General features: G+C 49.9%; 59 protein-coding genes (1 of these 59 only partly in view). 45 read left to right on the top strand and 14 right to left on the bottom strand.

All coding sequences use genetic code 11. The features are described 5' to 3' along the window. The 5 genes from IPH59_02680 to IPH59_02660 form a co-directional block, all read right to left on the bottom strand. On the bottom strand, positions 1 to 113 hold the start of the coding sequence (locus IPH59_02680) for a substrate-binding domain-containing protein (GenBank protein ID MBK7090619.1). 355 nt of this gene lie to the left of the window's left edge; the window shows 113 of its 468 coding nt (coding positions 1-113); the start codon lies at positions 111 to 113; its stop codon lies off the left edge, out of view. Positions 114 to 118: 5 nt separating this feature from the next. After that, positions 119 to 1312, bottom strand: coding sequence for a hypothetical protein (locus IPH59_02675; protein ID MBK7090618.1), 1194 nt, complete (start codon positions 1310 to 1312; stop codon positions 119 to 121). Between the two features lie 99 nt (positions 1313 to 1411). After that, the gene (locus IPH59_02670; GenBank protein ID MBK7090617.1) at positions 1412 to 2203 is read right to left on the bottom strand and encodes a hypothetical protein; all 792 of its coding nucleotides are present in this window, start codon (positions 2201 to 2203) and stop codon (positions 1412 to 1414) included. Positions 2204 to 2290: 87 nt separating this feature from the next. Continuing rightward, positions 2291 to 3148, bottom strand: coding sequence for a phosphate ABC transporter substrate-binding protein (locus IPH59_02665; GenBank protein ID MBK7090616.1), 858 nt, complete (start codon positions 3146 to 3148; stop codon positions 2291 to 2293). Between the two features lie 14 nt (positions 3149 to 3162). Further along, on the bottom strand, positions 3163 to 4476 hold the full coding sequence (locus IPH59_02660) for a hypothetical protein (protein ID MBK7090615.1): 1314 nt from the start codon (positions 4474 to 4476) through the stop codon (positions 3163 to 3165). A 240-nt stretch (positions 4477 to 4716) separates the two neighbouring features. Here IPH59_02660 and IPH59_02655 point away from each other — a divergent pair, with 240 nt between their 5' ends. The 3 genes from IPH59_02655 (at position 4717) to IPH59_02645 (ending at position 7088) form a co-directional block, all read left to right on the top strand. Beyond that, the gene (locus tag IPH59_02655) at positions 4717 to 5067 is read left to right on the top strand and encodes a zf-TFIIB domain-containing protein (GenBank protein ID MBK7090614.1); all 351 of its coding nucleotides are present in this window, start codon (positions 4717 to 4719) and stop codon (positions 5065 to 5067) included. Positions 5068 to 5101: 34 nt separating this feature from the next. After that, positions 5102 to 5659, top strand: coding sequence for a LemA family protein (locus tag IPH59_02650; protein ID MBK7090613.1), 558 nt, complete (start codon positions 5102 to 5104; stop codon positions 5657 to 5659). Positions 5660 to 5726: 67 nt separating this feature from the next. After that, a complete protein-coding gene (locus IPH59_02645; protein MBK7090612.1) occupies positions 5727 to 7088 on the top strand; it encodes a M48 family metallopeptidase in 1362 nt (453 codons plus the stop codon). Positions 7089 to 7143: 55 nt separating this feature from the next. Here IPH59_02645 and IPH59_02640 read toward each other — a convergent pair whose 3' ends face one another. Beyond that, on the bottom strand, positions 7144 to 7695 hold the full coding sequence (locus IPH59_02640; GenBank protein MBK7090611.1) for a DUF3592 domain-containing protein: 552 nt from the start codon (positions 7693 to 7695) through the stop codon (positions 7144 to 7146). Between the two features lie 96 nt (positions 7696 to 7791). Between IPH59_02640 and IPH59_02635 the strand changes: the two genes are divergently transcribed. The 19 genes from IPH59_02635 to IPH59_02545 all read left to right on the top strand — a co-directional run bounded on the left by IPH59_02635 (position 7792) and on the right by IPH59_02545 (position 26722). After that, complete coding sequence (locus IPH59_02635) at positions 7792 to 9261, top strand: acetyl-CoA carboxylase biotin carboxylase subunit (GenBank protein ID MBK7090610.1); 1470 nt, start codon at positions 7792 to 7794, stop codon at positions 9259 to 9261. Between the two features lie 50 nt (positions 9262 to 9311). Next, positions 9312 to 9818 carry an acetyl-CoA carboxylase biotin carboxyl carrier protein subunit gene (locus IPH59_02630; protein ID MBK7090609.1) on the top strand — a complete coding sequence of 169 codons (507 nt, stop codon included), beginning with the start codon at positions 9312 to 9314 and terminating at the stop codon, positions 9816 to 9818. Between the two features lie 27 nt (positions 9819 to 9845). After that, the gene (locus IPH59_02625) at positions 9846 to 11399 is read left to right on the top strand and encodes a methylmalonyl-CoA mutase (GenBank protein ID MBK7090608.1); all 1554 of its coding nucleotides are present in this window, start codon (positions 9846 to 9848) and stop codon (positions 11397 to 11399) included. After that, positions 11396 to 11812, top strand: a complete 417-nt coding sequence (mce, locus tag IPH59_02620) for a methylmalonyl-CoA epimerase (protein ID MBK7090607.1) — start codon at positions 11396 to 11398, stop codon at positions 11810 to 11812. The genes IPH59_02625 and mce overlap by 4 nt, the downstream gene beginning before the upstream one ends. 544 nt (positions 11813 to 12356) lie before the next feature. Next, positions 12357 to 12650 carry an NADH-quinone oxidoreductase subunit A gene (locus tag IPH59_02615; protein ID MBK7090606.1) on the top strand — a complete coding sequence of 98 codons (294 nt, stop codon included), beginning with the start codon at positions 12357 to 12359 and terminating at the stop codon, positions 12648 to 12650. Further along, positions 12641 to 13132, top strand: a complete 492-nt coding sequence (locus tag IPH59_02610) for an NADH-quinone oxidoreductase subunit B (protein MBK7090605.1) — start codon at positions 12641 to 12643, stop codon at positions 13130 to 13132. Before IPH59_02615 ends, IPH59_02610 begins: the two co-directional genes overlap by 10 nt. 15 nt (positions 13133 to 13147) lie before the next feature. Beyond that, positions 13148 to 13648 carry an NADH-quinone oxidoreductase subunit C gene (locus IPH59_02605; GenBank protein MBK7090604.1) on the top strand — a complete coding sequence of 167 codons (501 nt, stop codon included), beginning with the start codon at positions 13148 to 13150 and terminating at the stop codon, positions 13646 to 13648. Between the two features lie 14 nt (positions 13649 to 13662). After that, positions 13663 to 14817 carry an NADH dehydrogenase (quinone) subunit D gene (gene nuoD, locus IPH59_02600; protein MBK7090603.1) on the top strand — a complete coding sequence of 385 codons (1155 nt, stop codon included), beginning with the start codon at positions 13663 to 13665 and terminating at the stop codon, positions 14815 to 14817. Beyond that, positions 14814 to 15290 carry an NAD(P)H-dependent oxidoreductase subunit E gene (locus tag IPH59_02595; GenBank protein MBK7090602.1) on the top strand — a complete coding sequence of 159 codons (477 nt, stop codon included), beginning with the start codon at positions 14814 to 14816 and terminating at the stop codon, positions 15288 to 15290. The genes nuoD and IPH59_02595 overlap by 4 nt, the downstream gene beginning before the upstream one ends. A gap of 5 nt (positions 15291 to 15295) precedes the next feature. Next, on the top strand, positions 15296 to 16579 hold the full coding sequence (gene nuoF, locus IPH59_02590; GenBank protein ID MBK7090601.1) for an NADH-quinone oxidoreductase subunit NuoF: 1284 nt from the start codon (positions 15296 to 15298) through the stop codon (positions 16577 to 16579). Then, complete coding sequence (gene nuoG / locus IPH59_02585; GenBank protein ID MBK7090600.1) at positions 16579 to 19179, top strand: NADH-quinone oxidoreductase subunit NuoG; 2601 nt, start codon at positions 16579 to 16581, stop codon at positions 19177 to 19179. The genes nuoF and nuoG overlap by 1 nt, the downstream gene beginning before the upstream one ends. Position 19180: 1 nt before the next feature. After that, entirely contained in the window at positions 19181 to 20164 is a 984-nt protein-coding gene (nuoH, locus tag IPH59_02580; GenBank protein MBK7090599.1) for an NADH-quinone oxidoreductase subunit NuoH, read from the top strand. A 10-nt stretch (positions 20165 to 20174) separates the two neighbouring features. Next, complete coding sequence (nuoI, locus tag IPH59_02575; GenBank protein ID MBK7090598.1) at positions 20175 to 20684, top strand: NADH-quinone oxidoreductase subunit NuoI; 510 nt, start codon at positions 20175 to 20177, stop codon at positions 20682 to 20684. 2 nt (positions 20685 to 20686) lie between these two features. Beyond that, positions 20687 to 21187 carry an NADH-quinone oxidoreductase subunit J gene (locus IPH59_02570; GenBank protein MBK7090597.1) on the top strand — a complete coding sequence of 167 codons (501 nt, stop codon included), beginning with the start codon at positions 20687 to 20689 and terminating at the stop codon, positions 21185 to 21187. Position 21188: 1 nt separating this feature from the next. Continuing rightward, a complete protein-coding gene (gene nuoK / locus IPH59_02565) occupies positions 21189 to 21491 on the top strand; it encodes an NADH-quinone oxidoreductase subunit NuoK (protein MBK7090596.1) in 303 nt (100 codons plus the stop codon). A gap of 16 nt (positions 21492 to 21507) precedes the next feature. Continuing rightward, on the top strand, positions 21508 to 23436 hold the full coding sequence (gene nuoL / locus IPH59_02560; GenBank protein MBK7090595.1) for an NADH-quinone oxidoreductase subunit L: 1929 nt from the start codon (positions 21508 to 21510) through the stop codon (positions 23434 to 23436). A 2-nt stretch (positions 23437 to 23438) separates the two neighbouring features. Next, positions 23439 to 25001, top strand: coding sequence for an NADH-quinone oxidoreductase subunit M (locus tag IPH59_02555; protein ID MBK7090594.1), 1563 nt, complete (start codon positions 23439 to 23441; stop codon positions 24999 to 25001). Between the two features lie 2 nt (positions 25002 to 25003). Then, a complete protein-coding gene (locus tag IPH59_02550; protein MBK7090593.1) occupies positions 25004 to 25216 on the top strand; it encodes a glutaredoxin family protein in 213 nt (70 codons plus the stop codon). 51 nt (positions 25217 to 25267) lie between these two features. Further along, complete coding sequence (locus IPH59_02545) at positions 25268 to 26722, top strand: NADH-quinone oxidoreductase subunit N (protein MBK7090592.1); 1455 nt, start codon at positions 25268 to 25270, stop codon at positions 26720 to 26722. A gap of 93 nt (positions 26723 to 26815) precedes the next feature. On the opposite strand, the gene IPH59_02540 is transcribed toward IPH59_02545, so the two are convergent. Beyond that, positions 26816 to 28279 carry an amidophosphoribosyltransferase gene (locus tag IPH59_02540; protein ID MBK7090591.1) on the bottom strand — a complete coding sequence of 488 codons (1464 nt, stop codon included), beginning with the start codon at positions 28277 to 28279 and terminating at the stop codon, positions 26816 to 26818. 306 nt (positions 28280 to 28585) lie between these two features. Here IPH59_02540 and IPH59_02535 point away from each other — a divergent pair, with 306 nt between their 5' ends. Beyond that, complete coding sequence (locus tag IPH59_02535) at positions 28586 to 29338, top strand: hypothetical protein (GenBank protein ID MBK7090590.1); 753 nt, start codon at positions 28586 to 28588, stop codon at positions 29336 to 29338. Positions 29339 to 29348: 10 nt separating this feature from the next. On the opposite strand, the gene IPH59_02530 is transcribed toward IPH59_02535, so the two are convergent. Continuing rightward, on the bottom strand, positions 29349 to 29699 hold the full coding sequence (locus IPH59_02530) for a hypothetical protein (GenBank protein ID MBK7090589.1): 351 nt from the start codon (positions 29697 to 29699) through the stop codon (positions 29349 to 29351). Positions 29700 to 29813: 114 nt separating this feature from the next. Between IPH59_02530 and IPH59_02525 the strand changes: the two genes are divergently transcribed. Together IPH59_02525 and IPH59_02520 are read left to right on the top strand one after the other, a co-directional pair. After that, positions 29814 to 30386, top strand: a complete 573-nt coding sequence (locus IPH59_02525; protein MBK7090588.1) for a sigma-70 family RNA polymerase sigma factor — start codon at positions 29814 to 29816, stop codon at positions 30384 to 30386. Then, positions 30386 to 30901, top strand: a complete 516-nt coding sequence (locus IPH59_02520) for a zf-HC2 domain-containing protein (protein ID MBK7090587.1) — start codon at positions 30386 to 30388, stop codon at positions 30899 to 30901. Before IPH59_02525 ends, IPH59_02520 begins: the two co-directional genes overlap by 1 nt. 35 nt (positions 30902 to 30936) lie before the next feature. On the opposite strand, the gene IPH59_02515 is transcribed toward IPH59_02520, so the two are convergent. The 3 genes from IPH59_02515 to IPH59_02505 are packed head-to-tail and all read right to left on the bottom strand — an operon-like array spanning position 30937 to position 32920. Then, positions 30937 to 31758 carry an alpha/beta fold hydrolase gene (locus IPH59_02515; protein MBK7090586.1) on the bottom strand — a complete coding sequence of 274 codons (822 nt, stop codon included), beginning with the start codon at positions 31756 to 31758 and terminating at the stop codon, positions 30937 to 30939. Positions 31759 to 31771: 13 nt separating this feature from the next. Continuing rightward, positions 31772 to 32053: an FAD-binding oxidoreductase gene (locus IPH59_02510; protein MBK7090585.1), complete on the bottom strand. Its 282-nt coding sequence runs from the start codon at positions 32051 to 32053 to the stop codon at positions 31772 to 31774. Positions 32054 to 32077: 24 nt separating this feature from the next. Next, positions 32078 to 32920 (bottom strand): FAD-binding oxidoreductase, encoded by an 843-nt coding sequence (locus IPH59_02505; GenBank protein ID MBK7090584.1) that lies wholly within the window; start codon positions 32918 to 32920, stop codon positions 32078 to 32080. 193 nt (positions 32921 to 33113) lie between these two features. Between IPH59_02505 and IPH59_02500 the strand changes: the two genes are divergently transcribed. Further along, entirely contained in the window at positions 33114 to 34904 is a 1791-nt protein-coding gene (locus IPH59_02500) for a DUF2339 domain-containing protein (protein MBK7090583.1), read from the top strand. A 36-nt stretch (positions 34905 to 34940) separates the two neighbouring features. After that, positions 34941 to 36080, top strand: a complete 1140-nt coding sequence (locus tag IPH59_02495) for a thrombospondin type 3 repeat-containing protein (protein ID MBK7090582.1) — start codon at positions 34941 to 34943, stop codon at positions 36078 to 36080. Between the two features lie 16 nt (positions 36081 to 36096). Here IPH59_02495 and IPH59_02490 read toward each other — a convergent pair whose 3' ends face one another. The 3 genes from IPH59_02490 to IPH59_02480 are packed head-to-tail and all read right to left on the bottom strand — an operon-like array spanning position 36097 to position 37752. Next, complete coding sequence (locus IPH59_02490) at positions 36097 to 36438, bottom strand: hypothetical protein (protein MBK7090581.1); 342 nt, start codon at positions 36436 to 36438, stop codon at positions 36097 to 36099. A 59-nt stretch (positions 36439 to 36497) separates the two neighbouring features. After that, positions 36498 to 36971: a GAF domain-containing protein gene (locus tag IPH59_02485; protein ID MBK7090580.1), complete on the bottom strand. Its 474-nt coding sequence runs from the start codon at positions 36969 to 36971 to the stop codon at positions 36498 to 36500. A 1-nt stretch (position 36972) separates the two neighbouring features. Then, positions 36973 to 37752 carry a DUF169 domain-containing protein gene (locus tag IPH59_02480; protein MBK7090579.1) on the bottom strand — a complete coding sequence of 260 codons (780 nt, stop codon included), beginning with the start codon at positions 37750 to 37752 and terminating at the stop codon, positions 36973 to 36975. A gap of 120 nt (positions 37753 to 37872) precedes the next feature. On the opposite strand from IPH59_02480, the gene IPH59_02475 reads away from it, so the two are divergent. From IPH59_02475 to IPH59_02390, 18 genes are all read left to right on the top strand, one after another. Then, entirely contained in the window at positions 37873 to 39240 is a 1368-nt protein-coding gene (locus tag IPH59_02475; protein MBK7090578.1) for a sigma-54-dependent Fis family transcriptional regulator, read from the top strand. Between the two features lie 211 nt (positions 39241 to 39451). Further along, a complete protein-coding gene (locus IPH59_02470) occupies positions 39452 to 39880 on the top strand; it encodes a prepilin-type N-terminal cleavage/methylation domain-containing protein (GenBank protein ID MBK7090577.1) in 429 nt (142 codons plus the stop codon). Between the two features lie 205 nt (positions 39881 to 40085). After that, positions 40086 to 40253 carry a hypothetical protein gene (locus tag IPH59_02465; protein ID MBK7090576.1) on the top strand — a complete coding sequence of 56 codons (168 nt, stop codon included), beginning with the start codon at positions 40086 to 40088 and terminating at the stop codon, positions 40251 to 40253. Between the two features lie 161 nt (positions 40254 to 40414). After that, a complete protein-coding gene (locus IPH59_02460) occupies positions 40415 to 40855 on the top strand; it encodes a type II secretion system protein (protein ID MBK7090575.1) in 441 nt (146 codons plus the stop codon). Positions 40856 to 40955: 100 nt separating this feature from the next. Next, entirely contained in the window at positions 40956 to 41864 is a 909-nt protein-coding gene (locus IPH59_02455; GenBank protein MBK7090574.1) for a DUF2723 domain-containing protein, read from the top strand. After that, positions 41861 to 42901: a hypothetical protein gene (locus IPH59_02450; GenBank protein ID MBK7090573.1), complete on the top strand. Its 1041-nt coding sequence runs from the start codon at positions 41861 to 41863 to the stop codon at positions 42899 to 42901. Before IPH59_02455 ends, IPH59_02450 begins: the two co-directional genes overlap by 4 nt. Next, complete coding sequence (locus tag IPH59_02445) at positions 42891 to 43973, top strand: glycosyltransferase family 2 protein (protein ID MBK7090572.1); 1083 nt, start codon at positions 42891 to 42893, stop codon at positions 43971 to 43973. The genes IPH59_02450 and IPH59_02445 overlap by 11 nt, the downstream gene beginning before the upstream one ends. Continuing rightward, on the top strand, positions 43864 to 45045 hold the full coding sequence (locus IPH59_02440) for a glycosyltransferase (protein ID MBK7090571.1): 1182 nt from the start codon (positions 43864 to 43866) through the stop codon (positions 45043 to 45045). Before IPH59_02445 ends, IPH59_02440 begins: the two co-directional genes overlap by 110 nt. Next, entirely contained in the window at positions 45029 to 45691 is a 663-nt protein-coding gene (locus tag IPH59_02435; protein ID MBK7090570.1) for a class I SAM-dependent methyltransferase, read from the top strand. Before IPH59_02440 ends, IPH59_02435 begins: the two co-directional genes overlap by 17 nt. Continuing rightward, positions 45681 to 46448 carry a methyltransferase domain-containing protein gene (locus IPH59_02430; GenBank protein MBK7090569.1) on the top strand — a complete coding sequence of 256 codons (768 nt, stop codon included), beginning with the start codon at positions 45681 to 45683 and terminating at the stop codon, positions 46446 to 46448. Before IPH59_02435 ends, IPH59_02430 begins: the two co-directional genes overlap by 11 nt. A gap of 72 nt (positions 46449 to 46520) precedes the next feature. After that, a complete protein-coding gene (locus tag IPH59_02425) occupies positions 46521 to 48416 on the top strand; it encodes a hypothetical protein (protein ID MBK7090568.1) in 1896 nt (631 codons plus the stop codon). Next, positions 48413 to 49342 (top strand): HEAT repeat domain-containing protein, encoded by a 930-nt coding sequence (locus tag IPH59_02420; GenBank protein MBK7090567.1) that lies wholly within the window; start codon positions 48413 to 48415, stop codon positions 49340 to 49342. The genes IPH59_02425 and IPH59_02420 overlap by 4 nt, the downstream gene beginning before the upstream one ends. Then, entirely contained in the window at positions 49335 to 50558 is a 1224-nt protein-coding gene (locus IPH59_02415) for a ribonuclease H-like domain-containing protein (GenBank protein ID MBK7090566.1), read from the top strand. The genes IPH59_02420 and IPH59_02415 overlap by 8 nt, the downstream gene beginning before the upstream one ends. Before the next feature lie 44 nt (positions 50559 to 50602). After that, a complete protein-coding gene (locus tag IPH59_02410; GenBank protein ID MBK7090565.1) occupies positions 50603 to 51925 on the top strand; it encodes an HDOD domain-containing protein in 1323 nt (440 codons plus the stop codon). A 206-nt stretch (positions 51926 to 52131) separates the two neighbouring features. Further along, entirely contained in the window at positions 52132 to 53661 is a 1530-nt protein-coding gene (locus tag IPH59_02405) for a histidine ammonia-lyase (GenBank protein MBK7090564.1), read from the top strand. Between the two features lie 211 nt (positions 53662 to 53872). Further along, positions 53873 to 55072 (top strand): OmpA family protein, encoded by a 1200-nt coding sequence (locus tag IPH59_02400; protein ID MBK7090563.1) that lies wholly within the window; start codon positions 53873 to 53875, stop codon positions 55070 to 55072. A gap of 149 nt (positions 55073 to 55221) precedes the next feature. After that, complete coding sequence (locus IPH59_02395) at positions 55222 to 56169, top strand: OmpA family protein (GenBank protein MBK7090562.1); 948 nt, start codon at positions 55222 to 55224, stop codon at positions 56167 to 56169. 247 nt (positions 56170 to 56416) lie between these two features. Further along, on the top strand, positions 56417 to 57544 hold the full coding sequence (locus tag IPH59_02390; protein MBK7090561.1) for a T9SS type A sorting domain-containing protein: 1128 nt from the start codon (positions 56417 to 56419) through the stop codon (positions 57542 to 57544). Positions 57545 to 57671 lie beyond the last annotated feature (127 nt).

Here is a 57671-nt window from a genome sequence, read left to right as displayed (position 1 = left end):
AGATGAGCGATCACTGCAACTGTGTCCGAGGCGAACACGTCAGCAGTTGATACTTCAATGGCGAACCAGACGGCTATCATTACAACTATGAGAGTAAACCTGAACTTCATCATCTATCCTATAGGAACACCGAAAGAGCTGCCGCGAAATAGTGGAAGCGGTGCCTCTGATTAGAGCCTTCCCACTTGAACTCCTGCGTTACGGGAGCGACCTGGACTTTGATTACGATCTTATCCGTCATTGTGTATGCTGCGCCGAAAGTCGGCGCTTCAAGCCTATAGTCAAGATCTACAGTGACCGTATCTACATTGCCAAAGAGACCTTTCATTTCAGCTTTCAAGAATTGACGTTCCTTTGCGAGCCAGTAGCTGCCGTACACACGAATCTGATCTGTTACGTCGCAGAAAAGCGTCGCGTAGTAGAATCGAAGATCAACATCAAAACCGCCTAAGTCGTCCTCATAGTTGACCCGAATGAACTCGCTTTCGACTCCGAATCGGCTGAATGTGTAACGGAAATCTCCACCGATGCGAATTCGCGGCAGTCGGGTCACAATGTCCTTTTCATCAAGAAGACTGACTATGCGCTGGGGAAAGTCATACTTGTCATAAGATGCCGAAAATCCCATGTTGAACTCTTTCACGCGCAGACCAAGTCTACCGCCAACTAGAAAAGTATCTGTCGTATCGACACCGGTCTGGCCGTGCTCGGGGTCCGAATTGACATTAGGACTGTTTCCAACATAAACTGCATAATCAAGTTTGGCTGCGCCTTTTGGTATATAGCCGAACATTTGAATGTAGGCGCGCGCGGGAAGGTACTCCTCAAGTCGCAGTATCTCATTAAACGAAGATTCGTAAACCAACGGTCTGATTACATACGGCATCAGCGGCGTGCGATTCTTGATCTCATTGAGATAGTTAAACGTCGGCGTTTGCAACCCGACTCTTAGATTGAATCCGGCACACCTATGATAACGAATCCACGCTTCTTCAATGCTAAATGAACCCCATTGATGGCCTGACGAGTAGCTGTTCAAGAATTCGAAATTGACGAATGTGGTCAGATTGCGATCAAGGTCCTTTTGCAGAAACAAATTGAGCTGCTGCATCGAGAAACTCTTTGCATCATCATATTCTTCTTCGCGCTGATTGTACTGCGTGTAGTTTGTTTGGAAATAGCCAAACATCTTGAGCGGAAATTCGCTAAACTGCGCAAAAACTGCAGACGATGACCCCACAACAACGAAGAAGACAAAAGCGATGCGATTTAGCCGAAACGAACGAAGGCTACTTGAACAAAACTGGCACATTCTCTTCATCGGGAACAGGTTACAAAATTTTGTCGAATTTGGCAACTCCATTTTATTGAGAGAAGACCACAAATTTCTATCGTGAAATCACCCGCCGGATCAGAAGGGACTTCGGGTCAATCGAATCTCCGTAACAATATCCACCAAGCCGATTCCATCGAAATACTCGTACGTCGTGTATTCAACATTCGTGGCTTTGGTCACAGTGCGAACAAGACCGTCGTCAGAAATATACTCAGTATGTTCGGTATTGGGGAGATTCTCCCAAAACCACGCAATTGCATAACACTCAAATGTTCCCGCCGGGACTGATTGCTCACCAATTCCCAGAACCCGCTTGTAAATCGCACCGGCCGAGCCATAGCCAAATCCATTCGTGTATTCCCACTGTAGTCCCTCACGAAGGGGATACTCGAGGCTCTTGCGCGCGAAGTCGACGTTTGGTGCTTCGGTATTCGCGTCTGCGACGGTCTTGAAGAACAAAAGGGGAGAGCCAATTGAGAGATCAGTGTAATGATAAAGCCCATCAGCCTTGTTTCCATAGTACTGATAACTTTCCGCTATAAGCGAGTCGCCTTCGCTCTGAACCTCGTGTATTATATACACTATTGTGCCGTCGTCGAGAGTATCTGAACTGCTTATGCTGAGCGTCAAATCCCACCGACGGACTGTGTCCAGTGGTACTTCTGTGATGGAATCATTATCAGGTCGGAAATTGATGATTCGTTCTTCGCCACTGTATTGCCACGAGTAACCGATTTGTAGGGGATACCTCAGATCGCCATTGCAGTTGAGAGTACAAGCATCATCTGAACATGATATTTGCAGAACTCCAAGTGCCGCTAAAATGGCGAGCTTGAGTCCCTCTGCAATGTTCCTAAGTGATTTCATCAAACTATTATAGTTGAGCAAAATCGGTTTGGACCAAAGAAAAATGCAGGAGCAGCCCTCTCTGCTCCTGCATTGCAGAAATCGGTGCTATTTAACCGGGAAGTATCCCACTTCGGTAACAACTTTCTGACCATCATCAGATAGGACAAAGTCGAGGAACTTCTTAATCTCGCCGCTTGGTTTGGTTCGAACATACCAGAAGAGGTAGCGAGAAAGGGGATAGACACCTGACTTGACATGTTCGAGGTCCGGAGCAAACGCTTCCGCTTGAGCATCTGCTTTCATTTTGCAGAATTTCACGCCTTTAGCATAGGCTGCGCCGCCGTAGCCAATGCCATTTTTGTCTTTAGCGATGGCGTTTACAATTGCGGCAGTACCCGGTAGTGTTTGCACTTGTGCAGCAAAGTCCTCGCCTTTGAGAACGACGTCCTTGAAGTAGACGTATGTTCCGGAGCTGTTCTCGCGACCATAGACGATAATCTTGGCATCGTCACCGCCCACTTCTTTCCAGTTCAAAATCTCGCCGGAGTAGATCCCTGCAAGCTGCTGCATAGTGAGTTCGGAAACTTGATTGGCTTCGTTGAAGTAGACGGTCAGTCCATCGCGTGCAACGGGAATCTCAACTCCGGTCGCATTGAATCGGGCTTTGAGACTCTGAGTTTCTTTGGGCTTTATCGGACGGGAAGCTTGGCAAATATCGGTAGTGCCGTTAATCAATGCAGCTATACCTACACCAGAGCCTCCACCGGTAACTTGAATCACTGCTTCAGGATTCTTTGCCATATATGATTCAGCCCAACGCTGGCCAAGCAAGACCATGGTGTCGGAACCCTTCACTGTGACTCGCTCTGCTGCGGTAAGTCTGCTCGCGGAAGAAACGAGACCGAAACCGCAGACAACGAATGCAAGGAAGAGCATAGGGAGCTTAGTATTAACTCTAATCATCGAAATCTCCTTTATTAATCGATTGCGAATTGGAATTGCAGTGTGAAGCGATTGTCGTCCAGATCGCCTTCATACTTGGAAAACATCGAACCATCTTCAAGTGTCTTGAAAATGTCGTACGCAGCAGTTATCCGCACGTTAGCGTCCCAAAAATAATGGAAGGCAAGAGACGTCGTACCTGTCGCATCGTTAATCAGGACGGCGCGTTTTGCCGGATCGGCTTCAGTGTAGTCGTTGTGGATGTTTGGGTCGAAGAAGTCGTAGCGCAACGCTGCCCCGAAATTCGTTCCAAGACTCTGCGACAACCACAGATACCAACCTTTGCTGGTGCCGATCATATCGACAGCAGTACGCTGATAGTCTTCGCCGTAGAAGAACTCGCCGCGCAAGGCAGTACCTCCGATTGCAAGGATGTCGAAGTACGCTTGAGCATCGATTCCGTAACGAATTTTGTCGGTGTTGACCGCAAGTCCTGCCGCTTTCGCTGCCACTGGGGGAGTGGTCGTAACCTCACCCGCATCAATTGCACCATTGCCGTTCGAGTCAAACCACTTCGACGAGCCTGGGACTGCCGCTACCGGAGCGCTTCCCGGAGTATAGGTTTCGCCCCAATATCCGGAGATACCGGCGTCAATCATTCCAAACGAAGTTTTCACTCGTCCGATGAAGTCCTTTTGCTTTGTTGGGTCAAACCAGGTGAACGTGCTGTTTTCGATTCCGTATCCTTGCACGAATCCGAGGTTCGCACTGATGATGCGTGGCGCAGTCCAGGTCAAGTTGATTCCGCGATCACGTTCCCCACGAAACAGCCGATTCTCTGCCAGCGAGCGTTCTGGAAAATCGCGCTTTGACGATGAGTATTCGATTTCGTACCCAAATGGGTAGTTAAACTGTCCGGCTGTAAGTTTGAAATTATGTTCCCGATGTGTCTTGTTAAGCTCAAGATACGCTTCTTTCATCGAGATCGTATTTTTTGAGGCATCAAAGTAGATTACATACTTGCTTGATACGTTTGGTTCGAAAGTGAACTTGATGCGACCGCGACGAATGTAATAGTTGTTCGCGTTCAGGTTCTTTGTCGCGTCGTATCCTCCGGCAACTCCGGACTTGGAGGTGTCATTGTACTCGTAGCGAGCCTGCAGATAACCGCTCACCTTGAGTCGTTTCAAAAGTGCTATTTCTGTCGACATGATTGCCATGTTTTCATTGATTCCATCGACTTGATCTTTCATCTCGGCTTGTGCGGCACGAAGACTATCTTCGACGGTGTCTCCCCACGAGACCTGGCTAAATACCACAATAAATGCGGCAATTAGCGGAAATGCCATTCGCAGCATACTGCTCCTTCTACTGTGTGAATGTTTGTTTAGATGTTTCATACTACGCCTTCGCGCCAATGAATATTAGATGCGAGTTTAGCGATAGTGTGTTCAACGTTAAATTTGTGTTAGGAAGGCCTACTGGACTGGTCTGAATTCGGTAGATAGCCGGGAAAACAAACTCGTATCTAACCTCAAAAACTAACGTATATTACATCTCGTATGAAGTGTCTAGACTGTGGCGAACCAATGGTCGCTCTCGAATTCGCCGATTTTGAGGTCGATACTTGCCTTGACTGCGGCGGAATCTGGCTCGATTCTGGTGAATTGGAGATGATTCTCGGGCAAGACGTACCAATAAGAGTAGTCGCTGACTCAGGCGATGTCAGTGTTTCCAAGCGAAAGTGCCCAGTCTGCAACAAGAAAATGAGTGCCTATGCCACCCGAAGTCCAAGGGCCACGGAAATCGACGTATGCACTACTGAACATGGTATTTGGTTCGATCGCGGCGAACTGTCGACGATAGCGGAATCTCTGCAGGAGCCCCTAAGGTCGACGGTCTTGGACCAAATGCGTGCTATCTTCACAAAAGAGTTTTGACCAAGATTGGTCTAAAACTGAAAGGACGGACTAAGTGATAGTTTTTCTGGTACTGCTAATTCTGATTGTCGTAGTTGCGGCTTGGTTGATCGGGCTGTATAACGGTCTTGTTGGCTTGCGAAATGCCGTCAAAAATGCGTGGTCGCAAATCGATGTTCAACTCAAGCGCCGCCACGATTTGATTCCCAACCTCGTTGAGACTGCAAAAGGATACGTCAAACACGAGCGCGAGACGCTGGAAAACATCACCAACGCACGCAGTCGCGCAATGGGAGCTGATACCGTCGGTGAAAAAGCAAAAGCTGAAAGTGCGCTTAGCGGCGCAATCAGCAAATTCATGCTCGTCGTGGAGAACTATCCTGACCTCAAAGCGAATCAGAATTTCCTCGCATTACAAGAGGAGCTGACCTCAACAGAGAATAAGATCGCGTTCAGTCGTCAGGCGTACAACGACCAAGTCATGCTCTATAACAATAAGATTCAGATGTTTCCCTCCAATATCGTCGCAGGCATGTTCAATTTTCAAGCGAGCGAGTTCTTTGAGATTGAAAACGAATCAGAGCGGCAGGCGCCAAAGGTCGACTTTTCGTAAGTACCGAATGGGAGCTTTTTTGCGATCATACTCGCTGAGTTCTCCGGTATAAGATGATTCAGACGCCATGTGGGAGCTGATTCAACAAAACAAGCGACGGTCAATTGTGCTCTTCGTCATGATGGGCGCGATTCTGCTTTTGCTTGGCTATCTAATCGGTGCTGCTTTTGCACCGCCTGACGGTGGGTTGTTTGGCCTAGTGCTGGCGATTGTCGTCTGGGGTGTCATGTCAATGATCAGCTACTTCAGCGGCGATTCAATCATGCTCAATATGGCCGGAGCTAAAGAGGTCACCCGCGAAGTCCATCCACAGCTCTACAATGTCATCGAAGAAATGAAAATCGCCGGCAGCCTGCCCAGAGTTCCCAAAGTCTACATCATTGAGACATCCGCCCCCAACGCGTTTGCTACCGGCCGCAAGGCTGAGAATGCTTCCATAGCTGTAACGACCGGATTGCTCGAAAAAATGAACCGTGACGAGTTGCAGGGAGTTGTCGCTCACGAAACTGGCCATATCCTCAATCGCGACATTCTCTTCATCACGTTCGCCGGAGTCATGCTAGGCACTATCGTGATTCTGTCTGACATGTTTCTGCGCGGGATGCGTTTTGGTGGTTCAAGACGATTGGGTTCAAGTCGTTCAAAAAACGGCGGTCAAGGGGCTGCCGTGTTGCTGGTAGTCGCGTTGGTCTTTGCAATTCTTGCGCCGATAATGGCACAGCTCTTGTACTTCGCCGTTTCGCGTCGCCGTGAGTATCTTGCAGATGCCACCGCTGTGCGCTTGACGCGTTATCCCGAAGGATTGGCCTCCGCTCTTGAGAAGATCTCAGCTTCGACTGACGATATGCCTCGGATGAACAAAGCTATCGCACCACTCTTCATCGCGAATCCGATCAAGGCGGCTGGTGCGAGAATGTCCAATTTGACAAGCACACATCCGCCAATTACAGAACGGATCGCGATTCTCCGTTCGATCGCCGGCGGCGTAGGGTACCTGAATTATCAGCAAGCCTATTCCAAAATCAAGAGTACCCGAGAGCAGGTCTTACCAAAGTCGGCGCTTGAGGAAAAGGACGTTCCAACCGCCCGTTCCGCGAGCCCCGAGGTTGTTACTGGAACAGTCACATCGTCACCGAAGCGCGGCATCAATGACTTGATACGAGCAGTAAATGGTTTTGCATTCCTCACTTGCACATGTGGACTGAAGATTAAGATACCGCCGGATTTCGGAAAAGACTCCGTAACTTGCCCGCGCTGTAATCAGCTCAACAAGATTCCAGTAGCAGAACTTGCAGCAAGCGTCGCAGTCTTGGAGGGGATCGGTGCGAAGGGAGTTGAGGAGGAAATCAAGTCCGAGTCGACTTACAAGCGGCAATCCCAAAGCTGGGAGTCATTCAAGTGTGCTTGTGGTCGTACAATACAACTTTAGCCAGCCTTTACCGCTGACAGGGTCAATTGTTCAAACTGCGGGACCGTCACTCGAATCACCTGACAGCCTGCTTTGACTTGAAACCAAAAAACATCAGAACCACCGCAGAACCAAAACTCAGAAACAGCCAAATGCCCGCTTGGGCATAAGCATTCCACGGCACTGCTGAAACAATGTAAGAGTTTCGCGGATCGACCGGATCGTAGTGCACGTCAACACGCGTTCCAACCGGATAATCTGCGATCAAGGTTTCTGCCTCGTTGAGTCGTTTCGACTTGTTGCCAAATGCCGGAGTTCCCAAGTCACTGGTCCCAAGATGTGGATTCGAATTCAGATCATAGGAATAGACGACATAGGGGACAATCGCCTTCTCACCAACAATGCGAGACTCTATAACTGTTCCAGTCACCGTTGGCCAATCGCGCATTGCCCGAAGTTGGCTTAAGTGCGCGGCCGAGAAGTATCCTATTGTTGTGCTGCAAGCGAAGAGCGCAAAGAGCAAAACGACCAATCTCTTGCGCAAAGTGTTCTTTCGCACAATAGAGAAGACTACTCGCAAGAGCATAGCTACAATCAAGATTACGATGAAGGAATAGTACAGCGTCATAGTTCAATTCCTATACGACTCATGCCACAGTCATAGTAGCCTAATTAATTGACATTTTAGGTCAATTCTGTATTATGCGCACGAGAAGAATGCAGAATGTTTAAGAAGATACTGATCGCAAATCGCGGCGAAATCGCCATTCGGATACTAAGAGCCTGCCGTCTATTGGACATCAAAACGGTTGCTGTTTTTTCGGATGCTGATTGTGGCGCCCTCCATGTTCGCTTCGCAGACGAAGCCTACAACATTGGTCCCTCTCCGGCCTCGCAAAGTTATCTTGTAATGGAGAAATTGATTGAAGTTGCAAAGAAGTCGGGAGCTGAAGCAATCCACCCAGGTTACGGATTCCTGGCAGAGAACTGGCAGTTCGCCAAACTTGTCCAAGACAGCGGGCTGACCTTTATCGGACCGAACTACGAATCAATTCGAATACTCGGCGACAAACTCGAAGCCCGCAAACTTGCTGAACAGAACGGTGTACCGACCGTTCCCGGCGGCCCGGTCAATGCATCCAAACTGTCACTCGCCAACAAATTGGCGGACCGTTGTGGTTATCCGGTGCTTGTCAAAGCCGTAGCCGGTGGCGGCGGCAAAGGGATGCGTATAGTGAATGCCCCTGATGATCTTGAGAAAGCGCTGATAGCAGCCGGAAACGAAGCACGATCGGCATTCGGCGATGACCGTGTGTTTATCGAAAAATGCATCATCCGCCCCCGCCATATCGAGATTCAAGTTGTTTGCGATTCGTATGGCAATGCAATCTATCTCGGTGAGAGGGAATGTTCGATCCAGCGCCGTCATCAGAAGCTTATTGAAGAAGCACCATCATCATTTGTTGATCCTGAACTGCGCGCTCGGATGGGTGAAACTGCTTTGAAGGCTGTCAAAGCAGCCAACTACTCAAACATTGGCACAGTCGAGTTTCTCGTCGACAAAGATAAGAACTTCTACTTCCTCGAAGTCAATACCCGGCTTCAAGTCGAACATCCGGTGACCGAGCTGGTGTTTGGAATCGACCTCGTCGACGAACAAATCAAGATCGCCGCTGGCGAAGAACTCTCAATCAAGCAAAGCGATGTTTCTATGTCGGGGCACTCGATCGAGTGTCGCATTTGCGCAGAAGATGCCGTCAACGGGTTCATCCCGAGCACCGGCAAGATTGTTAGCTATCGTCAACCATCGGGACCCGGTGTTCGCGTGGATTCAGGTATTCGGGACGGTTCAGAAGTAACACCATACTACGATTCGCTGATAGCAAAGCTGATTACTTACGGGTCAGATCGGACCGAGGCAATCAAGCGCATGCGCCAGGCACTGGCTGAATATCGCATTGCCGGTGTTGTAACCAATTTGGGATTTCACGAAACGATCATGGCGATGCGGGCATTTGTCGATGGCGACCTTTCCACCGCATTCATCAATGATAACTTTCCAAACGGAATCTCAAATGCTGAGCCTGATGAAGAACTGTCCCGCGCCGCTGCCGTTGCGGCCGCGCTTCACTATTACCGCGAATCACAGCGGGTCCGGACGGCGGCACCGTGCGCGACTGCAAGCTCAAGATAACAGACAGCATCTCGAGTCGAAAATCTCCGAAAGGGCTTAGGGGGCAATCAGTGAAGTATGTAGTAACAATCGACGCAAAAGAATTCGAAGTGGATATCCAAGATGCCGGTGATGAGTTGTCGGTTGCAGTTGATGGAAAGTCACTCGCTACCAGCATCGAAAGCGGGGCAAACAACCACCAATTCTTGATGCTGCTTGACGCGAAATCTTACGACACCGAAGTTTTCAAGAGTGACGATGGTGTCGCGGTCTTCTTGCACGGACGCGAATTCGATTGCACGGTAGAAGACCAACGTCTCGTCGCGATTCGTAAGGCGGCCGGAATCAAGCTGGAAACAGGAAGAAAAGAGCTATATGCACCGATGCCTGGCTTAGTAATGCGGATTCTTAAATCGGCTGGTGACAAAGTCAAGAAGGGTGAACCATTGCTCGTCGTTGAAGCGATGAAGATGGAAAATGAGTTGAAGTCTCCGACTGACGGTGTCATTCGGGAAGTCCATGCCGTTGTCGGCAAGCCGATTGACAAAGGAGCAGTGCTTGTCTCTTTCGAAGGTTAACCGCCGATCATTGATAGCGTTTAGCGAATGAAAAAGAAAACTCACAATCAAGCAGACTTGGCAAGTTTCAATTACGAAACCAAACTTGGGAATCCGGGTGAGTTCCCATTTACTCGCGGCATCTACCCCGCCATGTACACCGACCGACTCTGGACAATGAGGCAGTACGCGGGTTATGCAACTGCAAGGGAATCCAACGAACGCTATCGATATTTGTTGTCGCAAGGCCAAACCGGACTATCGGTTGCATTCGACCTGCCGACTCAAATCGGCTATGACTCTGACGATCCAATGGCAGCTGGTGAAGTTGGCAAGACCGGAGTTGCGATTGACACACTCGCGGATTTTGAGACACTCTTCGAAGGTATTCCACTTGACAAAGTCTCGACATCGATGACCATAAACGCCACTGCGGCAATATTGCTTTGCATGTATATCGCCGTAGCACGGAAACAGAATGTTACCGCTGACAAGATAACCGGCACCGTCCAGAACGACATACTCAAGGAGTTTATTGCACGAGGAACTTACATTTATCCGCCCAAGCCCTCGATGCGACTCATTACTGATATTTTTGCGTATGCCAAATCAAGTCTACCTCGATATAATACCATTTCAATTTCGGGGTATCACATCCGAGAAGCAGGCGCAACCGCCGTGCAGGAAATCGCCTTCACCATAGCAAACGGTATCGAGTATGTTACTCACGCACTTAACGCTGGCCTGAAAGTCGATGACTTTGCGCCGCAGTTGTCGTTCTTTTTCTGCGCTCAACAGAACTTGCTGGAAGAAGTCGCTAAGTTCCGCGCCGGGCGCCGCATTTGGGCGACTATAATGAAGGGCCGATTTGGCGCTCGTGATCCTAAGTCGATGATGCTTCGCTTTCATACACAGACGGCGGGGGTGTCGCTTACTGCACAACAACCGGAAGTCAATACAGTGAGAACCACATTGGAGGCATTGGCCGCCGTACTCGGAGGTACTCAATCTCTTCATACTAATGCTCACGACGAGGCGCTCGCCTTGCCAACAGCATCTTCCGCGCAGTTGGCGCTTCGCATTCAGCAAGTTCTCGGCTACGAAACGGGAATGAACGACACCGTCGATCCGTTGGCGGGGAGCTATTATGTTGAGTCGCTAACTGATAGTATCGAAGCTGAAGTGAATAAATACCTTTCCAAGATCGACACTATTGGCGGTTCGATGCGGGCGATTGAAGATGGGTTCTTCCAATCCGAAATTCAAAAGTCGGCATATGAATTCCAGTTGCAGGTTGAGTCAAAGGAACGAATCATCGTTGGAGTCAACCAGTTCAAATCAGAGACAGCTTCAACTCCGTCGTTGCAAAAGGTAAGTGAGCAATCTCGGGATGAGCAGGTAACTCGCCTCAAGCGAATTCGGGCTGAGCGCGACAATGCAGCAGTGACAAGACACCTCGCGCGGCTGAAGTCCGCAGCAGGCACAGATGAAAATCTGATCCCGATTATATTAGATTGTGTGGAATCTTACTCAAGTGTCGGTGAGATCTCTGATGTTCTGCGTGGCGTCTGGGGCGAGTACCGGGAGAGCATCGTAATATGACGCATCGAATTAACCACATCGCAATAGCCGTTAAGGACATCGAGCAATCGCGCTCGCTTTTCGGACTGGTCAGTAAAGCCGCAATTTCGGAAGTCATCGAAGTTCCCGATCAAAAGGTGAAAGTCTGCTTCGTCGAAACCGGTGAAACCAAGATCGAGCTGGTTCAGCCGACGGAAGGGAATGTTGGAGTCGCCAAGTTTCTCAAGAATCGGGGCGAGGGAATCCACCATATTTGCCTTGGAGTAGAAAACATTGAAGTCGAACTGGCGGCATACAAAGAAAAGGGAATTCGGCTAATCGATGAGACCCCTCGAATTGGAGCGGAAGGGCATCGGGTGGCTTTCGTCCACCCACAATCAACTAACGGCGTCCTGATTGAGCTCGAAGAGCTCGAATCTCACAATCAATCTTAATGTTGGTTCTGGGCCGGTGCGTGCGAGCTCTTAGCTAGCCGCAATGCCAAGACAAGTGCAGCCGCAAAGAATGCTGCCTGCAAGAACAGATTACACGCGATTGTCACAACCCCTGTAATACTCAAAATACGGCAATCCTTACCGAGCCACGTTGAACAAATTGCGAGTAACGTCAATACGAAAAGTGAAGTCGCTGTGGCGCGCAATCTGAATATCTTTGTCAGCGCGTACCCGCAAAGTCCTCCAATCCCGAAGGACAATAACATATCAATCGAACCGAAATGCTCTTCCATGGATTCCTCCCGTTTAATCTTGTGATGTGACAATCAACAAAATGTTAATCGACAGTGTTGTCAAGAATCTTTATTCGTAACGTGTTAGTTAGTAATTGGTTACAAGATTCCATGAAGGCGATAAAAATTCTTGACTTTGTGAAAAATCTCTCTACCTTTGCCGGACATTTGGAGAGGTATTGTTGAGTAATTTTGAAGTATATTTTCCACTAGCGATCCAAATATTCATCGCTGTTTGCATCGGACTCGCTATGTTCTTTGGTTCGTCTCTCTTTGGTAAGAAGACGTACAGCCGCGTTAAAGAACAAGCGTACGAATGCGGCATCGAGCCCGAAACCGATAGCCGCCAACGTTTTCCCGTTAAGTTCTACATGGTGGCGATCCTTTTTATAATCTTTGATCTCGAAACAGTGTTCCTTTTCCCCTGGGCAGTGAACTACAAACAGCTCGGCATGTTCGGATTTGTAGAGATGGGCGTTTTCATCCTGATTCTGCTTGTGGGCTACGTATACATCGTGAAGAAAGGAGCACTCAAGTGGGATTAGAAGAAAAAATTCCTGACGGGATCATCCTCACGACTGCTGAGAAGATAATAAATTGGGGTCGCACAAAATCAATGTGGCCTTTTGGATTTGGTTTGGCCTGTTGCGCTATCGAAATGATCTCAACAGTGAGTCCCAAATACGATTTGTCGCGCTTTGGAATGGAAGTTATGCGCGCCTCACCAAGGCAAGCAGATTTGATGATCGTCGCCGGTAGAGTGTCAAACAAAATGGCTCCGGTGGTGAAGCGTCTGTATGAACAGATGCCGAATCCGAAGTGGGTTATTTCAATGGGTGCATGTGCGTCGTGCGGCGGCGTGTTTAACAACTATGCAATCTTGCAGGGTGTTGATAAGATTATTCCGGTAGATATTTATGTTCCCGGTTGTCCGCCTCGCCCAGAGCAATTGATAGATGGTATCGTGAAGTTGCACGAGTTAGTAAAGCAGTCGAAGTTGAAGGAAGACTCAAGAAAGACCGCATAGTCGAATTGACATTTGATGGATATCAATACCAAAGAAAAAGTCAGCGCTAAGTTTGGCGGCAAAATTATCGAGGCATCGACGCAATTCGATGAACTCAGTTTCGTTGTCGACAAGTCCGACTTGCATGATGTCGTCCGATTCCTCCGCGACGAGCCTGGCCTCAAATATCGGCACCTATCTGACATAACGGCTACAGATTGGCTCGATAGGGCCAAGCGCTTTGAGATCGTATATCATCTCTACTCATTCGATCTGCGTGATTATGTGCGCATCAAAGTCCGTGTGGGTGAAGATGAGCCCGTCCCGACAATGTGCAGCGATTGGAAAACTGCCAATTGGCTGGAGCGCGAAGTGTTTGACATGTTTGGAGTGAGCTTCTCGGAACACCCGGACATGCGCAGAATTCTTATGTGGGACGAATTTGAGGGTCACCCGCTACGTAAAGACTATCCGCTTACATATGAAATGCCGCAGTTTACCTTTAATAAGGATGAACCGCCGGAGGTCATCAAGTAGTGCAAACGAAGACGATGACCATCAACATGGGACCGCAGCATCCAGCAACCCATGGAGTTCTGCGCGTAATTCTCGAGATTGACGGCGAGACAGTTATCCGCTGCCAGCCTGAGGTCGGTTACCTTCATACAGGCATTGAGAAAACCGCCGAAGCAAAGCTCTATTACAAAGCTCTGCCTATGACTGACCGTATGGATTATCTCGCGCCAATGTCGAACAATCTCGGCTATTGCCTCGGTGTTGAGAAATTCCTCGGTGTTGAAATTCCCGAAAAAGCGCAGTGGGTGAGAGTACTCCTTGCTGAAGTCACACGCATCAACTCGCACCTTGTCTGGCTCGGAACGCACGCCCTTGATATCGGCGCCCTTAGTATGGTGCTCTATGCCTTCCGTGAACGCGAAGATGTCTTGAGCATCTATGAAGCGGTCTCCGGCCAAAGAATGATGTCGACTTACTTCCGTATCGGCGGTCTGGCAGAGGATCTACCCGAGAACTTTGACCAATTGGTACGGACTCTTCTTAAGAACATCACAGTTCGCTTGCAGGAGTACGAAAACATCCTAACCAACAACCGAATCTGGCGCAACCGAACTATCGGCGTTGGCAAACTCACTGCCGAAGACGCAATCGATGCTGGAGTAACCGGGCCATTACTGCGTGCTTCCGGCGTCAACTATGATTTGCGCAAAGCACGTCCGTACTCGGGTTATGAGAAGTTTGATTTTGATGTCCCAACCTCGAACCGCTGCGATTGCTTCGGACGCTATGAGGTCCGTATGGAAGAGATGCGCCAAAGCTTGCGCATAATCCAACAAGCAATCGACGGAATTCCGCAAGGTCGGTTCCGTGCTCGTGCTCCCGGAATTGTCCTTCCAACAAAGGAAGAGACACTCTATTCGATGGAAGCGTTGATCTACCACTTTAAGTTAATCACCGAAGGCTTTAGCCCGCCGGTAGGGGAAGTGTATCAAACCATAGAGTCTCCTAAAGGTGAACTCGGATTCTACTTCGTTTCCGACGGAAGCCCGAAACCATACAGAATGCGCGTACGTCCTCCGAGTTTTGTAAACATTGCGGCGTTGCCCAAGTTGGTTGTTGGCGGTTTGCTTGCTGACGTTATCGCTTGTATTGGTTCTATTGATATCGTGCTTGGTGAGGTGGACAGATGATTTTGTCTAATGATACAAAATCGAAAATCGCTGAATACTCAAAGAAATATCCGAAAGTAAAATCGGCAATTCTGCCTGCGCTTCACTATGCCTATGAAGAGCAAGGGTATCTCGATGACCCGATGTATGAAGAGATCGCTCAAGTCCTCGGCGTCAAGTTTATCGAGGTCGCCGAAGCCGCTTCGTTCTATACAATGTTTCCGAAGCAAAAGCGCGGCAAGTACTACATTCAAGTCTGCCGCAATATCTCGTGCGCACTTATGGGCTCGCACCACTTGACTCAGTATCTCCTGGAGAAATTCGGAATCAAGCTCGGAGAGACAACGAAGGACAATCTCTTCACTGTAGTCGAAGTCGAATGTCTCGGCAGCTGTTGCACGGCACCGATGATGCAGGTCAATGACAAGTACTACGAAAACCTGACTCAAGCCAAGATCGATCAGTTGATTGACGAATGGCGGGCGGCAAAGTAAAGACTATGCAGAAGCACGTTCTCTTTGAGCACATAACCGACCCGCAGTTACACAATATCGACCGGGCTATTGAACTTGGCGCCTACAAGGCTTGGGAAAAAGTCCTAAAGAGCATGAAGCGTGAAGAGGTCGTCCAGGTTGTCAAAGATTCCGGCCTTCGCGGTCGCGGCGGCGCAGGATTCCCGACTGGACTCAAATGGAGCTTCGTTCCTGTCGCATCGCCTAAACCGAAATACCTGTGCTGTAACGCCGACGAATCAGAACCCGGCACCTGCAAAGATCGTGTATTGATGGAGTGCGATCCTCATAGCGTCATCGAAGGTGTTATGATCGCGGCTTTCGCAATCGACTGCCATACATCATTCTTCTATATAAGAGGCGAGTACGATCTTTCGATGCGCCGAATTGAGAAGGCAATTGATGAAGCCTATAAAAAGGGCTTCCTTGGCAAGAATATTCTCGGCACCGACTACGACTTAGAGATGATTCTCCATCGTGGTGGTGGTGCCTACATTTGCGGAGAGGAAACCGCATTGTTGTCTTCGCTCGAAGGCGAAAAGGGACTCTCGCGCATTAAGCCGCCATTCCCGGCGGTATCGGGACTGTATGCTTGCCCGACCGTAGTTAATAATGTAGAAACGGTTGCCAATCTACCGCGAATCGTCATGAACGGCGGACAGTGGTATGCTTCGATGGGTACCGAAAAGTCCAAGGGCACACGTATCTTCTCAGTCTCTGGTCATGTAAAGAAACCCGGCAACTACGAACTCGAACTGGGCACGCCATTGCGCACGCTGATTTATGATTATGCTGGCGGAATGCTCGATGACAAGAAACTCAAGTGCGTGATTCCGGGTGGTTCATCCGTTCCAGTCCTAATGCCTGACCAACTTGACACTCCATTGGATTTTGAATCTGTACAAGCGGCTGGATCAATGTTGGGTTCCGGAGCTGTCATTGTCATGAACGAAGACACCTGCATGGTCTGGGTTGCTGAGATTTTGGCACATTTTTATATGCATGAATCGTGTGGCAAATGCACTCCTTGCCGACAGGGAACAGGCTGGTTGTATGAGATCCTTCATCGCATCGAGCACGGACTCGGCAAGAAAGAAGACCTTGATACACTTCTGGATCTGGCAAAGAACATTGAAGGCAACACGATCTGCGCACTTGGTGACGCCGCTGCAACGCCGGTGATTTCGACAATCAAGCAATTCCGTAATGAGTATGAATATCACATCGAGCACAAGAAGTGCCTGGTTAAGTCAGATTTTAGGTTGAGATAATGGGTGATTTTAACATAACAGTAAACGGAACGGTGGTTCCCGCGGTCAAAGGACAAACGGTGCTTCAGGCCGCCTTGGCCGCCGGTATCGATATTCCTGTGTTCTGCTGGCATCCCCAATTGGTTCCGGTCGGAGCCTGTCGTATTTGCCTGGTTGAAATCGAGAAATTCCCCAAGTTGCAGGTGGCCTGCGCGACTCCAGCCGCCGACGGCATGGTCGTATTGACTGAATCGCCAAAGGTCGTGAAAGCCCGTCAGGGCGTCCTTGAGTTCATCTTGGCTCATCATCCGCTGGATTGTCCCACGTGCGACAAGGGCGGAGAATGCGATCTCCAGAATGTGACGTTCAAGTACGGCTTGGACTATAGTCGACTACAGGAACCGAAGCACCGCACTATCGTTGACGAAAAATCAACCTTTGATGACCTTCAGATTGGCCCGGAAATCATCCGAAATCAGAATCGCTGTATTCACTGCTATCGTTGCACGCGAATCGTTGATGAGGCTTGTTTCGAGGATGATCTCGGCGCATACCAACGCGGATATCACACTGAGATTCTTCCTCCGCCAAATCGCGAGATACGCAACCTCTACTCTGGCAATGTCGTCGAATATTGCCCGGTCGGTGCGTTAACAAACGACGACTGGCGCTACAAGGTCCGCGTATGGCTAACCAGGCAGGCGAAGACCGTCTGCACACACTGTCCTGACGGTTGTAACCTGACCCATTGGACATTCCACAACAAGATTTTCCGAGCTACGTCCAGACCGAATGAAAGCATCGATCGCGGATTTATTTGTGATATCGGACGCTATGGCTACCAATATGTCAGCAGCAGCGACCGGTTGAAACAGCCGATGATCAAGAAGAACGGCGAGCTTGTAGAGTCGACATGGGAAGAAGCACTTAGTCTGATAAAGACTCAGGTCAGTGAACTCAAATCCAAACTCTCTGGAAATGCATTCTTTGGATTGATTGGCGAAACGTCCACTAATGAAGAAATCTACTCATTCCAAAGATTGTTACGCCGCGTCATTGGCACAAACCATATCGATAGCCGCATTAACCGCAAGCGTCGGCTTTCCTTTGGTGAGGAAGTGACTGAGCGGGGAGTCGCTTCAGATCAAGTTGGCTTTAAGGACATCGACGCCGCTGACACTTTCGTCATTTATGCCAGCGACCTGCATTCAGAGAATCCGATAACCGCCCTTCGCGTGAAGCGCGGTGTTCGTTACCGTGACGCGAAAGTAATCATCATCAACTCGCGCCTGACCCATATGGGTGCGCGCACTGGTGCCGCAAATTTGGTGCACAAACCTGGCACTGGCGTCGCGGCTCTGACCGGAATTGTCGATGCCGCTCTAAGTTCTGCGCGATTCGACAAGGCGACCTCAGGATTAACTGATCAGAATGTCAGTGAGTTCAAGCAGAGCCATCCTGATATCCTGCTTGCGAAGGCCGCTTCGGTATCGGGAATCAGCGAGGCAGCACTCAGCGATGTTGCCGAGACACTCCTGAAATCGAGCAATGTAGTAATATTGTGCGGGTCAGATTTTAACAGATACCCATTCCGCGACGAAGAGCTGCTCGCACTTGACAATCTCAAGCGTATCTGCAAGGCGGCAAAGATTGCCATACTTCCGGAAAACAGTAATTCCGTCGGAGCAGAGCTTTTTGGAGCTTACCCGAGTCACTATCCGGGATGGAAAGGAATCTCTTCGAAATCCAAATTTGAAGACCTATGGCGCGGACCGATTCCAGATTTCACTGGAAAAGACATGATCGGAATTCTCGAAGCCATCAATGACGATGAAATTGAATGCGGTTTCATATACAATGCCGATCCGGTACGAGTATTCCCTGATGGAAATTATGCCGATGCGGTCTTGGAAAAGCTCAAATTGCTTGTCGTAATCGATAGCTTCATGACCGACACCGCAAGACTCGCCGATGTGATTCTGCCGCTGTCGACGTTTGCCGAGACTGAAGGAACACGTACCAACTGGGAAGGGCGCATTCAGTATTCGCAGTCCACCGTCAAGCCAATGTTTGGCTCGAAACCTGGTTGCGAAGTATTGGAAATGCTCGCGGAGCGACTTGGTGGAAGTTTTGGTCAGTCACGACCAGTTGAAGTGTATCGTGAACTCAATAAAGCGCTTGGCGATTCCTTGCCGGCCAGGTATGAGATGTTTGGTGCCGAAGGCGCAATTGTCTCACGCCCAACTCAACAAGCAAAGCCAGGACTCAATCGTGTGGCATTCAATGCAATGCCCAGCAATAGCGAGTACCCATTCTTCCTTGTTGTCGGCAACGCCGATCACCACCGTGGAATTGATACCGAGCGCAATCCGAGTCTTCTGAAATTCACCGGCGAACCATTTGTTGGAATAAGCGAAACTGATGCTAAGGGACTCATGATTTCCGATGGCGACCTCGTCAGAGTTGAATCCAAGTCCGGCAAAGTTGTTGCCAATGCGCGAGTCCTGCTGGAGCTTTCGAGCAAGGTAGTTTTCTTGCCGGAGAACTTCCGTGAATTGCGCCCTAATCTATTGATGGGGCTGAAGGAAAAGTTTGATCACGTCAAAGTGACGAAGATGTAAGATGTTAGAATTTGCTGTCATAACCGGTGTCAAGGCCTTCATGGTGCTTAACGTGCTGTTGCTGACGTGCGCTTGGACAACCTATCTCGAACGCCGTTTTCTTGCGCGTATGCAGTCACGCATCGGGCCTAACACTGCCGGATATAGGGGCCTTCTTACGCCGATCGCCGATTTGATAAAGCTTCTCTTCAAGGAAGACTTCATTCCGGCGGCTGCCCATAAGCCACTGTATCTACTAGCCCCATTGATGGCATTCATTCCTGCGATGTTGCCGTTGGCAGTGATTCCTTTTGGCAGTAGTATCACCTTGTTTGGCCGCGAGATCAATCTGGTTGTTTCCGACTTCAACCTTGGACTCCTATTCATCCTCGCGATGACGTCACTTGGGATTTATGGAATTATCATGGCTGGCTGGTCGCCAAACAGCAAGTTCTCTCTGCTTGGCGGACTCCGCTCGTCAGCACAGATGATCTCTTACGAGATTGGCCTCGGCATGTCATTCATCGGCGTAATTATGCTAGCGGGTACTCTCAACATGGTCGAAATTGTCGAACAGCAAAGTTCGATTCTTGACTGGTACATCATCAAACAGCCTGTTGGTTTTGTTCTATACTTGATCTGTGCATTTGCCGAAACCAATCGCTCGCCCTTTGACCTTCCCGAAGCCGAATCTGAGCTTGTCGGTGGTTACCACACCGAATACTCCTCAATGCGCTTCGGTTTGTTCTTCGTCGGAGAATACGCAAACATGGTCACCGTCGCAGCAGTCGCAACCACGGTCTTCCTTGGTGGATGGCAGGGTCCATTTCTCCCGCCGGTACTCTGGTTTGTAATCAAGTGTTTTGCATTCATGTTTTTCTATATATGGGTTCGTGGATCGTTGCCGCGCTTCCGTTATGACCAGCTTATGAAATTCGGCTGGTTTGTCTTGATCCCGATTGCGCTTGCTAACATCCTGATCACCGCGTTAGTTGTCCTGCTTTAGGAGGTAGACGATGTTTCGCATTATAAAGGAAGTCTTCATCGCCATACCAAAGGGAATGTTTGTCGTTTTCAAGCAGATGTTCCATAAGCCTGTCACTGTAGACTATCCATTTGTCAAACCGCCGATGGCGCCGCGCTATCGGGGACTGCATTTTCTCGAACGTTATGATGATGGCAGCGAACGCTGCGTCTGTTGCGGTCTTTGCGCCGCGTCGTGTCCCGCTGACGCGATCTATATGGAACCGGCAGAAACTGAACGCGGAGAGCGCTATGCCAAGATTTATGAAATCAACGAACTCCGCTGCATTTTCTGCGGGTTCTGTGAAGAAGCTTGTCCTGAAGAGGCTATCTTCCTTGGCAAAGAATACGAATTCGCGTCCGATCACCGCGACAACTTTATCTATACCAAAGACGACTTGCTGGTTAAATGGCCAAGAACCCAGCCGTCGGAGGTCAAGTTCTTGCGACCAATGCGCCGCGTAGCATGGCAGCAATCTGAGGAAGGCAGACCACAGCACTAAGAATGGAACTGGCAATTTTCTTAATGGCGTCAGCGCTGTCGATTGCAGCCTCAATTCTGGTAATCATCCAGCGCAATCCCATTGCTTCGGTGATGTATCTTCTCACCTCATTTGTGTCGCAGGTGATATTGTTCATCATGTTAAATGCCGCCTTCCTGGCGATGCTCCAGATCATTGTCTATGCCGGAGCGATTCTTGTTCTGTTCCTATTCGTGATCATGCTGCTCAACTTGAGACGTGAAGATTTTGGAAAAGACATCAAGCTTCGTTTCAAACCGCTGGCAATTGCGTTCGCCGTAGTGTTGTTGTTTGAAACTACAGTAGCAATCTCTTCATCGCGAATGCTCGATAGAGTACAGGCGCAAGTTGGACCCGACTTTGGTTCGGTTCAGGCCGTCGGAATGTCATTGTTTACGAAGTATCTTTATCCGTTCGAGTTAACCTCAATTCTATTGATAGTTGCTGTACTCGGCGCTGTCGTGATGGCGAAGAAGAGGCTATAAGATGATTCCACTTGAATGGTTCTTAATAGTAGCCGGCGTGATTTTTGTCATCGGTATGATCGGCGTGATCATCGCGCGAAATGTAATGATCATCTTCATGTCGGTCGAGTTGATGCTAAATGCCGCGAATCTGGCAATGGTCGCCTTCTCGCGCGAGATGGGTATCTTGGACGGGCATGTAATGGTGTTTGTGATCATGACCGTTGCGGCCGCGGAAGCCGCTGTCGGGCTTGCAATCATCATTGCACTATTTCGCAATCGTGACACAGCCAACATCGATGAAGTGAATATTCTGAAGTGGTAGATGAGGTAGTGAGGGAATGAATCTAATTTGGCTAATTCCGATGATGCCATTGATCGGCTTCCTGATCAATGGACTCTTCGGCAGCAAGCTCTCCAAGCCGATCGTAAATGCTGTCGCATGCGGCTCGGTATTGGCAGCATTCCTCCTTTCCGTTAATTCTGTCATTCAGCTTGTCGGACTTCCGGTCGAAAGCCGCAGCTTCGAGCTCATTCTCTATTCTTGGATTCCTTCAGGCAGTTTCAATGCCGATATCGGATTTCTCCTTGACCCGCTTTCGTCAATAATGATTCTCGTCGTCAGCGGCGTTGGATTCTTGATTCACGTCTACTCGATCGGCTACATGTCGCACGACAAGGATTACTCGCGCTTCTTCACATACCTGAATCTCTTCACGGGTTCGATGTTGATCCTCGTCCTCGCCAATAACTTCGTGTTGATGTATGTCGGGTGGGAAGGCGTCGGCCTCTGTTCCTACTTGCTGATTGGATTCTGGTACGAGCGCAAATCGGCGACCGACGCCGGAAAGAAAGCTTTCATTGTTAACCGAATCGGCGACTTCGGATTTGCCCTCGGTATCATGCTGTTGTTCTGGCACCTCGGTTCCGTTAACTTCGCCGAAGTCCTGCGCCTGGCGCCAGAGCAGCTCGCAATGGGCGGAGGGATAGTCACTGCTGCTACTCTGCTGCTCTTTTTAGGTGCAACCGGAAAATCAGCTCAAGTTCCACTGTATGTCTGGCTCCCCGATGCAATGGAAGGTCCCACACCAGTCTCGGCGCTGATTCATGCCGCAACGATGGTGACCGCAGGCGTTTACATGGTTGCGCGTTGCAATGTGCTCTTTGTCATGGCACCAACCACTTTGCTGGTTGTGGCAATCATCGGCCTGTTTACCGCCGTTTTCGCCGCGACAATTGGCTTATTCCAAAACGATATCAAGCGAGTACTCGCGTACTCGACAGTTAGTCAGCTCGGATATATGTTCCTCGCGTGCGGTGTGGCGGCATTCGGTGCCGGTGTGTTCCACCTGATGACCCATGCGTTCTTCAAAGCTCTTTTGTTCCTTGGCGCAGGTTCAGTCATCCACGCAATGAGCGGGGAACAGGATATGCGCAAAATGGGTGGCCTCAAAGACAAGCTCCCCAAAACGTTTTGGACTATGATGGTCGCGACATTGGCAATCGCTGGAATTCCACCATTGGCCGGCTTTGTATCCAAAGATGAAATCTTGTGGATGTCATTCTCATCGCCATATGGTTCGCCCGTTTTCTGGATTGTCGGTGTGATAACTGCCGGATTGACTGCGTTCTATATGTTCAGACTTATATACATGACATTCTATGGCAAACCGCGTTACGACAAGCATACTGCCGAGCATCTGCACGAATCACCGGCCTCGATGACAACGCCGTTGATTATCCTCGGTGTACTATCAGTCATAGGCGGCTTTATCGGTTGGCCCGCTGTTCTTGGCGGTGGCGCCTGGCTAGAACACTTCCTGCATCCCGTATTTGCGAAGGGTCAGGAGATCGGAATCCAGCATGCTGGTGCGCATTCGCACAGCACTGAGTACCTACTGATTGCGCTCAGCGTAGCTCTGGTGATCGTAGCGATCTTGACCGCCCGTCGCCTTTACCTGAATCGTTCAGAAAACTCTGATGCAATGGAGCAAGGTCTCGGCGGAGTGCATAAGCTCATTTACAACAAGTACTATGTCGACGAGCTTTACGATAAGGTCTTCATAAATCCCACGGTCAGCTTCTCGGTGCTGCTGTGGAAGAAATTTGATGTTTTGCTCATTGACGGTTTTGTAAACGGCTCGGCGTGGCTGGTAGGGCAATTCTCTGGTGCACTCCGCAAGCTGCAGACCGGTATGATTCGCAGTTACGCCTTCGTCTTTCTGACCGGTGTGATCTTTGTTTTGGGATACCTTTTGCTGAATAGATGACTATGGACCAAATGATTCTGACATTAGTGACATTCTTCCCACTTGTAGGTGCGATTCTCCTATTGTTCCTGAAAGAGGAGAACAAGCAGGCAATCAAGCTGATCACAATTGCTTCAACTCTGGTCACTCTTGTCTTGTCCCTTCATCTATGGTTCTACTTCGACGGCGCAACAGCCGCCATGCAATTTGCCGTCAAAACACCGTGGATTCCCGGACTTGGTATCAGCTACAATCTTGGTGTCGATGGCATTAGTGTACTGTTGATATTGCTCACGACAATTCTGACCCCGATTGCCGTTCTATCGTCATGGAATTCCGTCGAAAACCGGCTCAAAGGATTCATGATCTCACTCCTCGTACTGGAGACGGGAATGTTGGGCGTGTTTGTTTCGCTGGATCTGTTCCTCTTCTACTTGTTCTGGGAAGTGATGTTAATCCCGATGTACTTCCTGATCGGAATCTGGGGCGGCATCAATCGCATTTACGCAGCAATCAAGTTCGTATTGTTCACGATGTTTGGCTCACTACTCATGCTCGTCGCTATCGTTGCGTTGGTGATCCTAAACTACCAGGCGACCGGCGTGTATTCTTTTGATCTGACGCAATACTATAACTTGGCAATTTCGCCTTCCGCTCAGTCGTGGCTCTTCGCGGCATTCGCGCTCGCGTTCTTGATTAAGGTCCCGATATTCCCGTTTCATACTTGGTTGCCCGATGCTCACGTACAGGCGCCAACGGCCGGCTCAGTTATTCTTGCCGGTGTATTGCTCAAGATGGGTACCTACGGTTTCTTGCGCTATTGCATTCCGATGTTTCCAAATGCCTTCGACTCGTACGTTCCAATAATCGCTGTCCTTTCGTTGATAGGAATCATCTACGGTGCTTTGGTAGCCATGGTACAGAAGGACGTCAAATCACTCGTAGCATTTTCGTCCGTAGCCCACATGGGTTTCGTCATGATCGGAATGGTAGCACTTAACGATCAGGGCGTGCAGGGTTCGGTTCTGCAAATGCTGAACCACGGTATTTCAACCGGAGCGTTATTCCTTGTCGTCGGTATGATTTACGAGCGCCGGCACACGCGCATGATTGAAGACTTTGGCGGCTTGTTCAAAGTCATGCCGATCTACGCCACATTCTTCATGATCATCACGTTATCTTCAATTGGGCTTCCCGGCACGAACGGATTTGTCGGTGAATTCCTCATTCTTCTTGGCACATTCAAGTTTAACATAACCTACGCCGTGATCGCGACCTTTGGCATCGTCCTTGCCGCCGCTTATATGTTGTGGATGTTTCAACGCGTCGTCTGGGGCAAAGTGGAAAACCCTGAGAATCAAAAGCTCGTTGATATAAGTAAGAGGGAATGGCTCGTTCTTACACCACTGGTAGTGCTGATATTCTGGATTGGTTTGTATCCCAAGCCATTCCTCAATATGATGGAGCCTTCCGTAACGAATCTAATCGAACAAGCCCAACTGAGAAAAACGAAACTGGCACTGGAGTTTGAGACTAATCAAACCCCGGCATGGGTGATTAACACAACCATGAAGGCAGGGCAGTAAGAGTGACGACTGCTCGAATTTATACCAAGGTCGGATGTCCATATTGCGCTGCAGCCAAGGAAGATTTCCGTAAACGCGGCGTTGACTTTGAAGAAATTGACGTCCATAACGTGCCCGGTGCTTCGGAGGATGCTCAGAGACTTCAGGGCGGCTCAAAGCGCGTCCCTGTAATGGTAGAAGATGACAAAGTAACCGTTGGATTCGGCGGTTCTTGAGGATATTGATCGGCGACAGTTGTCGCTGCCAATGAGAACGGTAGAGGAATAATGCAATTCGGAAATGTCGATTGGTGGTTGCTGGCTCCTTCGCTGAGCGTATGTGTCGTTGCATTGCTGGCGATGCTGCTTGAGCCATTCATCTCCGAGAAAAAGCAAGAGATCGTTGGTCACTTCAGCTGGATCGGTCTGATAGTCGCTCTCTATTTCGCATCCCAGCAAATTGGCGTTTCGGCAAGCACCTTCGGCGGAATGTTCATCGCCGACGACTTCAGTCAGTTCTTCAATCTGATTTTCATTCTTGGCGCTATTCTCACCATTTTCATGTCCATCGATTACCTGAAAAAGAAAGACAATAATCACGGCGAGTTCTATCCGCTGATTCTGTTCTCGACTTACGGCATGATGGTGATGGCGTCGACTTCTAATCTGCTTGTGATGTTCCTTGGCTTGGAAATCATGTCCGTAGCTCTTTATGTTCTCGCAGGCTTTGCCCGTACTCAATTGCGCTCCACTGAAGCTTCAATCAAGTATTTCCTGCTTGGCGCATTTACCACCGGCTTCACAGTGTTTGGAATTGCCTTTATCTACGGTACAACTGGCTCGTTCGAAGCAATGGATGTCATCAACCACTTCCGTCAAGGCGGCGGTGTCGACACGTTCCTGCTAATCGGCGCAGCGCTTCTGATCGTAGGGCTCGGATTCAAGATCGCTGCAGTGCCGTTCCACATGTGGGCCGCTGACGCATATGAAGGCGCCCCGGCGCCTGTTACCGGATTTATGTCGGCCGGACCCAAAGCTGCCGCGTTCGCAGCGCTTTTGCGGATATTTAGTTTTGGCTTCCAGGATTTACAGCCGGTTCTTGAGCCGCTGTTCTGGACCTTAGCGGTGCTCACTATGACCGTCGGTAACATCATGGCGATTCGCCAAAGTAACATCAAACGCATGCTGGCGTTCTCATCAATTGCCCACGCCGGATACATTATGATCGCACTCGTGGTCGGAACGGCTGAGTCGGCGTCAGCGGCGGCTCTCTATCTTCTTTGCTATGCCGTAACCAATCTAGGTGCATTCATGATTATCAGCCAGGTCGATGCCAGCAGCACCAATGATGAAGTTACCTCGATTGACAACTACTCAGGGCTTGGTCGTTCCAAGCCGCTCTTGGCAATTCTGTTAACGGTATTTTTGATTTCGCTCGCAGGATTTCCGCCGACTGCCGGTTTCATGGGTAAGTTCGTTTTATTCAAGTCGGCGGTTGTCGATGGTCACTACGCCATCGTTATCATAGCGGTGATGAACTCGTTGGTATCCGTGTACTACTATCTCCGAATTGTCGTCAAGATGTTCATGTCAGATCCGGAAGGGAAACCCGTTGTGGTTCCGGCACTGCCAGCCTTCCTTGTCATTGCACTGTTGGTGGCAGTTATCGCCGTATTCGCGATTGGTATTTACCCGCAGCGCTGGTATCCGTTCGACGGGCTGACAATCTTCTCGCTGAACTAAAGCTACATTGGCCTGGCAAACAGCCGCCTTCAAGCGTCCAAGTCACTCGTTCGTTCCGGCAATTATGGAGAAATAGGGGAGAAGGGTGACGAACTAAGCCGTCACCTTTGCTTTGCGGGTGCGTTTCACGAATTCGGCACGCGGACTCTCAGATGATTTTCCGTTACGGGCTGACAGGAGCTTGCCATTCTTGTTCTCGATAGCTGTGGGATACTTGCCTGAGAAACAAGCCACACAGAAGTTCTCTTTCGGCAGTGAGTGCATCGAGAGCATCGCATCAATAGACAAGTAGCCAATCGAATCAACACCCAACCATTTGCCAATCTCGTCAACCGTCATATTTGATGCTACCAACTCTTTTTTGGTCGGCATGTCAATTCCATAGAAGCACGGCGAAATAATTGGCGGCGATGAAATTCTCAAGTGAATCTCCTTGGCGCCGGCATCACGGATCATCTTGATAAGCTTCTTCATTGTCGTTCCGCGGACGATGGAGTCATCCACCACCACAACCCGTTTGTCCTTTAGAACGCCTTTCACGGCATTGAACTTGACCTTTACGTCAAGATCGCGGATTTCTTGCTTTGGGTCGATAAATGTGCGACCAACATAGTGGTTGCGAATCAAGCCAAATTCAAAGGGAATCTTCGATTGCTCGGAGAACCCAAGCGTCGCCGTATTCGACGAATCCGGAACGGAAATCACAATATCGGCATCGGCAGGGTGCTGCAGCGCCAAGTAGCGCCCCAAACGCCTGCGGACCTTATCAACATTCTCTCCAAAAATCTTTGAGTCAGGACGGGCGAAATATATGAACTCGAATATACAAATCGCGTGCTTGTGCTTTCGGAAGGGAAGATAGGACTTGAGCCCGTCTTCGGTTATCTCGACTATCTCGCCGGGCAGAACATCACGAATGTATTTCGCGCCAATAATATCGAATGAACAGGTTTCCGAAGCCACGACCCATTTATCACCAATCTGGCCGAGTGCCAGCGGTCGGAACCCGTGCGGGTCGCGCGCTGCGATAAGAGCGTCCTTGTGCAGAAATACAAGGGAATAAGCACCGTGTACCTTCTTGAGTGCATGGGCTATGGCATCAACAATCTTCGCCTTCTTGCTCTTGGCAATAAGATGAAGGATAACTTCGGTGTCCGAAGTTGTCTGAAATATCGAGCCGCCCTGTTCAAGCTTCTGTTTTAGCGCCTCATCATTGGTTAGATTGCCATTGTGCCCGACTGCTAGCTTCTTGCCCTTGAAAGTGATAACCAGTGGCTGGACATTTCTCATGTTTGAGGCACCGGCCGTTGAATAGCGATTGTGGCCGATGGCGCGATCACCCTTCAATTCAGAAAGCTTGTCGCGCTGACTAAAGACTTGATTAACTTCCCCTTGGCCGCGGACTTCGTTGCAGATTTCACCATCGAAACTGACAATACCGGCAGCTTCCTGGCCCCGATGCTGTAGTGCATAAAGCCCAAAATAAGTCAGGTCGGCGGCGTTGTTCGCTCCGAAAATCCCGAAAATACCACATTCACAACGAAGATCGTCCGACATTACCGCTCCGAAAGACGCTTAAAATACACCTGCCCCTCCTGTTGTCAACAACAAATTAGAAGGCAACTCGTTCCGCAATTCTCCAACACCGAAAATTCACTTGTGCACGTAATGTGAACCAGAATGCACAAACCACCCTCCGAAACGCAGTTGCTTTGCTGTCCGGTGAAACCGTATTGGCTGATCGGCGTATAAATTATTGAGAGAAAATGTGTTACCGCGATGCATTGATAGGAAACTTTATGTAACTTGTTCCCCGGTCATAGCCATTGACGGCACGCTCTTTGCGAGATATCATACCGAGGAATGATGGACGGTACTGAAGACAAGAAATATCAATCGCTGCGCAAGATACTTTTGGCGCCAGCCGACCCTGAAGCGGCAGAGCAATCGCTAAGAGAATCTCTTGTTGACGCAATCGCCGCACTCAAGATAGCAGCGGCGGCAATCTCCGTCGTCGATGATGATGGCAATGCCATTCTGGAAATCCGCGCTGGTGAGCCGGCTCTTGTCGTCGGACTAGCAGAACTCGAATCTAGAATGATCGCATCATTACGAGCCAAATTCGGACTCGAAACGATTTACTCCACACTGAACCACAACGGCCTCAAATCGATATTCTCATATGTTATTCGGTCTGACAATCGAGTCGTAGGCGCTGTGTCCGGAATCTGCGATGGATCACGCAACATTGCGCTGGAGCAGGAGTTCATCGAGGTCATGGCCGCCGCGCTTCGGAACAGTCTGGGGCAAGCGGGTCAGATTCGTTCCGCAAGACTTGATGCTCTCAGAGAAACCACTGCGACTATTAATCACGAAATCAACAATCCACTTACGGTGGTGTTGGGTAATTGCCAATTACTGCTTATGAAAGGGGACCAGCTTCCCGATGACGTGGTCAAACGACTTCGATTAATCGAACAGAGCGGTTTGCGAATTCGCGACGTGGTCAGTCAATTGATGAACTTGGAAGAGGCGCGCGCCACTACCTATGTAGAGGGCACCCAGATGATTGATCTCAAAGAATCCGACAAGCCCAAGGACCCCGACGCTAAGTAGCGTCTCATTCCTACTTGCTGCTTGCGCTCCTACGTATTGCCAAATGAAAGCCAATTAATCCAATCCCGGTCAATAACGGCACAAACGCAATTACAGTCTCACCACCGGGAGAATCGCCGTTCGAATGTGCTTCAAGTAAGAGACTCAGGAATAGTCCCAATCCCACCGCACACAGTACAATTCCCGCTTTCAAACTGCCAAATCGCTCTGTCTCAGCAGGTAATTCGCGACCCTGTTTAATCAATTCAAGCCGCATTTCGTGATTCATTTGAATTCGTTTGTAAACAAACAAGTAGACCAGATATGCAACAAGCGCGAAAAATCCCAGTCCCAGAATGATTCCGGCGAACATGCTAAACATATCAGAAGCGTCAAATCTCCACATAATTCTAACCTCTCTGTCTGTAAGACTCGACTATTTCGACTTCGGTTTCAAAAAGTGCAACTTTTTGACGATTTTGGAGTCTTTATATCTATGCAAGCAACGATAGCTGACAATGACCGCGAACTGGTCGAGAGGGCAAGACACGGCGAGCGCGCCGCGCTTACCAAACTAACGGATCTATATAAGGACCGGGTTTTTGTACTGATCAACCGGATGCTCAACGATCCGGAGCGCGCCGAAGAATTGACTTTCGAGGCATTCATCCGCGCATACAACAATATCAAGAGCTTCCGTGGCGATGCCAAGTTCTCCAGCTGGCTCTACCGAATCGCCCTAAATGTCGCACTGGCTGAGAGGGCGAAGAAGCGACTGGAACAGGTATCGCTAAATGAAATTGAACATCTCGCGATCGATCCAGCTGCTCAGCCCGACCAGGTTTACCAGAGTCTCTTCTGTGGACGAGTCTTGGATGATGCTTTGGAGCAGCTGCCGACGCACTATGCGACGGCTTTGCGAATGTTCTATTTGCGCGGCATTGGATACGTCGAAATCGCTGAACTGATGAAGATACCGATTGGTACCGTGAAGACCTATCTGCATCGCGGTAAACGGGCGCTTCGCGAGATAGTGGAGGGCAAGTTCAAGCCGGAGGAGTTGATCTGATGAAATGCTCCGATGTCAGATGGCGACTAAATGAGTTCCTTAGGGGTGAAACATCACCGGCTCAGGACGACTTGATTCGCCGGCACTTGGACATTTGCCCCGATTGTGCTTTACGCCTCGCCACATCGAGTAGGGTGGACGAACTTGCAGATGTGCCAATGCCGGAATACACTTCTAATATCACGAACCGCGTATTGTCCTACTATCCCGTATCTCCAGCCGGCATGATGATGGTGCGCCATCTTTCATGGGCATTCGTCGCCAGCGCCGGATTCGCAGTCGGGGTTTTCATGTTTGTCCGAAACATGATCAATTCTGCGCCATCGACTGGTCTGGAGAACTTCACACAAGTGGGATCTGATGGACTGGAGACAGTTGCGTCGCAACTTACGTCGAACCCCCTGGTCAATTATATCGCTTTAGCAGCACTGGCTGCAATTCTCTGTGTGGCTTTGATCGGACTTGTAGATCGGCCATCCCCGACGACTTCACAGCCTAACAATCACAATCAATAGTTAAACTGAATTAGGGTGTCACCTCAGTCGACGTCCTATTTGCCGAAATACTTCGCCAGATCCTCTTGGAGTTTAACTCGCAGCGGGATATTGGAGTTTATCAAGCGATTGCCATGGAACATTGAGTCGAACTCTTTAATGTCCAGCACCCTTGGTACAAGATCCGAAACAAGGCTGATCGATTCCCGCGAATACACGTCCTTGTCAGCATACGCCATGAAAACCGGCCGATCGCCATACTCCCGAAGTACCGGCACGATTCTCAATCCCGCGTACTCGAGCCCCGGCGAAATCAATGCGACATACACGACCCTTGGTTCATTCTGGGCATAGATGAGCCCGGCATTTCCGCCGACTGATGCTCCAATCACAGCCAACCGCGTCGTATCAAACTTGCTGCCGTGTACTTCTATCGCCTTGCCAACCAGGAATGCGATGTCGCTCGGGAAGTTCATTGACTCGCCGACGTAGAATGTATTTTTCGGTCGTAGTCGATTTGCTTTCAAGTCAAATGTGGAAAGCCCGTATCCACGCAGGTCCATCGCAAACACCGCATTGCCAGTCGCAAGCAACTCATCGCGGAAGATATTCCAACTCTCTGCTGACTCGTTCGCCTGATGGAGCAAAACAACGAGTGGCGGTTTTGCCGATTTGATCTTGTCTGATGGCGGAATAGAGAGGTATCCCACTAACTCGACACTGGTGTCGGGCGCGTCGTACGCAACTTCGATCGTTTCAAATTTGCCGATTTTGGCGCCAGACGCTCCTGTGTTGGAGACAGCAACAATCAAGGCCAAGAGTACCAAGTGAATTGATATCATTGAACACGCTGTAGATAACCATCTCTTCATCATCATTTATCAAGTACTCCTAAATTACAGTGTTTTCTTCGACCAAAGAAGCAGCGGTGAATCGGTGAGGCGATAGAGCTGACAAGTCAATCGATGTCGGCTCGCCGCAGATCAACTCCGCCATCACAATTCCCACAGCCGGCGCATGCATGAAACCATGCCCTGAGAAACCGTTTGCATGGTAGAATTTCGGATAAACACCACTTGACCCAAGAATGGCATGGTGGTCAGGAGTTGTATCATAAAGGCCGCCCCACTGCGCCTTGATTTCTGCGACTTCCAATTGCGGAATTCTGTTCAAACCCTTCTCCAAAATGGCCTCTGTCTAGTCTGGATGTGCTGATTCATCGCATCCTTCCGGCGTGTCCTTGTCCGCCCAACCCAGAAGCAAACCTCCCGACTCCTTGTGCGTGTACAATCCCGAACTCATAGCAACTACCATTGGAAACGACTCCGAAATAAAATCGAGCGGCGCAGTCGTAACAATCTGTCTCTTATATGCGCGAACCGGCAAATCGATCCCAACCCATCCGGCAACTTGGCGCGAGTGTGGTCCGGCCGCGTTCACCACACAATTAGTTTCGAACTCGCCTTTGTTTGTCACCACACTTGTGATTACATCACCTGAGTGCCGAATCCCTGTAGCTTCATGCTCAGTCAGGAACTTGACTCCAAGCTTGCGGGCCGCGCTGACATAACCCTGCGTGAACTGATGCGGATCGCCTATACCGTCTTTGCGTGAGAATGTGCCGCCGAGAACGTCGTCGACGAATAGCGGCGGAACCAGCTCTTTGATCTGCTCGCGCGAAAGCCATTCAACCGGGTGACCTACATGTTGCCACATCGTGAACTGCTTGCGAAATGCGGCGATATGATCCTCTGTTGTCATCAGGAAGAGGTATCCAACCTGATCAAACTGAACTTCGGCGCCAGTTTCTTCCTGAAAGACCTCAAATTTCCGCTCCGACAACATCGAGAGACGGACATTGATTTCGGTGCCGAATTGAGCACGAATTCCCCCGGCGCATTTTGCCGTAGCGCCATTGCCGAGATACTGATCTTTTTCAACAACTGCGATTTTGCCGAATTTCTTTTTAGCGAGATAATAGGCGATCGAGCAGCCAATGATTCCACCGCCGATTATGACAACATCATACTTCTCAGACATGTAAAGTCTCCTTGGTGACATAGCCTGTCAGGTAGCAATTAAGCGGGCAAAGGGGGCAAGTCAAGGAGGATTTGGTGTGTATTTGAGTCGTCTGAATTGGTCGAAACAACGGATCCAATGTTGCCTTAGCGGCTCCAGAAAAGGATGTTTTTGTTGACTCAATTAGATGCGCCATCGATCTTCCTAACTCAAGATGGAAACAGTACTTATCGAAGGCGTTCTCGCGATGATGGCCTTGGGCTTCATCATCGGCGGTCTCTTGCTGATTGCGACAGTGATTAGTCTGCGTAATCGCGTAGCCAAGCTCGAACGACTCATTCAGCAACAGCCCGGTTTGGCTATGGAAACAACGCAACCGAAACCGATCTCATCCATTCCTTTAAGTCAACCACCTCCGCAGGCACAACCCCAGCCGTTGCCGCAACAACCAAGCGTACCGCTCGGTTCCGGTACGACCTCGGCCGACCGATTTGTCCGATGGATTCGAGAAGATTGGCTCCTGAAGCTGGGAGCTCTTCTGCTATTGGTCGGACTAAGCTGGCTTGCGTCTTATGCGTTCCTCAATAATTGGATTGGACCGATGGGTCGAATCGCCCTTGGACTTGTCGCGGGTACCGGATTCATCGCGCTCGGATGGTGGCGAATCAAGAAGTTCATTCATCAGGGCGGCATCTTCCTCGTACTTGGATCAACAACTGTATTGGTGACGATATATGCTGCCAGGGAAGTATACGACTTCTTCACACCCGCAAGCGCTTTGGCGGTAATGTTCTTGAGTACAGCATTTGTCGCGCTCGCAAGCGTGAAGTATAACAGCCGGTCGTTGGCGCTTTCAAGCATCATTCTCGCAGGAATCGCGCCGGTATTAACCAATTCGCCAACAACAGACAACATCGCGTTGTTCTCTTATCTCCTTGTCGTGATCTTGGGAGCCATCTGGATCGTGCTGTTAACCGGTCGTCGAGAGCTGACAATTGCAGCTTTGAGCGTTGTCACAATCTACAGCCTGCCGTTCTTCTTTGAACGCTACCGTAGCGATAGCGATGTTCTGCTCCTCTTTGCTTTTGCATTCTCAGCACTGTTCTTCCTGACCAATTTGGCTGGAATCATCAAATCCAAAACGGGTAAGAGCCACGCCGATTTGGTGACCGCAGCCGGCAACGGCATGTTCCTCTTGGCGTGGATTTCAGCGGCTGCTCCACCCGAATGGAAGAGCCTCATTATAGTCGCCTGGATGGTTGTGTTCGTAACCGGAGCATTCTTGATCTCTCGTGCCGCAAGACAGGTCGCTCCATTCTACGTTTATGCCAGTGTCGGAATAATCATGCTCGCCGCCGCGACCGCTGCTGAGTTGAGCGGTCCCGCACTGACGGTAGCATACACAATCGAGTGCGGCGTCATTGTGATCATGACGTTCGTGTTGCGACGAGACGTGAATCTTGCTCAACGTGCTTGTTTGCTTCTAATTGTGCCAATAAGCCGATCACTCCCCAGCATCGAATACTACTCATGGAGCGATTCAGTGTTTAACCAGCATTTCTTCGTACTCGCTCTACTGGCAATAACAATTGGTGGGCTTGGGTTCTTTTTCCGATATGTCGCACGCACGGACAATAAAGTCTCTGCAAAGCTCACCAATGCGCTCTTTGTTGTTGCCTCGTTATTCGCCTACACGCTTCTTTGGCTTTCACTCCGAGTGGCAATGACGAACTCTGCAATGGCCGTTGGGACTGCGATGCTTATTTATACCTTGATAGGGCTGATAGTCTACATTCGCGGCAGGGCAACATCAAGAAGGGGACTCGTTGCCTACGGCGGCGTTATGCTCGGATTCGTGGTGCTGAGACTCCTGACCGTTGATGTCTGGAAAATGGAGCTGACCGGTCGCATCATAACATTCTTGCTCGTCGGAGCATTGCTGATGAGTACAGCGTTTCTGATTCGCAAGAAACAAGCGGTCAAGGATGAAACCTCAACAAAATAGGCAATTATGATAAACCGCATCTATTCAATTCTTCTGATGACCGCAGTTCTCAGTCTCGCAGGCAACGGTGCGGCTCTTGCCTTGCCGCAAACATCAATTGACAGCGTTACCAGCGCGTACCGCCAGTACATGCTTGTCACCGGCACCGAGATCAAAGTGCCCACTGTTGTCGAACTTTCTATTCGCGGCGAAGTGTTTCAGCGATACGAATTCGCTGTCTTCGATACCACAACAAGAGAATTCATTCCTTACCTATTCGAGCAAGATCCTCTGATTAATGAGACAATCGATTCGATTGAGACTAATTCGAGCGAAGGGTTGGGCTCTTACTTGATCGACAAGGACAGCAAGACGTTTGCAGATTTCTACTTGCCCGATGTGGGAAGCGGCGAGGCGACAATCAAACTACTGAGTGCAAAGCCGATTACAGCCAATGGCGTGTCGCTTCTCTTGGACAATCACGTCGCGCTTCCAAAATTGGTGGATATCTTTGTGCGAAGTGAAGGTCAGGAATCAATAGTTCTGGTCTCACAACTGAAGGTCGAAGACCCGACGATTTATTTTCCGTCCACGACCGCGAATGAATGGCATATCACTCTTACCTATAGCCAACCGCTTAGAATTACCGAAGTGCGGTTGTTAACAGACAGCGAATCGCAAGACACATCGCGTACGCTCAGATTTCTTGCTCAACCGGGCCACGAATACAAAGTCTACTTCGATCCCGACAGGTACTCGCAGCCACCGTGGGCAGAGTCGGGAGATCTAACATTGGACAAGGGCGTACTGGAAGTGTTCTCCAGCGGGACCGCGTACAATGAGACCTACGTGGTTTCAGACATCGACGAAGACGGTGTTCCGGATGCGCACGACAACTGCGTCTATGTCTACAATCCTGACCAGACTGACGAGGACGGCAATGACCGAGGTGACGCCTGCGACGATTTCGATCGCGATGGCATCATTAATAGTCTTGATAATTGTCCGAACGAACCCAATTGGGATCAGATGGATTCAGATGGGGATGGAATGGGGGATATCTGTGACGAACAAGAGAATCGCTTTACTGAGCGTTACAAGTGGATACCTTGGGTCGGAATTGGTATCGCAGCAATTGTTCTTATCTCGCTATTTGTTATGACAGCGAAGTCACTCCGAAAGGGAGAAGAGCAGTAGCTCTGCCTTTGTTGTTTCAGATGACTATAGTCTGAAATCCGGCGAAAGCTTCATCCGATTCAGGCAGTTGGCCAAGACCCAAGCCACCATCAATCCAAAGGTCTTCCATAGCCGACCATAAACGCAGTACGACCGGGTCGATATGTGCCCGTTCAATCGCGTCTTCACTCGCCCACTCAAACACGTCAATCAAGAACTCAGGATTCGTGTTTGAGCGCAACAACACCGGATCACGAGCGGTAACAAAGTTGGCCTTGAGAAAATATGCCCTCTTTTCGAGAAGAATCCGGAAGAAGTCACTCTGCGATTTCTCGGCAACCCGATATACGGCAAGAACGGTCAACGGCGATTGATTCATGTCAATGGATACGCAATATTCGTCGCAAGTGTTTCACGCATCTGATGTCTGATATGATCTCAGTAGACTTGCGAAAGAATTACCGCGATCTCCTCCAACAGCTTCCGGTCTACTTCGGTGAATGCTGCGTGCTTGTGCGAGTCAATGTCAATCTCCCCTACAACCACACCATTCTTGAAGATCGGTACTACGATCTCGGATTTCGTTTCAAGGGAGCACGCAAGGTAGCGCGGATCGGCATTGACATCGTCGATGATGATGGTCTGCTCTTCGCGCACCGCCGCACCGCAAATCCCTGAGTCGGTCTTAATTCGTGTATGCGGCGAAGGTTTGCCAAGAAACGGACCGAGCACAAGGGTGTCATCCTCTTCCAGATTATAGATGCCCACCCAATCATAGTAGGGGTAGTTGTTCTTCAAGATATGCACGACTTCGAATGGTAAACGCTCCTTGGCATTTGGAGCAGAAGCTACTTCACGGAGTCGGGCGAGGACATCTTCCGGTATTAGGTAGCTCAGTTCTTCTGGACTCATCTTATTCTTCCTTCCAATACTTTTCCAGTTCTTGATACTTCTCTGGAAACTCAGCGGTGAATCGCATATAAGTTGGGATCGGATAGCGAATCCCGCCCTTGTGCGTCCCTTCAAGACCAGCTATCAAATCAGACGCATGGGCCGCAGGGAAGGCAAAAGCCATTTCATCATCTTGAGTCTGTCCGAAAAGTCGATCTCCGTAGCAGGGAAGTATAACCTGCGGCTTCTGAGTATGCATTGTCTCAATGCATATGTCCGCGCAATCAAGGCGTGACGAGAATCGCGAGGTCAGGTATCCACCCGGTTTCCACAATGAGCCTGCAAGAAGCCGCATCACTTGGGCTGAGTTCCCATAAACGAGAAACACGTCCGGTTCAAAAGTTGTCCTCTCAATCGGAGCAGTTAAGAAATACTCGTACTGCCTAAATGAAAATTTCGGCAATTCACTTTCCGTTCTCGCGCCGGCATCCGCAGTTTCAGTGTACATACCTTCACAGCAGCAACCACTGGTAAAATGCTCGACCAATGGCTCAAACCCAAAAGCGGACTTTGCCAATGGACACGATATGTCTTCATGTCCAAGCGCCATCGCCCAACCGTACTTACGCGCCAATCCGATTCCCTGACAAATCGCGGACTTGATACCCAAGTCCCGCAGAGGTCGCTTCACCCGTTCCGGCAAATCTTCACCCGGTTTGACCATTCGAATTGCCAGGGGATAGGTCTGCGGTCGAATATGTTTCTGAATGGAATCATTCAACTGTTTCAAAATGTCAGTCATTGCTTCACTCCTCAATGTCGCAAATATAGAACAAATTTGGTCTATGTCAATTGGCGTCGAGTAACTTGCTGAGATCCGCCGATGTTCAGCAAAATGCAATCTCTGCCGATTGAGAAGTGTATGACAAAAAATCCCAAAATTCTCGTTGTCGACGATGAAGAGTCGATGTGCAATTTCATGGAAATTATGCTTCGCAAAGAGGGGTATAGTGTCTCAACTGCACAATCTGCCAAAGCAGCGGTGGGGATGATCGAGGCAGAGAATCCCGATTTAGTCATATCCGACATCATGATGCCCGACATGTCCGGAATCGATCTGTTGGTTGAAACCAAGAAGCGACATGAGAGTATGCACTTTGTCGTCATGACCGCTTTTGCGTCAGTGGATTCCGCTGTCGATGCCCTAAAACGCGGTGCCGATGATTACATCACCAAACCCTTTAAAGTCGACGAGATTAAACACGTCATAAAGAACCTTCTGGAAAACGATGAGCTACGCTCAGAAAATCAGAAGCTAAAGGACGAATTGGCAGGGCGCTTTACGCTCGAGAAGTTCATTGGCAATTCTGATGTTGTTGTCCAGCTAAAGGAACTCGTCAAGCAGATCGCTGCTTCGGATTCAACCGTGTTGATTCTTGGGGAGAGTGGAACCGGCAAGGATCTAATCGCTCGCGCAATACACTCACACTCGCGCCGATGCGACCAGCCATTCGTAGCGATTAACTGCGGCGCCATACCTGAACTGCTCCTCGAATCCGAATTGTTCGGCCACAAAAAAGGCTCATTCACGGGCGCGTTCCGCGATAAGGACGGTCTCTTTCAGGCAGCCGACAAAGGCATCCTCTTCCTTGACGAAATTGGTAATCTTACGGTAGCACTGCAGGTGAAGTTGTTGCGTGTCCTCGAGTCTCAGGAATACACACCGGTCGGTTCAACGGTGCCAGTGAAGTCGGACGTCCGGCTTGTCGCAGCGACCAACGCCAACTTGGAACAGGATGTTAAGGCTGGCAGGTTCAGAGCAGATCTGTATTATCGATTGAACGTACTTCCGATAAACTTGCCGTCACTTACTCAACGCCGGGACGATATAATTCTCTTGGCAAATCACTTTCTCGCGAAGTTGGCGTTCAAGCACAATTGCGTTGCCAAGACACTTTCCGAAAACGCCGAATCTCTAATTATTGCGGCTGAATGGCCCGGTAACGTTCGTGAACTCGAGAACACGATCACACGCGCCTTCTTATTGTCCAAAGGCAACGTCATAAAGCCCGAAGATTTCCCTGACAAATTGCGTCCTGCGGAGCCGGCGGAAATTTCGCCGATGCCTGACACGGGCAACCCTACGCTCGAATCAATTGAAAAGGCATATATCTTCTGGGTGTTGAGTCAGACAAATTGGCAGAAAACCAAAGCGGCCAAACTACTTGGCATCGATGCGTCAACGCTATACCGAAAGATAGAGCGTTACGGACTCAAGAAAGAGGATTAGTCAACTGCGCGTACACTCCGGAACGATGTCTGTATTGCATTCTGCAATGGCTGCTAGCATAAACCAGCGTGTTATTGTGCCGCATCGAAACAGCCGGAGTCACAGCGTGCCGCATCCCGCACTGCTGCAATTGCTTACAATCGAACGCTCATCTGGCACTACAATTGCATTTGTGTTCGGCAGTTAGTCAAGGAGAATAAAGATGATGAACATGAAATTCAGACAATCAGGTTTTACACTGATCGAATTGATGATTGTAGTGGTAATCATCGGAATTCTTGCAGCGATGGCAATTCCGCGATTTATCGCCGTCAGTACGAAAAGTAAGCAGTCCGAAGCTAAACTACTGCTGAAGCAAATTCACAATAATCAACAGACTTACTTTCAACAGAATCAAACTTATTGGATTCCCCCGGGTGGTACGCAGGCTAACTCTGTCACTCCGTTGGCATTTGCCGAAATCTGGGTAGACATCCAGCTTCCGGCTCGCTACTGCTATTCGATCGTTGGTACCCCAACGACTTTTGTGGCAACAGCTTGGAGCAGCGTCCTTGACGAAGACCCAGCAATCGATCAATGGACCATTGACAACTTCGGCGTGCTGACTGTAACCGCTGGATTAGACGACGCTGAAAATTAGAAGAAACTTCTCCATTCTGAAACAACACCTGCCGATAGAAGTATTGTAGCTCAAATAACTACTCTAAGCATGCGCGGATTCTCGATAGAGACTCCGCAATTGTTTCGTAAGGGCGCCACAATTTTGGTGAAGCGCTTACCTGCTGGTGGCTAACAGCAGTTGTCATTTTGACATGCTACACGAACGTAGAAAGAGAACATATAGAATGAACATCGCCACATATACGAAGGCTGACTCTCGCGGAATCTATACCGGGCTTGGCGACGATAACGAATTGGTCCCCGGCGACTGCAATCAATCTCGCTTTTTGCAAGACTCTTGTGGCGATGTGAGGCAGCAAAGGCGGTTCGAACTGACAGGCGGCACCATCTGATCGAGAGATGGAATAATGAATGCGTTGCTGGATAAGAAGTTCCGACGGAGCGCAATTTCATCCACGGTTAAGCACGGCGCTTGCATATAAGCAAGTCACTGGTACGAGATACGACAAGAAAGAATACAGAAGTTTAGTTAACCACTAACGCAGGAGGAGCAATGCTCACAAAGATGAACAGAAACCAAAGAGGTTTCACACTTATCGAACTTATGATCGTGGTCGTGATTATCGGTATCTTGGCTGCATTGGCCATTCCGAGATTCATGCGCGCGACAACCAAGTCGAAGCAGTCTGAAGCTAAGCAGATCCTCAAGCAGATCTACACGATGCAGCAGACCTATCGTCAGCAGAATGACGAATATTGGGATCCGGCTGGCGCCGTCGCTGGTAGCGCCACTGGTAACGCCTTCGCCGAGCTTGGCGTTGAAATCGCCCCGACTGCCCGTTATTCATACTCGATCGGCGGTCTTACGGCTACCACGTTCCTTGCAACCGCGACTGTCGCGAACCCGGGCTTGGATGATGACGCCACCGCAGACACCTGGACTATCAATCAGGATGGTACACTGCTCTGCACGGTGGACGACTCAGTCCTTTAAGCGTAACGGCTTAACGCACAGAGGCGGGGATTACTCCCCGCCTCTTTTTTTATGCCTATCAAGAGGTTAATCCCAATCGATTCCTGCCGAAAATAGCTACATGGCATTCAAAAGAGCTCTTCTTTGGCTGTCTTTGCTAATTCCCCTGAGCGCCTATATCTTTACCCTCGCGCCGGGAGTGTTTTGGGAAGACTCCGCTGCATTTCAGGCCGCTGCATACGAACTCGGTATCGTACACAATCCCAGTTTCCCGTCCTACATCTTGCTTGCTCACGTTTTCACACTCCTTCCGTTCGGGACAGCCCAGTGGCTGGTAAATCTCTGTTCAGCCGTTTGTGCCGCATTCTCAGCATTTCTGGTCTTCCAGATAGCGCTGTGCCTTCTCCGCAGGAAGGACGAACCAAGCTCGTTTTTTGAATCGTGTATCGCTTTGGCCGCTGCCCTCGGGTTTGCTTTTGTCTATGGAGTTTGGATTCAGGCAATTCGTGCCGAAGTCTACTCATTCAACCTTCTGCTTGTCCTGTCAATCATCTGGCTCACTCTTAAGTATCACGCCGAGGAGATCTCTGAATCGCGCTTTGCCGTCATGGCGGGCATCACCGTTGGCGTCGGACTAACGAATCACTATCTGATTTTTGGCGCCGTTGTCTTGCCGGTTCTCGCGGCCTTGCTTTTCTTTCATCGAACTAAGCTTCTTCAGTGGAAATACACTGCACGATTCTCGCTCTTCGTGTTCCTGGGATTAACGCTTTATCTCTACCTGCCAATTCGTGAAGCCGCAAACCCGGTTTTCAACTGGGGTGACTTCTCGAGCTTTGGCGCTTCTTTGAGATCAATTCTGCGATTCGATGAAGCACTCCCCATTGATCAGCTAACAACGACGACTCCATTCGTTTTGCGACTGGCGTCAGTGGTATCGGAATTGTTCAGATCTATTCCTGCGATAATCTGGGCGCTAACTGCTATCGGATTCCTGTCGATTACAATCGCGAAAAGATCATTAGCTTGATTATCAACTTAACCGCAGTTTCCTCGATCCTTGTTACAGCGTATGCAGCCGAATTCTCTCAATACAATCTCGATTTGTATGGCTATCTAATGCCTGCCTTTGCCGGTTGCTTCATCTTCGCTGCAGTCGGCGCCTCATCGGTTGTTCGGTTTGCGCATGCCAATATCAGGCTTGAACAGCGTGCTCTTCGAGCCGCCGTAGCAATCGTTGTTGCAGTCGCACTCTTTGGCAAGGCCGGCTATCTTGCCGCCACAAACTACGCCGACGCCAATAAGAGCGCACTTTGTACGCCCGATGAATATGCTGTTGGCATCTTAGAAACACTTGAGCCCAAAGCCATCTTTCTATCCGGAGAAGACAACAGCTACTCGCCGCTGCTCTGCAAGCAGGTCATCGACGGCACACGCCGCGATATTGCAGTCATCTCCGCGGGAGCGCTACTGAGATCAGACTATCGAAAGAAGGTAGAAGCGCGTTGGGGCTGTTATTGGTATCCGGAAAACTGGAATGACCGCTCGTTTGCCGAGGATTTTTCGACCAACTTGGCAACCTGGATTTCGCACAATTCTAAGAGTTGTCAAGTCGCGATGACCCTCTCACAATGGACATCGAATCTAATTCCCAATCTGCATCCAGACGGATTCTATTTTGTGTACAGCGATTCTGGCAAATTAACCCAGCAAGTTGCATCACAATCAGTCTTGTTCTACCGGGATAATGAATCGATGTGGAAGGGAAGTTCCGATATCACCACCCGGGAGCACTTCGGTCGGCTCATCTACAACTTAGCCGTTTACTACAGCAAACACAATCAACCGGCCCTGGCGGCGAAGTACAACCGCGATGCAGCCACATCTGATCCGACCAACGTCGACCTGTTGCTGGGTTGCCTCAAAATGGCGATCCTCACGCATCAGCCAGACGATCAGAATCAGCTTGCCGCTCAGATAGATCAACTTGATCCAGGCAACGAGAAACTCGAGAGCATCTTGAAAGCAGCTTTGGCGATTTCCAAGGGAGATGATCATGAGTCATAAATTTGATGTCTCTATCGTTATCCCAATGCATAATGAATCTGCTAATCTGCCCACGACGATTGATCTAATACAAGCGGAGCTTCTTCAAGCAGGTCAGACATTCCAGATTGTCGCTGTCGATGACGGATCAACTGACGACACAGCCCACAAGCTCCATCTATTGGCAGCAACGCACGACTGGTTAAAGGTCATCAGTTATCAACCGAATCAGGGCAGGGGATATGCCATTCGGTCCGGTATCGAAGCCGCCGATGGCGAAATCATTTGCACGACCGACGCCGATCTCTCCTACTCGCCAGACCATCTGACGCGAATGATCGCGCTCTTGAACAAATACGACAAGCTGGACTGCGTCGTAGGTTCTCCCTACACAGCGGGCGGAACCACAGAAGATGTCCCGCCTTTGCGATTGTTTATCTCGCGTCTTGGCAACAAAGTGATCAGTCGTGCGATGGGCGGCAATATCAAGACGTCTACCGGAGTCTTGCGCGCCTATCGCAAGAATTGCATCAAGTCGCTGGAGTTGTTCTCATCGGGCAAAGAACTGCATCTCGAAATCATTTCCAAATTGCTGGCAGCGGGGTACACAATCATGGAAATGCCCGCTACACTGAGATCACGCAAGCAGGGCAAATCCAAATTCCGCTTCCGCGCAATCGCAGCATCACACTTGATATTCTCTTTGCACGAGAAACCGATTTTGCTATTTGGACTCATTGGCCTGGCGTTGATTGGACTAGGTATTGTCGGCGGTGGCTATGTCGTCTATCTTTGGCAGTCCGGAACGCTAAATCCCAATCGACCGCTGATGACACTCATCGTGCTCTTCATACTTACCGGTATACAAATTCTGATGTTTGGATTCCTTGGCAGCGGGCTTGTGAAACTGCGCAAGGAGATATTTGTTGTCCAGCGCGAAAACAAGATGCTGGAGATGAAATTGGATCAATGGAAGGAATCGCTTGAAACAACCGCGAACTCACAGCCAACAGTCAGTTCAACCGACATTCGCGATCGGGCGGAGCGTCAAAAAGCTTCTGCTGATCACGAATCGGTTGCCCGTATCGGCTGAAGATCCAGCATCGCCATTTGTCCTTGATTTCATCAAGGCGCTGAAGGAAGCTGGAGTAGAGACTTCAGTCTATACATCACACATTGGCGAAGTCTCTTCGGACTTGGGATTTCCAGTCCATCGTTTCGATTGGAGCGAGACCCGCTGTACTCTCTCCGAATTGCCTCTGATGAACTGGTCGAGCTGGCAGAAGATCAAACGCCATTTCGTGTCCGGCAAAGAGAGTCTGCTCAAGCACCTCGAGACGAACAGCTATGATCACATTCTGGCGCTGTGGGCTCTCCCATCAGGTTGGTTCGCACAACAGGCATTTCAGAAGACTGGCATTCCTTACTCGGTTTGGTGTCTTGGCTCAGATATCAATGTCTGGGCGAAACGACCGATCGCTGGCCGTATGGTCCGCGACGCTCTTGCTGATGCGACCGCTCTCTTTGCTGACGGCGATGAATTATCCGAAAAGGTCAAACGCATTGCCGATCGCGAATGTCAGTTCTTGCCGAGCCTGCGCCAATTCAACTATCGCATGTTGCCGATGCCCCGCGAAAAGTTTTTTCTCTACTTGGGCCGCATCGAAAAGAGCAAAGGTGTGTTTGACTTAGTCCGGGCGTTCGCTTTGCTAAAGCAGGATATCTGGGATTATCGCCTGCTTTACATCGGCGAGGGTTCTGCAACTGCGAAACTAAAGAAAGAAATCGAGCGACTCAAAGTGCGCGGCAAAGTCCATCTTTTGGGTCGAGCGCCTGTTGAAGAGGTCATAAATTACCTACAGCGGACGCGAGCATTGGTCATCCCGACTCACAGCGATTCCATTCCGTTAGTATTTGGCGAAGCACTCCAAACTGCTACTCCGATGGTCGTGACGAATGTCGGCGACCTCGGCACCTTGGTTCGCGACAACAAACTCGGCTTTGTGGTGCAGAAAAAATCAATTGCGGCATTAAACGACGCGTTAGTGCGTTCAATGATGAGTGACATCGACATCACACAGTCCGCTCAACGATTGCTGGATCGTTTTTCTCCACAGGTAGCTGTCAAGACGTTCTTGGAGGCGGTTAATGCTCCCGTCGAGTAAACAACACTACTATGATCGCTACTGGCAAGAACAAGACCGTGCCCGCGTTTCACGCCGTTCTGAATGGCGTGCTGAGCAGCTGTTCTCATTGGTCGGAATGCGTTATCGTTCGCTTCTTGACATCGGCGCCGGTCAGGGTGAACTAATCACCTATTTTCGCGCAGCCGGATATCGTGTTGCTGGGTGGGACATCTCTCCGGAAGCCGTCTCGCAGCTTCGAAACGCCGGCTATTCTGGCGAAGTCGTCGATCTCGAGGCCGACCAATTCGAGGGGCATTACGACGTTATTGCTTGTTGTGAAGTTCTCCAGCAGATAGAGGACCCGGCTTCGGTACTGCGCAAGGCATCCGCAGTTTTGTTAACCGGTGGTCGAGTATTCTACTCCGTTCCCAATGAATTCCACATTGTTCGCCGCCTTGGTTTTGGCACGCCGGCAGAATCGCACATTCAGCTATTTTCGCCGAGAAAGGCCGCTGAACTGGCTGAAGTTTCCGGATATGTTGTCGAAAGAAAGCTGTATCAGCCGCTTGTGCCTCCGCGCTGGGGGAAATTCTGGTCCCGCGTGGGTCAGGCTCTGGCGGATATGTTTCCGTCGTTGTTTTCATTGTCGATCATGATTCTTGCAAAGAGGCCCAATGAAGAGTGAAATTACTCGTCAAAACGAAGTCTTCGGCACCTTCTCGGAACGCTTTCCGATTCTTTATGACAAGTCGGGCCGCACCCAGAAAGCGCTGAAGATCGTTGCCGTTATTCAAGACTTCTGGAAAGCGGATGTTTCACAATTGCGCGTTCTCGATGTTGGCGGGTCTGCAGGAGTCATGACTGAGGTTTTCGCCGCAAGCTTCCGCGAAGTTGTCGAACTCGATATCGACCACGTTGCTGTTGAGAAGGGCAAGGCACAATGCCAGAGTCCGAATGTCGAATGGATTTGCGGCGATGGTGCCGATCTGCCATTTGCAGATGAATCATTTGATTGCGTTATCTGCAACCACGTCTATGAACACATGGACAATCAGGTCGGGCTGGCACGCGAAATCCACCGGGTTTTGAAGCCCAATGGATTCTGCTACTTCAGCGCCGGCTCCAGGTTCGTCTTTATAGAGGGCCACTACAAGCTACCGTTCTTGTCCTGGTTGCCGAACCGCTTATCAAACTTGTATATGAAAGTATTCGGAAAAACGGGCGGCTACGACGTAACCCTGCTTTCTTATCCCAAACTTAAGAAACTGCTTAAGAATTTCCGGATGCACGACTATACGATTCCAATTCTCAAACATCCCGAAAAATTCGCTGCTGACGATCTAAAAGCATCGAATGGTCTGGCTTTCCGAATCCCGATTTTCGTTTATAAAGCGACATATCCTCTTCTGCCAATATGGATTTGGATTCTGACGAAGAAATAGGTCCATCGGCACCGTCCATAACGGTCGAAAAAACGATTGCGTTTGGAGCTTCAAGCAGGTTAGCTTGCTTTTATGCGCACCGTACTTTTACTCATCAGCTTACTCGTTCTGTCTTCGACAAACCTCAGAGCTGATGACTATCGATTCCCACTCGACACCATTAACTACTCGCTCAATATAATCGGCATTGACACATCCGATGTCGGCTTCCATCCCAATTGGGTTGATCGTGACGCATTCCGACTTGACCTCATCGATTCGCTGACCCGCAGGCCTCTTGGGATTCCACACCACCTGAAGTCCAATGGTGATCTGTTGCTGGATTCGACTCGGTCAGTTCTCGATCACTATCTTCTGCTCCAGAATCAGCTCCAGCATCCGGCAGTCGTTGACCGGGACTCACTGACTACCTGGCAGCAAAAGACGGTTGACTATTTCAACAACTTCATCAAGATTCGTCGCGATTGCGATTCGTTGGCACACTATGTGAGCCAGACTATCTTTGCAATTGCAGCTACAAAGCAGTTGAGTCTATTAAGGGAATTGAGTCCGGAAGTACAGCATTTCCTCACCGATACATTTACCGTATTCCTGCAAGAAGAAGAGAAGGATGTTGACCGACCGCTTGAGGAAATGGACGAGATACAGAAATACCACGAGCAGCTGGCGATTCGCTTCAAGAATCTGAGCGAAACCAATAACCTTCGTGGTTTTGCGGGAGTCGAAACTGCCGTCATCACAGCTCACCAGAATTTAGTCGATTGGCTCGATCGAAATCCTGACCTGGTCGACAGACTCGCAAAGTGCGACTTATTATCTCAATTCAAAGATGTCTCTACTCCGCTTGGACGTGTCGCCGTTCGAGGCACGGGAAGTGATCGTTATGAAGGTTTCTTTGATCTCATAATTGACCTTGGCGGGGATGACGAATTCTACCCGACGCGCTCTGCCGATTTTCGCAATCAGATTATTATTGACTTGTCCGGTCACGACCGCTACTTCGCACGCTCGGCACATGCCATAGGCGCTGGATTCTTCAGCACGGGGATATTGGACGACTGGGCAGGAAACGACTTTTATGTTTCCGGCGACTTCTCGTTGGGTTGCGGACTATTCGGCACCGGGATTTTGATCGATCGCGCCGGCGACGACACCTACAAAGGTAACATTGGCTGTCAGGCTGCATCATCTTTCGGTGTCGGACTTCTGCTTGATATGGCAGGTAGAGACACATACAACGCTGCACTCTATTCCCAGGGATTCGGATTCATAATGGGCGCGTCGGCGCTTATTGATCGTACCGGAAATGACAGTTACGCGGCTGGTTGGAAGTATGGTGATATACTCCGCTACGAGGACCACTACATTTCACTATCACAAGGCTTCGGTTATGGACTGCGCCCGTATTTCTCCGGCGGTGTCGGACTCTTGATCGACGGTGCAGGAAACGATCAATATGCCGCCGACATTTTCGGTCAAGGCGCATCCTATTGGTATGCACTTGGCGGATTACTCGACTATGGCGGCAACGACAACTACATTGCTTACCAATACGCGCAGGGCGCCGCTACGCACATGTGTCTTGCAACACTGATTGATATCACTGGTGACGATCTATACAGCTCAAAAGGCGTTTCACAAGGCTGCGGACACGATGTCGCTTTCGGTTTGCTTCTTGATTGCAGTGGCAATGATCAGTACAGCGCAACCGACCTGTCGCAGGCCGCAGGCTCCGCTAACGGCATTGGCATGCTGATCGACTTACGGGGCGACGACGGTCATATCGCACGTGTCCAAACAAATACGCACGGGTATGGCAACCCGCGTCGCGAGTTCGGCTCGATCGGCTTGTTTCTTGATCTCGGTGGCAACGATGCATACCGTGGATTCGGCAAGGACAATACCTATTGGGTAACTCCGTCAAAATGGGGCATTGGAGTCGATTTGAATTCCGAGGCAAAGAAGTGAAGTATCTGATTCTCTGTATCGTCTTTATGTCGCTGGCGTCAAGCGCCACGGCGCAAGACTCAAGATCCGAAGTAAATCGCCTTTTCCGCCAAGCCTCTTCCGGCGAAATCCGATATCAGAGCGTGGTCAAACCTTCGAAGGACTCGCTCATTGCAATGGCAGACTCAGCTTCGAAATATCTAGTCGAAAAATTGACTACCACCGACGCTCGCGAGAAAGTCACGCTGGTGGAAATATTCCGCGGAATCGGTAAGAGCGCAACTCGTTACCTTGTAGGCGCACTTGTGACTGAAAACAAGGACCAGTTGCGCACTACTTCTAGATGCTTAGCAGAGGTCAAAGACACTGCAGCAATATCACACCTGCTGCCTGCGACCAAACACCAGGACTTCACTGTGAGAGCAGAGGCTGTAACCGCGATCGGCAAGTCGGGTGGTGGGGCGCCAACTGCCAACATGCTCGAGCCGCTAATTGCAGACTCAATCGACATTGTCCGCAAGTGTGTTATGTATGGACTCGGGCTAAACAAATCGCCCTCTTCGATTCCAGTTCTGATAACATCCCTGAATGACGAATCATTTGTGGTAAGATTAACTGCTTATGACGCATTGGTCTCAATTGACTCGATTGCGCACACGCAGATTGTCGCTGCAATGACCAACAGCAAAGATCAGCGGGAGCACGTATTACTTTTGCGGCTTGCCGGACAACTTGGAATCGATCAGGCCAAGGGCATGATTCAAGAATCTCTCCTTGACTCTGCGTCAACAGTGCGAGGATGGGCAGTCTGGAGTCTCGTGAGAGTAGGGGACAAGACAGCAAAGTCGAGAATCGAGAAGCTCTCGAAATTCGAACAGGACGTTTTTGTGCTTTCGCAAATCGGTGAAGCGCTAAGCTACCTTTCTACTTCAAAATCTGATGAGTAAGTTTGACTTTCTAGACAAATTCAATAGTCCTCGTCCACTTGATGCCGACATTGCGGCAATCGAGTCCTTTGCGCTTGAGATCGGCGGCGATATCGTCGCTGGGGAACAAGGGCGATTTCTTCTCTTGTCGACTTCCTACCCACCCGGTTTTGCGCATGGCACCTGTTCGCTCAAAACCGTATTCGAACGCGAGTACTTCGACCACTCGCATTTTGAGTTTGCCGCAACTGATCGAAAAATCGCGCTCTCTGATCTCGTTCTTGTTGACGCCGAAACTACTGGTTTGTCCGCCGCTTCCGGTACGGTGGCATTTCTCGTCGGAGTTGGCATCGTTCACGATGGCAGACTAGTTGTTCATCAGTTCTTTCTTCCCGACTATCCTGACGAACCGGCAATGCTCGATGCCATTGCGGAAATCGTTGAAGACCGCAGTGTCGTTGTCACATTTAACGGCAAATGCTTCGATCTGCCGCTTCTCGAAACTCGCTACACGATGCACCGAATGAAGACACCATTCGCCGGAGTGCTCCACATCGATCTTCTCCATTGCTGCCGCAGGTTCTGGAAAGGCCGTTTCGACGATACGACCCTTCAGACTCTTGAACGCGAATTGTTGGGTGTGTTCAGACATAATGACACTCCCGGATATCTCATCCCGCAACTCTACTTCGACTATCTGCGTCGAGGTCATTCCGAACCCCTTGCCGGTGTGCTCTTACACAATCGCCTTGATATTGTCACGTTGCTTTTTCTCGCAGATGTCGTACAAAATTATCTCGACCGTGCGGAACAATCGGGATTCTACTCTCCGCTCGATGCCTTACGAATCTCGCGCTTCTTCCAGCGCCAGGGCAATGTCGAACGTGCCTGTGCGGCCGCTGATCGGCAACTGACTTCGTTTGGCAGCGATGGGGAAAGTACTGCTCTTTGTCTTCATACTTTCAAGCTACACAAGCAACTGGGGCGCCACGATGACGCATTGGCAACTCTCGCTAACTTGCTTTCAGCCAAGGGCGAGACACGTCTCCTTGCGCTAAACGAGTCTGCGAAGATTCTGGAGCATAAGAAGCGGGACATCGCGCGTGCGACTGAATTTGTTGTTCAAGCCCTCGAATACCTCGACAGTCCGCTTGCCGAAATCTCTTATACTAGAGTTGCGTTTTGGAATGAAACACTCGACAAGCGACGTCGGCGTCTTCTTCAGCGTACGAAGTAAATTTCTCCTATATCAATCGCAATATCTGTCGATAACTTCTACAGATGAACCGCCTGCAATTCGAAGCCAAGCTATCGACCTTCCGGTCGTTGTCGACTCTCCCGGCTGTGATGGCCGAGGTTCTTCGCATTTGCGATGATCCCGATGCATCGTTAGCCGAACTCGGCGAAGTTATCATCCGCGATGTCGCCCTGTCGACTCGAATCCTCAAAATCGTAAACTCGCCATTCTACGGAAGGGCACAGCAAGTTTCGTCGGTCAGAAATGCCGTTATGACCCTTGGCGCATCGAAAGTCAAAGCGCTCGCATTGTCGTTGTCACTTTACGATTTGTCCAACAAGATCGGAACAAGAATCGACCTGAAGGATTTCTGGAGACATTCTCTCAATGTTGCCTGCGTTGCCGAGTTAATTGCCAATCGTGTAGCGCCAAATCTTGCCGAAGAAGCATTTATCTGCGGCTCCATTCACGATATCGGCATTCTTGTTCTCGACAGCTTCTATCCCCGTGAATACGGCAAGGTGCTTCAGAGCGTAGCAAGCGGTGAAGACATGGTCAATATCGAAAAGCAGATTCTCGAAATCGACCATGCAGCCGCCGGAGAAATGCTTGGACGGATTTGGAATTTCCCTGACCGCTATTGCGTAGCCATGGCAAGCCACCACGACATATTCTCACGCAATGACAATACAGCAGAGAATCGCTTGCCGCAGATCGTGAATCTTGCCGACAAGCTCGCAACATTTACAATCGAATCTAATGCAGCGCAACGTCACAGCGTTCTCAGCAACAGGGAAGTACTGGCAAACAATCTGGGTCTGTCAGGCACAGATCTGAAGGAAATCGAGTACTCAGCATTGAGCCGCTTACTGGAAACTTCTCAATATCTCGATGTCGATGTCGGCACCACAGCTGAACTGCTCCAGCAGGCAACCAATCAACTGTATTCGCTCTACAGCTACACCGAGCAGTTGTACCGCGAACTTATGCAGACCAAAGAACAACTCGACGAAGAGAAGCTCCAGCGTGTCGCACTCGAATCATTACAAGCCATCGTTGCCACATTCTCGCACTATCTCAACAATGCCGTTGCTTCGATCTCCGGTCGTACTCAACTGCTTGAGATGTCTATGAATAATGGCCAGGTCGATGACCCTGATGGTGTTCTCGCAAAATCATTGGCAGTCTACGAAAAGAACGCCGAACAAATCACTTCGGTAATCGATAAACTCAAGAAAGTCACCGTCTTTAAGACCGCCATCTATCACGACAACACCAAAATTATCGACTTCGAAAAAGAGGCTCGTCTTTCGTCAATCGCACTTGAGGAAGCCGCCATCTCTAAAGTCTCGACTCCAACAGACTAGGCGCAACTCTCAACGACGCCACCCCTTAACTTCAATCCAAATCACTCGACAAATCGCTTCGTCCTTCACTTCTGATTCCAAACGTCATAGCCCTTTACGGTCGATTTCAAGAGACCTGATCCCGCAATTGCAGGGCAAGAATTAGCTTGTTTTTTCCTGCTGCGAGGCGCAATTTGAAGCAGTCACGACACCACGGGAGGTATTGGATGACTGTCAGAATTGGTGAGAAGAAGCTCACAATATACGATATCCTGAATGTAGCTCGACTCAATCACAAGATAGAACTCACTCCAGCAGCCGTCGAAAGAATCAATGTCTGTCGCCGCTTTGTTGATAAGAAAGTGGAACAGCAGGAGATTATGTACGGCATCAACACCGGTATCGGCGACCTTGCCAAAGTCGCCCTTCCAGCTGAACAGCTTGAAGTGTTCCAGAAGTTCCTGGTTTACTCACACGCGGCCGGCTACGGTGATCCACTTGCCATTGAGTATGCACGTGCGGCGCACACCTCGCGTGTCAACGTACTCTCTCAGGGACATTCCGGCTGCAACTTGCGCGTCGTCGAGACGATGGTGGCAATGCTCAACGCCGGTGTCACTCCAGTTGCATGTGAGAAGGGATCAGTCGGCGCGTGTGGTGACCTTTCGCCGATGTCGCAGCTGGCGTTAGTGATGATTGGTGAAGGCGAAGCATTCTACAAGGGTGAGCGGATGTCTGCCAAGGCCGCTATGGATAAAGCTGGCGTTCCGATTATTAAATTCGCCGCTCGCGACGGACTTGCGTCGATTAACGGCTCGAACGTAATCGCTGGAGCCGGGTCAATCCTACTCTGTGATGCAATCATGCTCACCAAGACCGCTGAGATCGCAGCCGCCATGACACTCGAAGCGCTCAATGCCAATGCCAAAGCGTTTGAAGAACCCGTTCATACCATCCGTGGATTCAGCGGCGCCGTCAAGTGCGCGCGCCATCTTCGCGAGATCATGCAGAAATCACAAATCATGGAGCGTACAGGCAAGAATGTCCAGGACGCCTATTCAATTCGCTCGACTCCGCAGGTCATCGGCGCAGTCTGGGACGCTCTCGACTATGCTGTTGCACAGTTTGAAATAGAACTAAATGGTGTTGGCGACAATCCGATCTTCTTCCCGGAAGGCGATTCCGGATTCGTGTTAACCGGCGCCAATTTCCAGGGCACTCCGATGTCTTATCCACTCGACCACATCGGCACCGGCATAACTATGATTAACGTCATGTCTGAACGCCGTCTCAATCGCATTCTCAACAAGGCGCTCTCGATGGGACTGCCGGCGTATCTCACCAAGGGTGCCGGAATGCACTCCGGCATGATGCTTATGCAATACACTGCCGGATCACTTGTCTGCGAGAATCGCATCCTCTCATCACCGGCTTCTATCGGTTCAATCCCAGCCGCAGCCGATCAGGAAGATTTCGTTTCCATGGGTATGACTACCGTTCTCAAAACACGCGACATAATCAAGAACGGATTCGCCGTTATTGGCATGGAGATTATCGCTGCCGCACAAGCGTTTGAGTTCCTCAAGCCCGCTAAGGCAGGCAAGGGCTCTCAGGCGGCTTACGATGTCGTACGAAAGTACGTCACTGTATTGGAAGAGGATCGACCGCTTCACTCCGATATAAACGCAATCGCCAAAGTCGTTGCCTCCGGCGAGATTGTTGATGCCGTCGAATCGGCAATCGGCAAGCTTGAGTAGTTCTTCCGTTTGGTTATACACGCCCGTACAGCGAAGCTTGTGCGGGCGTTGTTTTTATCCGTCTTGATTGCCTCCATAAATCCTGCAAACTTAAAATCAGCCCTTTAAACGTCTTCTTTCTTGTACTTATTGCTCCATTTTAACGTTGACTGGATTGAACTGTCCACTTAATGTCTTTGCAGTAAACTAAAACACACTTCAGGAGTTGTACATGAAACCGTTCAGATTTATCTGCTTCCTCGCGCTCGCCGCATTTCTCGCTTCTGCATCACCCCTCGGTGCCGGCATCGGCGGAGCTCTCAAGGACAAGGTCAAGAAGAAGGTCGAAAAGAAGGCCGATGAGAAAGCTGACGAAGCCGTAGATAAAGCTGCTGGCGACGGCGGTTCGAGTGAGGGGACCTCCTCTGAATCTGCCAATGATGTGTCCTCTGGCGGAAGTGGAGGCGGTGGTGGCGAAGGTGCAAGACCCGGCGACGGTGTCTGGGCAAACTACGATTTTATCCCCGGAGATAGAATCATCTACTTCGAGGACTTCACCACAACCGGTGTCGGCGACTTTCCGCAGCGCCTCGACTTCAAGGAAGGGAATATGGAGGTCGTCGAATGGAAACAACAGCGATGGCTGCGCGCTAACAATAGCGCGAGACTTGAGATCCCTCTGCCCGAAGTTCTCCCGCAGCGGTTCACACTCGAGTTCGATTACTATGGACCCGGAAACGCAAATACAATTTCCATATTCGACGGTACCGACAAACAGGAAGATAACAACCAAGTGACGTTCTTCTGGTACCTTGGTTGCGGAGTCGGTCGGCGCGGCAATTTCGTCGCGTCCGCAGATCTCCCAGCCCGTGCCAAAGAGAAGATCGCCCACTGCCGTGCAATGAGCGATGGCAAGTATCTGAAGGTCTATGTCAATGACACTCGCGTTGCGAATGTTCCTAACACTTCCTTTGGGCGTTCCAATAGTCTGCCTGTTCAAATCTGGGCAGAGGAAGCGAGCCCTTTGATGATCACCAATATTCGCATTGCTGAAGGCGGAAAGAAGATTCTCTACGACCAACTAATGGCGGAAGGCAAAATCGTCACGCAGGGAATACTATTTGCGTCTGGCAGCGACGTCATTAAACCCGAGTCAACTCCTACCTTGAAAGACATCGGAACGATGCTCAAAGATCATCCGGACCTGAATGTCTCCATTGAAGGCCATACTGACAATGTCGGGGATGACGCTTCTAATCTGGACCTAAGCAAGCGCCGGGCGGCCTCCGTAAAGGCATTCCTAATCGAGAAGTACGGCGTTGCAGATGCACAATTGCAGACTCAGGGCTTTGGCGAATCGAAGCCGATCAGCCCCAACGATTCTCCCGAAGGACGCCAGAACAATCGTCGCGTCGAGCTAATCAAATTATAGTCCTCATATAACAGTATTCTGCAGAGGCGAAGGAAGTCATGCTTCCTTCGCCTCTTTCGTTTTTCAGAGCCAATTTATTGTTGACCACTTGCACTGATATGGATATATATAGACCTACGTAGTAGATTCTCAAATAGGAGTGAATTGCCATGAAATCATTCAAGATTGCGCTGTCTGTCATTGTCTGCCTCATGCTAGTCGCGTCGGCTGCAACCCACGCGGGAATCGGCGACAAACTGAAAAAGAAAGCCGAGAAAAAGATCGAGAAAAAGGCGGACGAGAAAACCGACAAGGAAATTGACGGGGCAATAAACAATTCGACAGGCGATGGCAGCTCATCCGGCAGTGCCGCTTCGTCTGGATCAGCCGCTGGGGCAAGTGACGACAGTGAAAATGCAAAACCTGGTGACGGGGTGTGGGCAAATTATGACTTCATTCCCGGCGACCGCATCGTCTACTTCGAAGACTTCAGCACGACTGGTGTCGGAGATTTTCCCCAGCGCCTCGAATTCAAGGAAGGGAACATGGAAGTGGTCGAGTGGAAGGGCCAGCGTTGGCTCCGTGCCAATAATGCCGCAAAGTTTGAAATCCCACTCCCGGAAGTCCTCCCGCAAAAAGTTGCCAACGTACCCAATACGACTTTTGGCCGGTCAAACAGCCTCCCCGTTCAGATCTGGGCCAGTTCAGAGAATCCGCTCATGATTGGCAATATCCGCATCGCCGAGGGTGCGAAAAAGATCATGTACGATCAACTCATGGCTGAAGGCAAATTCTCCACACAAGGAATCCTGTTTGCTTCCGGTAGCGACGTTATTCGCCCCGAATCTACGCCGACTCTGAAACAGATTGGCAACATGCTCAAGGATCACTCTGATTTGAAAATCTCAATCGAAGGACATACCGACAGCATGGGTGAGGACGCAGCAAATCAGGACTTAAGCGAGCGCCGCGCAGCCTCCGTCAAGGCATATCTTATGGCGAATTACGCCGTTGACGAATCTCGCCTCCAATCCAAGGGTTACGGCGAATCCAAACCGGTTGGCACCAATGACACACCTGAGGGCCGCCAAGGCAACCGGAGAGTAGATCTCATCTAGCTGTAATCCGACGCAGTATAAAGTGCCCTCTAAACAGCCGGAGCTACTGCTTCGGCTGTTTTTCTACGGCGACGTACATAAAGATTGACAAATTAGAGAAATATTGTATTGTAATCAAAGCACCACAAGAGAACTCATCGCCATAATGATCAGCATTAGGTGGTCATCGTATCTTCTTATCCAATAACACGATGCGGTGCATCCAAGTCTATTCGAAACAACAGATTCCTTATACGCAGGAGAAACAATGAGAACTAAGTTAACGCTGGTGATGTTCGCCGCCCTTTTTCTAGTCGCTGTGCCGCTTTTCGGACAGATAACAATTAATCAAAGCGATTCGCCGAACTCTCTCGGCACCAATAGCCGTTCGACTAGTATGACCTCATTTCCTGTTCAAACATTAGATTGGCTGGCGCTCTCTGCGGGCACAGGTGGTGGGCACACTTGGGATTTCTCGAACATTGCGTTTGACCTTGGATTTTACAGTTCAACCGTCGTCGCTGCTGGTACCGTTCCTGGCAGCAGTTACTTCCCCGGGGCAGATAAAGCTTGGGCTACGGGCTCCCTGCAATCGTGGACATTCTTCAGCACACCAACGAATGAAATTCGTATGCACGGAACGTTCACCACCTTTGGAGTTGCACCGAATTTGGATACGATCAAAATTGTATATGACGAGCCTTCTCTGCAATACAAGTTTCCAGTGACTGGAAATAGCAATTGGATCACCAAGTGGCGGTATACTCTCGACACCTTTGACCACGACACCTTGCTCTATTCCAACACCGTAAAGGACAGCATCCAGTGGGTCTGCGATGCTTGGGGTACGATCAAGTATAAGAACCGCCAGGTTTCTGCAATCCGTGCCAAAGGCACAATGTATATCACTTCGACAGTCAGTTACCCGGGGCAAACGCCTATCGTAACGCAGGTTTCTACCGATCACCTTCAGTTCATGACCGTCGATTATAATGGCGCCGGAGTATACGTGACCAGGTCTGTCTACCCGAGTGGAACATCTTACAGCGGCTCAGCCGACTACCGTTTCGTTCAAGCAACCACGCCAGTTTACGAAGTCAGCTCCTCGACATTGCCGTCAGATTTCTCAGTAGAGCAGAACAGCCCGAATCCATTCAATCCCGAAACCAGTATCTCCTATTCGATCGCCAAGAGTGCGCCTGTGACCTTTGAGGTCTTCGACATTCTGGGACGTACCGTTTGGGAAGAGAACTTCGGTACTCAGTCCGCAGGCGCCTATCGGATTCAATGGAACGGCCGGGATCGTAGCGGCGCTCCGTTGGCTTCCGGAGTTTACCTTTATAGGTTGACTGCCGGTGAAAACTCCTCGACACGTAAAATGATGCTTCTCAAGTAATTGCTCAACTCGGGTACCCGGCTTCAAGTCGGGTACCCGTAACCATACAACCAGCACATCCGGCCACAAATAATTCCTTCCAATTCGCTTGCGTTAATGACTGCAATTTCGTAAATCCTCTGCCGCA

The organism is bacterium, assembly GCA_016708315.1.
GTDB lineage: Bacteria > Zixibacteria > MSB-5A5 > CAIYYT01 > CAIYYT01 > JADJGC01.
Note: the sequence above shows the minus strand (reverse complement) of the source record. Positions and strands in the feature narration are given on the sequence as shown.

Excerpts from the sequence above, each read along its gene's own strand:
- IPH59_02675 (MBK7090618.1), bottom strand. The coding sequence starts at position 1,312 with ATGTGCCAGTTTTGTTCAAGTAGCCTTCGTTCGTTTCGGCTAAATCGC.
- IPH59_02670 (MBK7090617.1), bottom strand. The coding sequence starts at position 2,203 with ATGAAATCACTTAGGAACATTGCAGAGGGACTCAAGCTCGCCATTTTA.
- IPH59_02665 (MBK7090616.1), bottom strand. The coding sequence starts at position 3,148 with ATGATTAGAGTTAATACTAAGCTCCCTATGCTCTTCCTTGCATTCGTT.
- IPH59_02660 (MBK7090615.1), bottom strand. The coding sequence starts at position 4,476 with ATGGCATTTCCGCTAATTGCCGCATTTATTGTGGTATTTAGCCAGGTC.
- IPH59_02655 (MBK7090614.1), top strand. The coding sequence starts at position 4,717 with ATGGTCGCTCTCGAATTCGCCGATTTTGAGGTCGATACTTGCCTTGAC.
- IPH59_02645 (MBK7090612.1), top strand. The coding sequence starts at position 5,727 with ATGTGGGAGCTGATTCAACAAAACAAGCGACGGTCAATTGTGCTCTTC.
- IPH59_02640 (MBK7090611.1), bottom strand. The coding sequence starts at position 7,695 with ATGACGCTGTACTATTCCTTCATCGTAATCTTGATTGTAGCTATGCTC.
- IPH59_02635 (MBK7090610.1), top strand. The coding sequence starts at position 7,792 with ATGTTTAAGAAGATACTGATCGCAAATCGCGGCGAAATCGCCATTCGG.
- IPH59_02625 (MBK7090608.1), top strand. The coding sequence starts at position 9,846 with ATGAAAAAGAAAACTCACAATCAAGCAGACTTGGCAAGTTTCAATTAC.
- mce (MBK7090607.1), top strand. The coding sequence starts at position 11,396 with ATGACGCATCGAATTAACCACATCGCAATAGCCGTTAAGGACATCGAG.
- IPH59_02615 (MBK7090606.1), top strand. The coding sequence starts at position 12,357 with ATGTTCTTTGGTTCGTCTCTCTTTGGTAAGAAGACGTACAGCCGCGTT.
- IPH59_02605 (MBK7090604.1), top strand. The coding sequence starts at position 13,148 with ATGGATATCAATACCAAAGAAAAAGTCAGCGCTAAGTTTGGCGGCAAA.
- nuoD (MBK7090603.1), top strand. The coding sequence starts at position 13,663 with ATGACCATCAACATGGGACCGCAGCATCCAGCAACCCATGGAGTTCTG.
- IPH59_02595 (MBK7090602.1), top strand. The coding sequence starts at position 14,814 with ATGATTTTGTCTAATGATACAAAATCGAAAATCGCTGAATACTCAAAG.
- nuoF (MBK7090601.1), top strand. The coding sequence starts at position 15,296 with ATGCAGAAGCACGTTCTCTTTGAGCACATAACCGACCCGCAGTTACAC.
- nuoG (MBK7090600.1), top strand. The coding sequence starts at position 16,579 with ATGGGTGATTTTAACATAACAGTAAACGGAACGGTGGTTCCCGCGGTC.
- nuoH (MBK7090599.1), top strand. The coding sequence starts at position 19,181 with ATGTTAGAATTTGCTGTCATAACCGGTGTCAAGGCCTTCATGGTGCTT.
- nuoI (MBK7090598.1), top strand. The coding sequence starts at position 20,175 with ATGTTTCGCATTATAAAGGAAGTCTTCATCGCCATACCAAAGGGAATG.
- IPH59_02570 (MBK7090597.1), top strand. The coding sequence starts at position 20,687 with ATGGAACTGGCAATTTTCTTAATGGCGTCAGCGCTGTCGATTGCAGCC.
- nuoK (MBK7090596.1), top strand. The coding sequence starts at position 21,189 with ATGATTCCACTTGAATGGTTCTTAATAGTAGCCGGCGTGATTTTTGTC.
- nuoL (MBK7090595.1), top strand. The coding sequence starts at position 21,508 with ATGAATCTAATTTGGCTAATTCCGATGATGCCATTGATCGGCTTCCTG.
- IPH59_02555 (MBK7090594.1), top strand. The coding sequence starts at position 23,439 with ATGGACCAAATGATTCTGACATTAGTGACATTCTTCCCACTTGTAGGT.
- IPH59_02545 (MBK7090592.1), top strand. The coding sequence starts at position 25,268 with ATGCAATTCGGAAATGTCGATTGGTGGTTGCTGGCTCCTTCGCTGAGC.
- IPH59_02540 (MBK7090591.1), bottom strand. The coding sequence starts at position 28,279 with ATGTCGGACGATCTTCGTTGTGAATGTGGTATTTTCGGGATTTTCGGA.
- IPH59_02535 (MBK7090590.1), top strand. The coding sequence starts at position 28,586 with ATGATGGACGGTACTGAAGACAAGAAATATCAATCGCTGCGCAAGATA.
- IPH59_02530 (MBK7090589.1), bottom strand. The coding sequence starts at position 29,699 with ATGTTTAGCATGTTCGCCGGAATCATTCTGGGACTGGGATTTTTCGCG.
- IPH59_02525 (MBK7090588.1), top strand. The coding sequence starts at position 29,814 with ATGCAAGCAACGATAGCTGACAATGACCGCGAACTGGTCGAGAGGGCA.
- IPH59_02520 (MBK7090587.1), top strand. The coding sequence starts at position 30,386 with ATGAAATGCTCCGATGTCAGATGGCGACTAAATGAGTTCCTTAGGGGT.
- IPH59_02515 (MBK7090586.1), bottom strand. The coding sequence starts at position 31,758 with ATGATGATGAAGAGATGGTTATCTACAGCGTGTTCAATGATATCAATT.
- IPH59_02505 (MBK7090584.1), bottom strand. The coding sequence starts at position 32,920 with ATGTCTGAGAAGTATGATGTTGTCATAATCGGCGGTGGAATCATTGGC.
- IPH59_02500 (MBK7090583.1), top strand. The coding sequence starts at position 33,114 with ATGGAAACAGTACTTATCGAAGGCGTTCTCGCGATGATGGCCTTGGGC.
- IPH59_02495 (MBK7090582.1), top strand. The coding sequence starts at position 34,941 with ATGACCGCAGTTCTCAGTCTCGCAGGCAACGGTGCGGCTCTTGCCTTG.
- IPH59_02490 (MBK7090581.1), bottom strand. The coding sequence starts at position 36,438 with ATGAATCAATCGCCGTTGACCGTTCTTGCCGTATATCGGGTTGCCGAG.
- IPH59_02485 (MBK7090580.1), bottom strand. The coding sequence starts at position 36,971 with ATGAGTCCAGAAGAACTGAGCTACCTAATACCGGAAGATGTCCTCGCC.
- IPH59_02480 (MBK7090579.1), bottom strand. The coding sequence starts at position 37,752 with ATGACTGACATTTTGAAACAGTTGAATGATTCCATTCAGAAACATATT.
- IPH59_02475 (MBK7090578.1), top strand. The coding sequence starts at position 37,873 with ATGACAAAAAATCCCAAAATTCTCGTTGTCGACGATGAAGAGTCGATG.
- IPH59_02470 (MBK7090577.1), top strand. The coding sequence starts at position 39,452 with ATGAAATTCAGACAATCAGGTTTTACACTGATCGAATTGATGATTGTA.
- IPH59_02465 (MBK7090576.1), top strand. The coding sequence starts at position 40,086 with ATGAACATCGCCACATATACGAAGGCTGACTCTCGCGGAATCTATACC.
- IPH59_02460 (MBK7090575.1), top strand. The coding sequence starts at position 40,415 with ATGCTCACAAAGATGAACAGAAACCAAAGAGGTTTCACACTTATCGAA.
- IPH59_02455 (MBK7090574.1), top strand. The coding sequence starts at position 40,956 with ATGGCATTCAAAAGAGCTCTTCTTTGGCTGTCTTTGCTAATTCCCCTG.
- IPH59_02445 (MBK7090572.1), top strand. The coding sequence starts at position 42,891 with ATGAGTCATAAATTTGATGTCTCTATCGTTATCCCAATGCATAATGAA.
- IPH59_02435 (MBK7090570.1), top strand. The coding sequence starts at position 45,029 with ATGCTCCCGTCGAGTAAACAACACTACTATGATCGCTACTGGCAAGAA.
- IPH59_02430 (MBK7090569.1), top strand. The coding sequence starts at position 45,681 with ATGAAGAGTGAAATTACTCGTCAAAACGAAGTCTTCGGCACCTTCTCG.
- IPH59_02425 (MBK7090568.1), top strand. The coding sequence starts at position 46,521 with ATGCGCACCGTACTTTTACTCATCAGCTTACTCGTTCTGTCTTCGACA.
- IPH59_02415 (MBK7090566.1), top strand. The coding sequence starts at position 49,335 with ATGAGTAAGTTTGACTTTCTAGACAAATTCAATAGTCCTCGTCCACTT.
- IPH59_02410 (MBK7090565.1), top strand. The coding sequence starts at position 50,603 with ATGAACCGCCTGCAATTCGAAGCCAAGCTATCGACCTTCCGGTCGTTG.
- IPH59_02405 (MBK7090564.1), top strand. The coding sequence starts at position 52,132 with ATGACTGTCAGAATTGGTGAGAAGAAGCTCACAATATACGATATCCTG.
- IPH59_02400 (MBK7090563.1), top strand. The coding sequence starts at position 53,873 with ATGAAACCGTTCAGATTTATCTGCTTCCTCGCGCTCGCCGCATTTCTC.
- IPH59_02395 (MBK7090562.1), top strand. The coding sequence starts at position 55,222 with ATGAAATCATTCAAGATTGCGCTGTCTGTCATTGTCTGCCTCATGCTA.
- IPH59_02390 (MBK7090561.1), top strand. The coding sequence starts at position 56,417 with ATGAGAACTAAGTTAACGCTGGTGATGTTCGCCGCCCTTTTTCTAGTC.